Here is a 43,358-nt window from a genome sequence, read left to right as displayed (position 1 = left end):
ATTGTCGTAAAGTCTATCTTGTCTGACCAATATATAAATGGTAAAATAGTACTATAAATTAACCAGTGTGATCTCAAGAAACGGAAGCACGTATAAAGACGAAAGGCTTCCGTTTTTTATATGCCAGGATCAAACACAGACCTAAGTGAACGCCTAGTCAAACTAGAGGTGTTCAATGAAAAAGTAGCAGAACCATCATTAGCTCAAATATTAGCCAAACTAGACGGGTTAGTAAGTGAGTCTGTATATATAGAGCGAAATAAATATGTAGATGGAAAAATAAATGATATTGAAAAGAATATCAAAGCAATCCAAGACCATAACGACACACTAGATGGCAATATCTTCATAAAAGCCATCGTTACTGGCGAAAAGAAATTCGTAGGCGTAATCATCAAATACACAGGTTTAACCGTACTCATAGGTGCAGTAGGGCTCTTTTTGCTTACTCAATTTACCCATTTTATTCAAGATAGAACACCCGTTGAAGTAATAGAAAAAGTAAAGGAGGTAACAAAATGATAGAAAAAGCACTAGCTTGGTTCTACGCACGAAAAGGACGAGTTTCTTATTCAATGGAAAATCGTAATGGTCCAGATTCATACGACTGCTCAAGCTCTGTATACCACGCTCTAAAAGAAGCAGGTCTTTTACCTGCAAGTTACTGGATTGGCAATACAGACACTCTATTCGACGCTCTAGAAAAGAATGGTTGGGTACGACTGCCTGAGGACGCAAACGGCGAGGCAGATACACAACGAGGAGATATTTTTATTTGGGGTATTCGAGGTAACTCTGGAGGCGCATTAGGACATACAGGAATGTTTGTGGACGCAGATAACGTAATTAACTGTCGCTATCAGGCAGGTATTGTAATAGATAATCACGACTGGCTCTGGAGTGCGTCTGGTTGTCCACCGTACGCATTTTACAGGTATGTAGGCAAACCAAAAGAAACAAAGCGTGTAGCACTTCCTGAAGTCTACTATGCAGATGAAGTAGCAACTGTATTCGACTTACGACAAATTAGATGTAACCGATTGATTGATGAGTTCGACTGGGGAGATAACGGTATACCTGTTTCTGTAGCAGTGAGAACAGATAAAGACGGCTATCTACTGGACGGAGAGATAAATACAGGAGATTACTTCCGAATTGTCGGCGGTACAGAGGTATTAGACGAAACCACCGAAAACAACAAACGCTACCTACAGTTGAAAATGGCAGACGATGGTATTTGGGTATTAGCAGAACGAGTGCGCGAATTAGCGAATGGAGACGCAGGTACACCACGACCGCAACCACGTCCTCAGCCACAACCAGCCCCAAAGACACCAGAAATACAGCAGGTACCTCAGCCTAAAGAAAAGCCGCAGGAGCAGCCGCTAGCACCACAACCAACCAACGAAGACGTTATGAGGTCTATCGGCAAATTAAGCCAAGATATCGCTAAGAATAAAAGTCTATTAGAGAAGATTATCGATTTTTTGATGAGCATTTTTAAGTTCAATAAATAAGGAGGAAATATGAAAACTACCAAATATAATGCACTAGAAGAATTGCACAATGAACTGAATCGCGGCACACCAGGCGATGAAGTTTCTCTTAATATCGGTGGCAAAGAGGTACTGAGAGTCAAGTTTCAAACTGGCGGCACAGCTACCACAGAGCGCAACGGTGTATTTATTGAGGACTTGCTTATTGTAGCTTACTCAAAACTAGCAGACTACAACCGAGGATTGCCTTGTCGTGAAAACAGTTTAGCTCTTACGAAAATTGAGGAAGCTATTATGTGGCTGGCTAATCGTAAGGTTGAGCGTGAATCTCGCGGCGTGTACGGTACTGAGGAAAAATAGAAGGAGGAGATATGAAATCACTAGAAGCTCTAAAGAACATTAATTATAAAGACGTAGCTATTCGAGCTGGATGGACGTTCTTACAGACGTTTATCGCGACATTTCTACTTGCGGGCGTAAACTTAGTAAACTTGTTATTCGCAGCAAGCTGGCACGAACTGTATGCTCTAACAATAGCTACCACTCTGTCTGCAATCGCGGCTGGATTGTCTGCAGCTAAGACTATCATCTTAGACTTAGTACGTCAGATGAAAGAAGCTGTTGAGTAATTCGGAAATCCCGAACAACTGAACAGTTCGGAAATCCCGAACAGTTGACTGAACGTAAAATATTTGCTAGGATAGAAGTATCAATTTCAGATTGCCGGCCTCTATCGATTGAAAAAAGGTTTTCTTTCGATTGGGGCCGCTTTATTTTGCCCTGAAATACTAAAAAATAGGATTTTTCTGTCAAGCCCTTAGCACTACGGACTTGTGGAAAACTCCTCGGAAACGTAAAACGCCAGAGCTAGTAATGGTGCTAGTTAGCTGTTGGCTCAAAATTTGGAGGGTTAACAGAGGTGAAAACCACTAATATTAATTCTAATGCTAATGCAAAAAAGTTTCATAGAAACTATAATTCTAATTCTAATACTAATATTAGTCGTGATAAGTATGCTAAATCCAAGCAAATAGAGAATATGGCGACTAGATTGTGCCAGATGTTTGGGAATGAACAATACTTCGCATTTTACTGTAAAGTATTCTGGAAATTACCAGAAGCTACAGTTTGGCAATTAGCGGAAACCGCACTAGAAGCAAAACAAACTCCAGGACGATTATTTACGTATTTATGCAAAAAGGCAGGCGTATGAGTTTTGACACTAAGGAAGCTAGACGTAAACTTATTGAACGGATTAATAAGGCTAAAGCAGATCGAGAACAACTTAGACTATTACGTAAGAATAAAAATGGCTGTGATCATGAATGGAAGACGTATAAGCAGATTATCAAGATTGATCATTTTGCTACTGTCATGAAGGGTCAAATACGTCAATATAGCGGTCCAACAGCGCCATATTTCATAGTTAAAGGCTGCCATAAATGTCATGAGAAGCATTACATTGACTTAAAAAATCTGTAAAATAGAACAATTGGGGCGTAAAGGTTACAAATTAAACCTAAGTCACTCTAAGGAGAGAAGAATGACCGCACCAATTCTATCAATCACAACATCAAGAGCTACTGTAATAAGTGAATTACAGAAGATAGACGAAGTACTAGACGTAGAATATCAGACAGAGAACATCAGAGAGCTAGCGTTTCAGTTTATCCATTATTCAGCAATAGTCGAAGATATGTCACCAGCTACAGTAGCTACTAGAGTAGTACGTCTTAAACAATTTGTTAATTTCTGTGATGAATTACACAAGACTAATATAACCGAGCTGTCGCTTAGATGGCTCGACTTTTATTTTTATGAATACAGAAAAACTCACGCAGCTTCAACTACAAACTCAACAAAACGAGTAATAAAAGCATTCTTCAAATGGTGTAATGAACACATGAATCTAAACTGTATTAATTCTGAGCTTATTAAGTCACGTAAGAACGCTAAACCACGACCAAGATATATACAACATCATGTTATACAACTAGTACTTAACAGGACGTCAAATAACGCGAAAGAGCGACACATAAACATGCTAATAGATTTTGCATACGACACTGGATTACGTATTTCAGAGATTGCCAATGTTAGCTATAGAGATATAGACGGATTGAACTTATACGTAAAGGGTAAAGGTTCTAAAGATCGTACAGTATTCCTAACTAAACGATTAAAAGACAAGATAGATGAATTCGCGACAGACTACAACCGATTATCTGGTCCTCTATTCAATACAAACGATAAAACAGCTAGAGTGTGGATCCAAAAAGCATTTAAGAAATATGCAGATATTCATATAACACCTCATCAATTAAGACATAGTTTTGCAGTGCGTCTACTAATAGCTGGTTGCGATCTTATGACAATACAAAAATTACTTGGCCATCGCGACCTATCTACGGTCCAGATATACCTACAAATTAAAGATGATCTGGCAGAGAGTCAGTTCTATAAAGCAATGGATCACGCTCAAGGCTATTGACATATTTAGTCATTTTTGCTATACTGGTGACAGTTGAGAAAGGCATATACTTTCCAAGCAACTTTACACCAATAATTTCAAAGGCTCTCTACCAAACATTGAAAATGGCAGAGAATTTGATTGCTACTACATATAATTGTTGTGGTGGACAGTCGTAGTTATGGGGAGGCGCACCTCACCAAGTTCCTACGATTGAAATAAGTCTGATGAGCGTTCTGATAAATATCAGAGCGTTTTTAATAGAAAAAAGTAGGTAAATTATGAATGAATTTATTTTAGTAGCAATAAAATTATTGATCGGATTTTTTGCGCTGACGATAATAATTAACATTACGGGAAAAGGTAATCTGGCACCATCTTCCGCTAGCGATCAAGTTCAGAATTACGTACTTGGTGGTATTATTGGCGGCGTTATTTACAATAATGATATTAAGATTTTGGACTATGTTGGGATTTTGTGTATATGGTGTGTACTGGTGTTGACGCTGAAGTGGATAAAGAAGCATAGCGTTAAGGCTAAACAGCTGATTGACGGTAAGGCTTTGATAATTATAGATAATGGAAAGATAAATATCGAAAACTGCGAGAAGGTCGGCTTAAGTGCTCATGACGTTTCTTTCAAGCTTCGAACCCATAATGTTTACTCGACGAAAGATGTGAAAAGAGCTGTTGTTGAACAGGATGGCGAGCTCATTGTTTCGCACAAAGGCGAGGAAAATCCGAAATTCCCGTTAATAACGGACGGTCAATTGCAAGCTGATATCTTGGATGTAATCGGAAAAGACGAAAAGTGGCTGCTTGGTCAGCTTAAAAAACGAGGCTTAGAATCTTACGGAGATGTATTTTTGGGCGAGTATGTCGACGGTGATTTGATTCTGACTGCTTATAATTAAAGATGAATTAACTGGGTGAGACGAAAAATGTCATTGTTTGATAGTGTTGTGAAGTTAACTCTACCACTACATCTGGTGGTGTCGTATAATGGTTTATAGACAAAGTAAAAAGAGGAAGAATGTAGAAAATGCTGTATGATGGTCATATTAATTGTGGGGCAGATATTTTGAGTGAAGATACTTCTGATAAACGGGATAAATATAAAGATTATGAGGAAATTGCAAATGATGAAGATTTGCAAAGAAGCGTCGGTAGCGAGGAGTTAGAAAACTGTACGACAGAATCTAGCCAAAACAGTGATGATTACTATCTAGACCTGAAAGCTCTCACCGAGGCTGCTAATGACAAGAAAATTAACGAGAATATGGCTAGGTTGGCGACTGAATGCGCGGGTCTCTATCCCATAGAGGAGTGCGATACTGAAGATGGAACCTTATTCTAGTTGAGTGTTTTTATTACTGGACAATAAGTAAAACTCCGCAATACCCTGGAATTGTCATTTGGAGATTTTCTGCGGCAATTAAATCGACAGAGTGAGTTGAGGTAATAATCTTGGCGTTTTCTGGAATGGAGAAGCTTTGTTTCTCGTCTGCGAAATTGATGAAAATGTAAGCACGTTGATCAGCCAGCTCTCTTTTTAACCCGAGAATAAATCCGTTGCCAGTGTTTTGCACGATGCTCAAATTGCCATTTTTAAGAATTGGGAAGGTTTGGCGTAATTTTAGCAGCTTTCGGTGCATATTAAGCAGAGAATTGTTTGTGATTTTTTCGCTATCAACGTTAATCTTCGTGTGATTATCATTAATGGGAAGCCAAGGTTTTACGCTTGAAAAGCCCGCAAATTGCGAATCATTCCATTGTATTGGCGTGCGTTCCAAATCTCGGCTATCAACAACAGAATTGGCGGGGCTAAAATTATCTTGAATGTCATCAGCGGTCAATTCTCCATTTATCATGCCAATTTCGTCGCCGTAATAAACTACGCTAATTCCTGGAGTGAGGAGATTTAAGAAGCTGAGGGCGCGGGCGCGTTCTTCGCCCAATCTGGAGGCGACTCGCGGCTGATCGTGATTTCCGATGCAGAAAAATGGCGTGGTTGAGCTTGCTGATTGTAGATAATTCTCAATTTTTTTCTCAATATTTTTAGCGTGCCATTCGTTGTCGCGATATTCCATAAAAAACGCCGAGGCTTTCGGGTGGACTGTCAGGATTTGGCTGTATTGATGATAAATATCATCCAGCTTATCGTCGGGATAAAATTCAAACACCATTTGCTTGTCGTCATATTCATCGCAAACTGACGCCAATTCTCGCAAATATTCCTGAAAATGCGGTCCCATTTTACAGTGGTCGTGAATAAATGCTCCGTAATCGTTTGGATTGCCATAAAAGTCAGGATTTGGAGAATCGTCTTTAAAGTCGGGATCTTTGGAAATTCCCCAAATTGCATCGACGCGCATTCCATCGACGCCCACATTAAACCAAAATCGCACTATACTTTTTATTTCAGCACGCACTGCAGGATTGTCCCAATTCAGATCTGGCTGCGTTTTCAGGAACGAATGCAGGTAAAATTGCCCAGTGTGCTCGTCAAATTCCCACGAACTGCCGCCAGACAAACTTCGCCAATTGTTAGGCTCGCTATCATCTTTTCCGTCGCGCCAAATATAGTAATCTCGCTTGGGGTTGTCGCGTGAAGATCTGGATTCTTGAAACCACGGATGTTGGTCTGAAGTGTGGCAGGGAACGAGGTCGATCATAACTTTAATGTCGAGATCATGGGCTTTTTTAAGGAGTGTCTGGAAATCGTGCATTTTTCCGAAAGTCGGATCAATAGCTCGATAATTTGCGATATCATAACCAAAGTCGGTCAGCGGTGATACGAAGAATGGGGAAATCCAAATCGAATCGATGCCCAGCCATGATAAATAATTCAGCTTCTCGGTAATGCCGTTCAAATCGCCAATTCCATCGCCATTCGTATCCAGAAAACTGCGCGGATAAATTTGATAAAGAGAGGCGACATCTTGCCAAGTTTTCATGATTTAAGTATAAGCGAGATGATAGGGAAAATCAAAACAAATAAATTACATGTGATGATAATGATGAGTCAATGCGTGACCTTTGCCTCGACGTAACAAATATAGATTGACGGGATATGATACGGCAAACGCGGCGAACATACAAATTAGCCGGCTAACCCAATAAATCGGATGAGCTAAGTTCTTATCCATAGCGCCCGGAATGATTAACATGATTATATTGTCTACGACAGTCATTGACAGTATGGATAATGTGTCGGCGGCGAAAACTAACTTTAAGGATTTTATGAGCGATAATTTGGCGCGTACTAATGGTATGATTGATGCGGTGTAGCCGGAGATGAAAGCTAAGACTGACGCTAAAATGACCGTAGCGTGTGGTGCAAATCCAGCGTGTGTGCCGATGGTAACGCCAATCATCTCGCCAATCATACATCCCGCCAGGCAGTGCAAACTTGCCGCTAGCGCCATACGTTTGGTTGAATTTTTTGTATTGCAATGGTTGTGAGATTCGTGATTCATTATTTTGTCCTTATATTATTTAATTCATATAGATTGAGCAATTCTTCTATCGCTTTACTTTGTTGAGCTTCGGCGCCGGACGCCATTTTATCGGCAATGTGTGTGCGGAGATGTCGCTCCAGAATAAGTTTATTAAGCGACGCTAATGACTTTTGTATTGCTAGGTTTTGGGTTAAAACATCCATGCAATACGCGTCGTCGGTAATTTGTTTCTCGAGTCCGCGCATTTGTCCTAATATGATCTTTGTGCGATGCAGGGCTCGTCGTTTGATGTCTGCTGTATCCATAAAATAATCATATACCCCATGGGGGTATTATGTCAAATGTAATTAGCTATCTAAGGATTAACATACGAAAAAACCACCCGTTCGGATGGCTAAATATCAAATTGGTGCGGGTAAGGAGACTCTAACTCCTGGCCTCTTCCATGGCAAGGAAGCGCTCTAACAACTGAGCTATACCCGCATGCGGTTCACGATTTATTGTAACAAAACCGAGAATGAAATGCAATACTTGGTGGCTCCTCCCAGACTTGAACTGGGGACACAAGGCTCTTCAGGCCTCTGCTCTACCAACTGAGCTAAAGAGCCACACGGGTGATTGCTACTGTCAATTATACTACAGATTGCCCGCATTGTGCAAGCGTGATAAAATGAGAGCACGCGGGTGTCGTATAGCGGCTATTATGTGACCTTCCCAAGGTTGAGATGGGAGTTCGACTCTCCCCATCCGCACCAAGAAAGTATTTTAGTACAAAATGTTAAAAACTGTGAGCCGCGCCGCCTAGCACGACAAGCCGTGCTGCGTTTCACTCCAGAAAAACCTTTTTAGACCCCCGCCGATTCCTTATTTTTTAAATGAAAAGGTCGGATTTTTCTGGTCGGATGTGCTTTTTGCTAGATATGGCAAAAATGCGGTGTAAATAGTATAATTATCACATAAACCATGAAGAAATAAAAACTCGTCATGAGTCGCTATTTCTCTATGGTCGGTACTGGAAACGGTATCGGGTAGTTTCGGCTATCGCTCGTGGCGGGCTTTTTTGTATTTCGCCACGATGTAATATAAAAGAGGAGATTACATGGAAACACTAAAATCCATCGGTGGCGTATTGTTAGGCATAGCGTTTTTTGTGGGTAGTATCATCGCCCTAATATTGTTCTTTACAGTAGGCGCAACGGTAGGTGCGACTATATTACCGTTTGTCAGCTGGCTAACAGGTATATTGTTTGCAATCAATGTCATTGCTTTACTGATGGCTATATCGCGTAAAACTCGTGGTGTTGCTCGTGGTGTTGTAGGTATCATCATTTTCCTATCATCGTATGTTTATGGTTTGCAGACTTGGATTATTGGCTTGCTGGTTACGTTGACACTTTGGGGCTGGATAGCTGTGATTATTGGTCTATTCATAGGCGGTATTGGTGTAGTGCCTATCGGAATGGCGGCAGCGATATTTAACGGTCGTTGGAGCATATTCTTCGTACTACTAATTAACGTTATATTGACGTATGGCACGCGTATCATTGGTGGGACTTTAGCTGAGAGTGCAGGAAGAGCTAATGAATAAATGGCAAGAGATACTTTCAATAGAAGCCTAGACTTTAACGCTAAGCTCAAGTATTTTATTGCGTGCTATCTGCTTGTCTGGCTTGTTTTACAAGACGCTATAGGAAAGTTTATTACTATTCTTAATAACAGGGGTGTTGTTAATCTCGGTAAGAATTTTAATCCTAGCAATTTATTTTGGACTGATGAGCCGCTATGGAGCATTGTCAAATTCGCCATTATCTGTGGGCTTGCTTTTATATTCGGTGTCGCATATTCACACATGGCGCGTAAAATCAGGGCAAGCGATAAAGTCACGATAAGCATGGTTAATGCCATTGTTGGTATTTTTGGGTATGTTATCATTTTATTCCTGATTATTGCAATATTTAGGAATGACGCACTACACGAAAGCTTTGTGCGCATGAGAGATGTTATCAGACAAGATAATTTATACATGGCTTTTATTGTTTTCCAGTTTATTGGTGCTGGCGTCCTAACGTTTGTTGGTATTAACACAGGACAAAAATTAGTAGGTAAATTTGAGGAGGACGATAAGGGCAAGTTATTAGGAATAAAATGGTATCACTATATATGGCTGTCGCCAGCCATAAGCATATATGTTCAATCTTTCTTATTCCTCATTTATTTGACTATACCCGCAATAGGAGCATTTTTTGCTAATTTCAACTGGGGCGACCTTTTAGGCGGCAATACAGACAGTACGCATAATAACAGTGTTAGTTCTCTCATTTGGAGCTTTGCCTTTTTGTATTTAATTGCGGTTGTAATTTTCTACTTAATAAAGCTACAGAGAGACGTTCTTGCTGGCAAGACAAAAATGCACACAGTATTTAAGGTGCTAATCAGTATAGCCGTATCGTTAATTATTCCGATTTTACTGATAACGTTTACCGCTATTGGAGATAATAATTAGTGGCTAATTCAGATAATTATTATGAGTTCTTGGGCGTTGAGCCTACTGCTTCGCAAGATGAAATAAAAAAAGCTTACAGAAAGCTTGCTTTCAAGTATCATCCTGATACAGGTTCAGAAAAAGATGATGAACTTTTCAAAAGACTTCAGTTTATCTACTCAATTTTGAACGACCCTATAGAACGGAAATCGTATGACGAGAGCATAGCTTATAGGTCATATAAAAAGCATGAGCGAAGCCATGCGGAGTATGGCAAGCAGAAAGAATATAAAAAAGAGGAGTCACCAGCACCAGAAAATTATGATGTTGCCACTTTTGTTAATGGATTGGAAGTTGTTGATTCGGCTGGCGCGCGCCAGTATATACAACTAGGCGATTATTTGTACTACAAAGTTGTTGTTAATAAAAAAGCATTGTTCTACGAATACAAAGGCTCTGATTATTACCGTACTAAGGTATTGAAGATTTATAGCAAGAAAAGGAACAATTTTAGAAAAGTACCACTCTTTGTGGTTAATTATCAGGGAGTTTGCCATGTACTTTTTGAAGCAGACTTTCAAAAGCATTGGCTTACAGAGGACGGGTTTAGGGCCGTTGAAAACAAGAATATAAGAAATACACTGATTGCTGGATTTACTGTTATAACAATCATTCTTTACTGGTTATTTAATATATAGGGCGTGTCACTTGCAACATGTGGCGGCTCACAGTTTTTAACATTTTGTACTAAAATAGGTTCTAGCGGAGTTGTAAAATTCCACCAGGAATTATAAAGCACTCCGTAAAATTACAGAGTGCTTATTTTATTGATAAATGTTCTATTTCTTACCGCCACGAATTGCGTCGATGAGTTCGATAGGGAACAGCATCATCGTCTTTTGACTTGGCTCTGTAGAGATTCGCTCTAAGGTGTTCAACGTTCGCAGATTGATAGCGCCTTGGGTTTTTGCTAGGATTTCTGCGGCCTGAGCTAATGTTTCGGCTGCGGCTTTTTCGCCGTCAGCGTTGATGATGTTGGCGCGGCGCTCGCGCTCTGCCTCGGCTTGTTTGGCCATGGCGCGCTTCATATCGCCAGGAAGTTCGATATTCTGAATCTTAACGTTCTCGACATCGATACCCCATTTGTCGGTTTCGGCGTCAACAATTTCCTTGATTTGCTGGGAAATCTCTTCACGCTTGGCAAGCAAATCGTCCATATCAACATTTCCAGTGACGTCACGCAGTGCCGCTTGGGCAAATTGGCTAGTCGCGTAAATATAGTTCGTGGTTTCCAGTACGGCTTTTGGCGCGTTGATGACTCGGAAATAAACCACTGCATCAACGCCGACAGTGACGTTGTCTTTGGTGATGACTTCTTGTTTTGGAACGTCAATTGGAGTTGAACGAATATCGACCAACATCATTGTCTGCAATCCTGGAATGACGACTCTTAATCCTGGTTCGCGAACGCCAGTAAATTTACCGAGCGTTAAAACTACGCCGCGCTGATATTGATTGACAATTTTAATGCCACCAAGCACATAAAGCCCGATAGATACTAAGATGATTACTACAAATGCTTCCATTTTTCCTCCTATTTATATAGATCTATTGTAGCATTTTGTGTGAGGAAAGTGTAACGGCGGAGACTTTTTGGCTTTATGGATTTCGCGATATAATGGAAGTATGAGTGATAGCAGGCAGCCACTGGCTGAACAGATGAGACCGCAGACGCTGGACGAGGTGATAGGGCAGAGTCATTTGCTTGGTGAGGGCGAGTTATTGAGGCGAATCGTTAAGAATGGCGAGCCGGTCAGTTTGATATTGTGGGGTCCGCCGGGGACTGGAAAGACGACGTTGGCGCGGATTATTGCGCGCGAGGTGAAGGCGGAATTTATTGAATTATCGGCAGTTACAAGCGGAAAAAAGGACGTTGAACAAGTAATTGAGCACGCCCGCCAAAACTGGAATCTGGAACTTAGGACAATTCTATTTGTTGACGAAATCCACCGATTTAATAAAGCTCAACAAGACGCGTTTTTGCCGCATGTTGAGAGTGGGCTAATTACGTTAATCGGTGCGACGACCGAGAATCCGAGCTTTGAAGTTATCACGCCGCTACTGTCGCGTTCGCGGGTTTTGGTTCTTCAGCGATTGACAAAAGACGAAATCATATCCGTATTAAAAAGGGCATTGAAAGTTCTGAAAAAGTCCAAGCAAGTTTCGCCCAAAGCCCTGGACTATTTGGCGGAATTATCGGATGGCGATGCAAGGGTGGCGTTGGGCAATTTGGAATTGGCGCTGAGTTTTAATGAAAAAGTAACGCCGGAAGTGGTTAAGGCGGCGGCTCAGAAACGACTTCCGGGTTATGATAAAAAAGGCGATTCGCATTACGACGTGATTTCCGCTTTTATCAAGTCGCTAAGAGGCAGTGACGCGACGGCTGCGACGTATTATTTGGCGCGAATGATTGACGCGGGTGAGGATCCGAAGTTTATTGCTCGGCGAATGGTGGTTTTTGCGTCGGAAGATATTGGGCTGGCGGGCAATGGTGTATTGAGCTTGGCAATTGCAACATTTGAGGCTGTCGAGCGTGTCGGCCTTCCGGAGGCGAAGTATAATTTATTCCATTGCGCTATTGCGTTGGCTCGTAGTCAGAAGTCGCGTGAAATTACCGATTTAATGCACGGCGCTTTTGAATTGGCGCGCAAATATCCGAATTCTCCCGTGCCGTTACATCTCAGGAACGCTCCGACCAAATTGATGAAAGATTTGGGCTATAATAAAGGTTACAAATGGCGAGCTGGCTTTAAGCACGACAAAGGATTTTTACCAGAGGAAATTAAGGATGTGGTATAATTGACATGTCAATATTCTTAAAAGGAGAAGTTAATATGCCAAAACAAGAACCTCAGCAGCCGCAATATGCACCACAGCCTGATCCAAACGCACAATACGGTCCCGCGCCACAACCGCAGAACACGCCGTATGAGCAGCAACCAGTCAGCCAGCAATATTTTGCACAACCTCAAGCAGCGCCAGTGCAATATGTCGTGATGGCGGAATCCCTGAAGGGTGTTAAGGGTTGGTTAATGTTCTTTGTTGTTTGTTTCGTTATCGGTAGCCTTGTCAATACAGCAGTGTTTTTCCAGGCGATAATGAATCTTAGCCAGCCAGAGAACGTCATTTCTTTGATATTTTCACCTATACTAGTAATCTTAGCTATTTGTGCAGTTGTGTTCATAACGATGCAGAAGAGTCTTGGTAAGTGGCTAGCTGTTGCTACGATCGCCACAGCTGGATTGGGCAATGTTGCAAATGCGGTAGTTATATATGCATCTGGAAGATCGGGAGTAGAGGTTTCGGCATTTATCACCGGAATCGTTACAATGCTAATAGTAGAAGGATTGGTAATCTTGTACTTCTTTGCTTCTCGCCGGGTCAAAGAGACTCTTGTCAATTAGTTGATGCTCGTATGAAAAATAACCGCTCCATTACGGGGCGGTTTTTTATGGTTTACGCGATTATTGTTTCGCGGCGCGCTTTCGCTCGTTTGCGTCCAGATATCGCTTGCGAAGTCGTAATGACTTTGGCGTAACCTCCAAAAGCTCGTCATCTTCAATAAAATCGATACATTGCTCCAAGCTAAACTGCGTAAATGGCGTCAATTGCACAGTTCCATCCGACGATTTGGAGCGCATGTTGGTCAAATGTTTGGCTTTACAAACGTTGATTTCGATGTCTTCTTGGCGATTGTAAATCCCGACAATCATCCCGGCGTAAACTTCCGTTCCCGGTCCAACCAGTAATTCACCGCGCGCCTCCGCTGCTTGCAAAGCGTAAGGTGTTGTTGTGCCAGCTTCAAATGCAATCAAAACTCCATTGCGGGTTTTTGGCAGTTTTCCGCCAAGCGGTTGATATCCGTGAGGCAGGGAATTCATAATCACCGTACCTCTTGTGGCGGTCAATAAAATATTGCGCAGACCAATCAGCGCCCTCGTCGGCAAAATGTAAGTCAAACGAGCAGCGCCAGCGGTGGTCGTTTCCTGGGATTTCATTTCAGCATGTCGCGCGCCAAGCTCTTGGCTAATCGCACCGATGAATTCGCTTCCAACCTCAATTTGCAATTCTTCAATCGGTTCTTTTTCGACGCCGTCCTCGGTAATTGTAACAACTTGCGGTCGTCCAACTTCAAACTCAAAGCCCTCGCGTCGCATGGTTTCAATCAAAACACTCAAGTGCAATTCGCCGCGTCCAGAAATCGTAAAGCCAATTCCGTTTTCCTCAACGCGTAGCGCCACGTTGGTTTCAAGCTCTCGCTTCAATCGGTCGCCAATTTGCCTGGATGTCGTAAACTCGCCCTCGCGACCTTTCATTGGACTGGTGTTTGGGCCGAGGTACATACTCAAAGTTGGAGCCTCGATGTCAATTGTCGGTAGCGCTTCGGGCTGTTCTTTGTCGGCAATCGTATCGCCAATATGCGCGTCAGCCACGCCAACCAGCGCCACAATGTCGCCAGCAAAAGCTTCGTCAAGTTCTTCGCGATTCAAGCCGCGATAGCCAAAAACTTTCTCAATTCGTGCTGAGCCCGCGACTTCGCCATTTTTCATCAAACTGACTTGCAAGCCACGCTTAACAGATCCGCGAGCAATTCGCCCAATCGCGTATTTTCCTTGGAATGTGTCATATTGTAGGCTGGTAACAAGCAATTGAAACGCGCCATCTTCCGTCACGTCTGGCGCTGGAATGTCGTTAATAATCGCGTCAAAAATTGGCGTCAAATCTGCGTCTTCGTCGGTGTTTGCAGGAATTTCTTTCCATGATTTTCCGTCACGTCCGATTGCGTAATAAATTGGATATTGCAATTGAGAATCATCGGTTGCTAGCTCCAAAAACAGATCGCTCAACTCATCTTCAACTTCGGCAATTCGTCTGGCCGGCTTGTCAATCTTATTGATAATCACGACAGGCTTCAGTCCCAGCTCAAGCGCCTTCGCTAATACGAATTTAGTCTGAGGCATCGGACCTTCCTGCGCGTCCACGATCAGCAAAACGCCGTCAGCCATATTCAAGGTTCGCTCAACTTCGCCAGAGAAATCGGCGTGCCCTGGCGTGTCGATGATGTTTATCTTATAGTCGCCGTAAAAAATCGACGTTTGTTTGGCGGTAATGGTGATACCGCGCTCGTGTTCTTGATCGCCGGAATCCATGATCAATTCTTGGCTCATCTCGGCTTGGTTGTCGCGGAATGTTCGCGACTGCTTTAATAGTCCATCAACCATGGTCGTTTTGCCGTGGTCGACGTGGGCAATAATGGCAATATTTCGAATCTTGCTAGCGTTCTTCATAAAAATATGGTCTGATATTAACACAGACCTTCCTTTAAGGTAATTATATCACGAAATAATAGAGGTGAAAAGTTTTTAGAAGATGGCGCTAGGAAGTGTATTTAATTATAGTTTGTGTTATTTTTTCGGTTGATATTAAATAAATAAAAAGTCAATCTGGCGATGGCTGTGTTGATTTTTTTATGTCCATATGATATAAACAATGAATAGCTTCATTAATGAACTTATCGATATAAGAGATGACTATTAAGGAGAGGATAATTTATGTCTGGCGAGCTACAGCATTTTGATACTGAAAGATATGTTGAAGAACTGAGTCGTATAATTGGGGAGCTTGGAGGCATCGCAACTAGAGTGTCAGGGTTAGGTACCGAAGTGAAAAAGCTTACATCGAAGGCTGAAGGTATTCTTGGAATATTGTGGTGCGCTACTTGTCCTGACCGCGAAGAAGCGTTATCTGATGAGGATGCAGCGAGCGAACAGGCAATGCAGGACCGTGCTGAGGACTGTGCTGAGGAAATAGAATTTTTGCCAGAAAATAGAGGATATTAGTTCGTTTGTCAATTTATAGCACAAGTTTCATGCTTGTTCCAATTATTAAAAATCACCCTGAGCATGGGTGATTTTTTTATGGTGAAAAATTGTCAAAAATGGTGGGAAATACAGGGCTCGAACCTGTGACCTCACGAATGTGAATCGTGCGCTCTAGCCAACTGAGCTAATTTCCCGTAATTACATCTGTCGTTTTACCTAACGAATTCGTGATGTGAGCTAATTATAGTTCAGGTTTTAAGTTCTGACAAGTTACGCCGAGTATATCCTATTGACTTTTTTACGCAAGTGTGGTATAAATGAAGGTAGCTTTCGTTGATGAGTTGAGTAAATCCTTGTCCGAAAGTGAACTTTGACAGGCAATCGAATACAAGATGAGTTTTTATTTCTTTTTTAAGAATCATTGAGAGGAATGAAATCTCATCTTGTGTTGTTAAAGAACGACACGCTGCAATCCTGCGGATGAGAAAAACATCAGGAAGGTGAAGGGTATGTACCCCAAAAACTACATGCACGAGATTACAGAGAGTGCTAAGACAGTCAGGGTAGTCTGGGAGGTTCTTAGAGACCTCATCGATGGCAAATTCTATTCTGAAGATCCCGACAAGAGGCGCCGTTTCGAAACTGCGATCGAGTCCGTAGAGACTGGCACAAGTCGCCTTGTGCGCATCCTCGAGGAGCGCAACGAAGGGGAAGCTGGCGAAAAGAGGCTTATGCAAGAAGTCTCTATCGAGGCTGGCTCAATAGCATTGGAATTCAATGTTATTAAGAAGGTCTTAAGGGGCGCCCCCCCGGAAAGCAGCAAGGAAGAGGCACAGCTAAGGACCAAGTCCCAGACTATTATCAACGACTGTCTTTTCTACATCTCGGTAGTCTCTATCGTGCAGTCTCAGTAGTCTCTCTACATGGCAGGTGATTGTTCTTTTACGATTGCCTGTCATGTAGACTCTGAACTTATGACATTAAAAATCACCCAACTCCAGGGTGATTTTCTTTATGGTGAAAAATTTCAGTTCTTGGTGCGGATGAAAGGACTTGAACCTTCACGCCGTGAGGCACATGCTCCTAAGGCATGCGTGTCTACCAATTCCACCACATCCGCATAACCTGATTATATCAAAACAAATTCTACTTATCAACTGTCCGCGCTTATGCTAAAATTGAAGTAACATACTAAGGAGGATTGATGAATAAAGTTGCGAAATATTTGAATGAACATCTTAGTGGCGAAGTCGCGTCGCAGGATTTTGCATTGAGTCAAGTTGAAGTTGATAATGGACTTTTGGCGCGCCGACCAGAAATGATTGTTCGTGCGGCTAACATGAACGACATCAGGAAAGTGATGCGATTTTGTTCTCAATTGGCAGAGAAAGGTCATGTTTTACCTGTATTTGTTCGTGGTTGTGGCAATGATGAAACTGGCGCAGCGACGAATAAAGGCATTGCAATTGACGAAAAAACGTATATGAATCGTGTGGTTGGTATTGATCCTCGCCAGCAACTGATTCATGCTCAGGCGGGAATTTCTCTTTCGGCAATCAACGCGACTTTGTCTACTCATAAAGGCTTGGGTCTGCCGCGAACTTCATATGTGGCGGAAGAAGGCACGATTGGTGGCGCAATTAACACGGCTCCGTCCGGAATATTATCTGGCGCGCATGGCCGCTTTGCTGATGCCGTTCAACAGCTTGAAATTGTTCTAAGTAATGGCGACGTGATTCAGACTGGTCGCATATCTCGACGCGAATTAAGTAAGAAAAAAGGATTATCGACGTTTGAGGGCGAGATTTATCGAGAGATTGACAATTTAATCTCAGATAACGCCGAGCTGATTTCGCAAATGGATCCAGCTTTGCCAGATACAGTTGGCTATAGCGGGATTTCTCGAGTTAAGCAAAAAGACGGGTCGTTTGATTTGACGCCGCTGTTTATTGGTAGTCAGGGAAGTCTGGGTGTGATTTGCGAAGTTATTATGAAGGCGCAATTTATTCATCCTGAATATTCAGTTGTTGCCGCATCATATAAAAAGTTGTCAGACGCACAATCAGCCGTGGAATTAGCGATGAAAAATAAGGCGTCAGCGGTGGAAATAATCGACGGGCGATTCTTCCGCCAGGCTGCGGTCGTCGGTAAAGTGGCTGAGTGGGCGCCGAAAGAATGCTTTAAGGGTGCGGTGGTCTTGGCTATCTTTGACGACTTTTCTGACAGAGCGCGCAATAAAGCCGCGAAGAAATTGACTAGAAAATTAGAATCATCAGAAGCGATTGACATAAAAACTCTACATTTGGAAGAGCAGGATTTGTTCAGCTTGCATTCTGTTTTGGCTTTGGCGGAAACCCCAAGCGAGCCGCATATGATTACGCCGCGTGTTTTCTCTGGAATTTTAATGGCGCCAGAAAAGATTGATAGTTTCCTTAGCGAGTTGAAGTCGCTGGAATCTAAGTACGGCGTAGATTTGCCATTTTTTGTTGACTTTTCAAGCGATTATATTTCTCTACATCCGACGTTTGACAATAAAAAGGTGAGTGAACGCCAGAAGATTCTTCAATTGTTGGCGGAAATTTCTCAGATTGTTGATAAGTATGAAGGTTCTTTTGCGGGCTTTGGCGGTGACGGAAGATTGAAGGCTAACTTTATCTATAAAAATCTGCCAGATGATGAAAAACAATTATACGCAAAGGTGAAAAAAATCTTTGATCCGGCTGGAATTTTTAATCCAGGAATTAAAGCGGAGGCTCAGCCGAAGGAGTTGGCAGCGGAATTAAACGCGTGGTGTAAGCTTCGTAATCAAGCTTGATACTGAGTGAGAATTGGGCTATAATTGACGCGTAGCCCATGCGGATGTGGCGGAATTGGTAGACGCGCTAGCTTCAGGTGCTAGTGTACGCAAGTACGTGAAGGTTCAAGTCCTTTCATCCGCACCAAGAACTGAATTTTTTCACCATAAGAAAATCACCCGTAGTTAGGGTGATTTTTTATGTCATAAGTTCAGAGTCTACATGACAGGCAATCGTAAAAGAACAATCACCTGCCATATAGAGACGTTGGACCTTTAATCTACAAGGGACTCTGTAAGGTCTCTTCCATGTAATCTACAAGGGACCGCCTCGTCTCTTCCATGCTGGTGCGGTAGTCGTTGATAGATCGTACGACTACCGTAACTGCCTCTTTCTGATCTTTACCGATAGGAAGAGTAGAGACGACGCAACTCAAGTCTGCAAAAGTGTTGAGGTACTTTAGTCCCAGCTCTTTCTCTAGCTCAGCGAGTGCTGCGCTAGAGGGCTGCTTGTCCTTAGGGAGACGGTTCATAAGGGATTCAACCCTCTTGAACCAATTCTTGCCATCATTCAACGCTCGAGTTATGCGAGCCTTGCAGGTCCTTGAGGTGTGGTCTAGCATGTAGACCTTTTCGAGCTGCGTCTTGATCGTTTCCCAAGCGGTCCACGCCTCGTTGTAATCCGTCTTCAGCTGCTCGGTGTAGTAGTCGTACATTAGTACGATCCTTTCATCTTCTCATCTGCGGAATTGCGGTTGTTCTCTTAACAACACAAGATGAGATCTTATTTCTCTTGGCATTCAAAAAAGAAATAAAAACTCATCTTGTATTCGATTGCCTGTCAAAGTTCACTTTCGGATAAGGATTTACTCAACTTATCAACGAAAGATAACTTTATTTATATCACACTTGTGTAAAAAAGTCAATAGAAGGCTTCCAACTTTTGTCATTTGCTCAGGGACTTTGATAAAATAACAGAGATGGAAGATAAGAGAAACGTAATTGATAAATTTAAGGGTCGGAGCGAATCGGAGATTATAAGCGAGCTGGATTCTGAAGATCACGGTTTGGTGATTGCGCTGGAAAATACCGAGCGAGATTTTAATATGGGGACAATTGTCAGGAGCGCTAATGCGTTTGGCGTGCGGCAGATTTATGTGATTGGGCGCAGGCAATGGAATAAGCGCGGCGCCATGATGACGGATAAATATCTGCATATTACGTATTTGACGACGACGGAAGAGTTTGTTGAGAAAATGCGTAATGAAGGCAGGGAAATTATTGCTATTGATAATATCCCAGGAAGTGTTAATATGTCGCAGACGAGGTTACCGAAGCGTGCGGTTTTGGTATTTGGGCAAGAAGGGCCGGGGATTTCTGCAGAGCTGGCTGGCGCTGCGGATCAGATTGTGGCGATTGAGCAATTCGGCTCGACTCGCTCCATAAACGTTGGCGCGGCGGCTACCGTGGCGATGTATTGTTGGCTGCAGCAGAATGTGCTACAATGGTATCGTGATTTTACCTAAATTCCATCATTCACACGTGTTGCCGAGGTAGGACTCTGATTTTTGATTGTATGCGCCGAGTTCTGCCTCGGCGTTTTTGATTGCTATAAATAAGAAATAATGACATAATGGAGCTAACATGAGCAGTTTATCTACACAAAGTTACAAAGGTTCGCGAGACTATTTTCCAGAGGAAAAGCGTCTGCAGAATTATATTTTTAATGTTTGGCACAAGACGGTTGAGAGTTTTGGCTATGAAGAATACGGCGCGCCGCTGCTGGAGCCGCTAGATATTTATTTGGCGAAGTCGGGTCAGGAATTGGCGGGCGAGCAAACATACGCCTTTGAAGATCGTGGCGGTCGAATGGTGGCAATTCGTCCTGAGATGACGCCGTCGATTTCTCGAATGGTGGCGGCTAAGCGTCAGGAATTGGCGATGCCTGCGCGGCTGTATTCAATTGCTAATTTTATGCGCTATGAACGACCGCAACGTGGGCGTGAGCGTGAGTTTTGGCAATTGAACGCGGATCTGTTTGGCGTGGACGGTGCGGCGGCGGACGCGGAGATTATTGAGCTGAGCCACGCTAGCGTGATGAATTTTGGCGCCAAGCAAGAAATGTTTACGGTCAGGGTTAATAATCGCCAATTGATAAATCGTCTGATGAGTCAATTTTTGAAGCTTGATATTGTTGGTTCGACGATGATGATGAAGTTGCTTGATAGGAAAAATAAGATTCCTGCCGAAGAATTTAAGCGTCAGGCGATTGAGATTTTTGGTAGTCAAGCGTCGGAAGGTCTGCCGAAGCTGGCAAAAATGATCAGTATGAAGTCTGTTGATGATTTGCCGAGCGAATTGATGGAAGATGAAAGTGTCAAACAACTTCGTGAAGTGATGAAATTACTTAGCCAAAAAGGCATTACGAATGCGGTGTTTGATGTCACTTTGATGCGCGGACTGGACTATTACACGGGCATGGTTTTTGAGCTTTTTGACAATTCACCAGAGAATAACCGAGCGTTGTTTGGCGGCGGACGATATGACGGATTGGTCGGACTATTTGGTGTTGAACCGATTGCTACGGTCGGCGTTGGCATGGGCGCGACAACGATGGAACAATTTTTGGAAGTGCACGGCTTGTTGCCTAAATTGGCGTCTAAAACAGATGTGTATATAATTCCGGTGTCAAAAGAATCTATGGCTGGCGCGGACGATTTGGCGCGAAAATTGCGCAGCGAAGGTGTGCGAGCGGAGTTGGATATCACTGGTAGAAAAATTGACAAGCAGATAAAAGCGGCGCTAAAAAAGCAAATTCCGTTTGCGGTGTTCGTGGGTGAGGATGAAATTGCTAGCGGCGCATACACGGTTCGAAACTTGGTGGAATCTGACGAGCAGAAAGTTGGCGCTGAACGAATTGTGACAATTGCCAAAGATCGCCGATATGATGGCGATGAAGACGCTCTGTTTGAGGTATAGTCTGATATCTGTTATAATTAGTCTTTATGAAGACTACTGTAAAAAAACTATCAGATACTAAAGTTCAATTGACGATTTCTTTGGGTGCTAGCGAATTAGCTGACGCAGAGCAGGTTTCCTTGACAAAGTTGGCGCGCGACATCAAAGTTCCAGGTTTCCGCAAAGGAAAAGTTCCCGCAAGTATAGCCGCTAAGCATGTTGATCCGAATGCGCTTCAGGAGCAGATTTTAGAGAATGCTTTGTCAAAGGCAGTAGCTGAGGCGTTTTTACAGGAAAAATTGCAAGCCCTAGATCGACCTAGCGTCGAAGTTAAGAAGTTTGTTCCTGGTTCTGAGTTGGAATTTACGGCTGAAGTTGAAATTATTCCGCCAGTAAAATTGGGCGATTATAAAAAATTGTCAGCAAAAAAAGAAGTAGCCAAGGTCGAGGATAAAGATGTCGACGAGGTTATTGAGCGAATCCGTAAAAACTATTCTGAAAAATCAGAGGTCAAGCGTGCCGCTAAGCTCGGCGACGAGGCTGTGATTGACTTTACGGGAAAGAAAGATGGCGTGGCGTTTGACGGCGGTTCGGCTAAGGAATATGGCTTGAAGCTTGGCGAAGGTCAATTCATTCCGGGATTTGAAGAAGGCGTGATTGGTCATAAGGCTGGCGAAGAGTTCGATTTGAAATTGAAGTTCCCAGAGGATTATCACGTTGAGAATTTGGCAGGTCAGGACGTTGTATTTACCGTGAAACTTCACAAGGTTAACGAATTGAAATTGCCAGAACTAAACGATGAATTTGCTGCAAAATGTGGTCCGTTTACAGAGATGAAAGAAGTAAAAGCGGACATCAAGCGTGAACTCACCGCGCAAAAAGAGCGTGAAGCTGATGAGAAATTTAAGGACGCGCTGGTTGGTGAGTTGACGGAAAAAAGTAAAGCTGCGCTGCCAGAACTTTTGGTTGAGGACCAATTGCGATTAATCGAGCGTGATTTGACTCAGAATTTGATGTACAGCGGGCTAAGTCTGGAGAGCTATTTGAAGACTCAGGGCTTCAAGGATAAAGAAGAGTGGACGAAGAAAGAAGCTCGTCCAGCCGCCGAAAAGCGCGTTAAGGCTGGCTTGGTATTGGCGGAATTGTCGAAGGAATTGAAGATTGACGCTTCTCGTGACGAGATCCAGAAACAAATTGACTTCTTCAAGCAGCAATACGGCAAAGATAAGAAAATATTAGAGCAATTTGACAATCCAAACGTTCACCGCGATATTGCCAACCGAATGATTACAGATAAAACCGTTGCTAAATTGGTTGAATTAAACACGAAAAAATAGGGTAAATATGCCAAAATCATATCTCATTCCAACTGTCGTTGAAAAGTCGGCTGACGGCGAGCGTGCTTTCGATATCTATTCGAGATTGTTGAATGAGAGGATTATTTTCCTTGGTGAAGACGTTAACGAGCATACCGCGAACAGCGTAGTGGCGCAATTGTTGCATTTGGCATATGTTGATCCGCAAGCTGATATATCGCTATATATCAATAGTCCAGGCGGCAGCGTTTATGACGGTATGGCAATTTATGACACGATGAATTTTATTAAGCCGGATGTGGCGACGTATGGAATTGGTTTGCAGGCAAGCATGGGGGCGTTTTTGCTCAGCTCTGGCGCTAAGGGCAAGAGGTTTTGCTTGCCGCATGCCAAGGTTATGATTCATCAGCCGTCTTCTGGAACGCACGGAAAAGTGACCGACATGGAAATTGACATGAAGGAGACTTTGGAAGTTAAGGAGATGCTAGCGAAGATTATGGCGAAAAACACCGGTCAGAAGTTGGCTAAGGTTAAGTCTGATATGGAGCGTGATTATTGGATGGCGCCAGATGAAGCTGTAAAGTACGGACTGATTGATAAAGTCTTGACTAAATTGTCGTAAAAATTTGCGTGTTTGTTGTTAAAACTACTAGTGATTCTGCTTGTGGTTTTTGAGAGATATTGTCATAATTTGAGTTAGGCAAGGAGGGCTTATGAGGCAATATTTAGACGCATTGAAATATGTTCGTGATAACGGTGCGCGGAAGGGTGATCGTACAGGAACGGGAACGACGGAAGTTTTTGGCATTCAGACGCGATATAATTTGGCGGACGGATTTCCGGCTATGACCACTAAGAAGTTATATTTCAGAAGCGTTGCTCATGAGCTTTTGTGGTTTCTTAAGGGTACGGGCAATATTGAATATTTGGCACAAAACGGCGTTCATATTTGGGATGAGTGGCCATATAAAAATTACCTAGAAAAAACTGGTCGGAAAATACCGGAAATTAACGGCGATGAATGGCGCGCTGGAATGAAGGAGTTTATTGATAAGATTGCGAATGATCACGCGTTTGCTGAAGAATGGGGAAATTTGGGACCTGTTTACGGTGTTCAATGGCGAAAATGGCCGGACGGGAAGGGTGGAACTATTGACCAGATTCAGAATGCCATTGATATGATAAAGACAAGTCCAGAGTCGCGTCGGAATATCGTGAGTGCGTGGAATGTGGCGGAAATTGGTGATATTGTCCAAGCTGGCGGGCTGCCTCCGTGTCATACGATGTTTCAATTTAACGTAAGACCTGGTAAGAACGGCGAGAAGGACAAGCTGGATTTGGCGCTGACTCAGAGATCGGCAGATATGTTCCTTGGGGTGCCGTTTAATATTGCCAGCTATGCGTTGCTTCTATCTATTGTCGCTCAAGTTACCGACAAGCAACCCGGCGAGTTTATCCATACCTTAAATAGCGCACATATTTACAATAATCACCGCGCGCAAGTTGACGAGCAATTATCGCGCCGTCCGCTGCCGCTACCGAAACTGTGGCTCAATCCAGACATCAAGAATATTGACGATTTCACGATTGACGATATCCGTCTGGAGGATTATGAGTGTCATCCGGCAATAAAAGCGCCGATTGCTGTGTAGTGTGATTTTTGCGGTCAGTGATTTGCGCCCGTCGGTTGAGGTGATCGATGTCTATTCCTCATCAGATTCTTTAGCTGTAAGAATCATATAATTGTCGTTTTCAATACCAGACTGTCGTAGGCCAGTAATCTCTTGATCGGGTAGAATAACGCTAAACTCTCGAGCGGCGGTATCATATAGTATGGTTGCATACTTTCCCACTGTTCTAGTTGCTGTTCTACCTTTTTCATCTTCTTCTGTCCATTTTTCTACAACAGGAGCTTTATCTTTGAATATCGCGCCTTCTGCGGTAGGCTTACCAGATAATATTATCGTTCTACCCTCTGGCAGGTCCGCAATCGTAGTGCCTTTTATACGTTCAATGGCTGTAGCTCTTATCATAGATCGTTCATTCATACTCTACACTATACCACAAATACCAAATACTGTCAACTTAAGAAGGCTATTTTCTTTTATACGTCACAAAATCAAAATCGTAATTATTTTCAGCGTCTGCTGGGTGATGTGTGCGACTTGTTTCCTCCCATGCGTCCATATTTATCTCTGGGAAAAAAGTGTCAGCATCGGGGAATTCGGCGTCAATTTCCGTGGCGTAAATAGTGTCAATTTCTGGAATATCTAGCGCGTCTTTATAAACTCGTGAGCCACCAATAATAAAAGTCGGATATCGCGATAAAGTCAGGGCGCTTCGTAAATTCATAGCCGTAAGAACTTTTTTAACGCCAGTCGGCTTGGATGAAATGACAATATTTTCTCTGTCTGGAAGTGGTCGCGAACCGATTGACTCAAACGTTTTTCTACCCATAATGACATTGTTGTTTCTCGTCAAACGCTTAAAATTCACCAAATCGGCCGGTAAACTTCGCCCCCACGGCATATCGCCATTTTGTCCGATGGCGCGGTTTTTATCGTAAGCTACAATAATGGCTTTTTCCATAACTTCAGTTTAACATGCTGTAAAATTTACCGAAAGCTTGATAGGAATACATAAACTTGCCATAATAAGATTTGGTAGAAAAATCACGCAATGGGAGGTGTTTAGTGAGCGTGTACTCAAATAAAGATATATTAGCGGCGATTGAAGACGGGACAATTGTCTGTACGCCGTTCAACCCAAAAAACGTATCGGAAGCCAGCTTAGATTTTACGCTAGGCTTTAATTTTTATAAACAGGAATATGATGATATTTCGCGAGTTTATAATCCGTTTGACGAGTCTGACGTCAATCGATACTTCAAGGGGCCGCTTAAAGCTATGCCGCATGCCGAGTGGTGCGAGCGACATGGTTTTCGGGAATTTAAGAATATTCCGCCAGATCATCCGATTATTGTCTTGAAACCGGGTGAACGAATTTTGGCACACACGCATGAATTTGTTGGGATTCGAACGCATGGTGGCGCGGCTGAGGTGAAAAGTCGTAGCTCTTGGGGGCGAAACGGCGTGGCGGTGTGTTTTGATGCTGGCTGGGTTGATCCGGGATATATCAATCGGATTACGCTTGAGATTTATAACTTAAATAAGCATGAAAGTGTGGTTTTGCCTGTTGGCGAACGTATTGGGCAATTGATTTTTCATCACACTGGTCAAGTTGACGGCGGATATGCTAGCGGACGCGGTGGAATGAGCGGTAAATATCAGCACACTGACGATTTGGATGAATTGATAAAGACTTGGCGTCCAGAAATGATGTTGCCGCGGGCGTTTAAGGATCGTCGACATAAACCGATGGAAATCGCGGGACTTGGCGAGGGGATTTTGTGATGGTGGCAGGTTCAATGTTTCGATCGCGAACGAAAGAAAAAGAATATATCAATCACAGGAGAAAGCATAAGTCTGACGGCTGCGATTTTTGTCAATTGGTAAAGCATCACACAGATCAGGTAGTTGATGAAACTGCGCATTGCCTGATTATTAAGAATAGATTTGGCTATAATTTTTGGGATGGCTGCGGCGTGGATGATCATTTGATGATTATACCGAAACGGCACGTGGATTCATTGGCGAATTTGAGCGATGAGGAAAAAATTGACTATATGAATCAGATTGCGAAGTTTGAGAATAACGGCTATTCGATTTACGCTCGGGCGCAAGGAAGTAAATCTAGGTCAATGGCGCACCAACATACGCATTTTATAAAAGTTGACGGCAAGGTGAAAAAGATGATGATTTATCTGAATAGGCCACACACTGTGATTATGAGGTAGTGATGAGTAGTGCGGGAAAATATATAGTTATCGAGGGTAATGACGGAACGGGCAAGTCTACACAGGTCGCGAAATTGGCGGAATATTTTCGGTCAATCGGGCGAACGGTTTGCGTGATTGAAGAGCCGGGAAGTGACGATCCGGAAAAATCAACTCCGATAGCAAATGAACTTCGAAAAGTTATTAAAAATGGCGATTTGGCGCGCTCTGCGGCGGTGAATGTGGCACTATTTTCTGCAGCTCGGCGTGAATTGTGGCGGGAAAAAATTCAGCCTGCGTTGGAACGTGGGGAGATTGTTTTGAGCGCGAGAAATTATATCTCAACGCTGGTTTATCAGGGGCGAGGCGAGGGCTTTGATGAATCAGAGATTTTGAGATTGACGGAACTGTTTACTGATGAAAAATATTTGCAGCCAAATGTTATGGTTATTTTAAGTTTGAGCCGAGAGAAGCGGGAATCGCGAATTTCTATGCGCGGCGAGCTGAAAAATCCTGACACTTTTGAGTCGCGCGGGCAAGATTTTCAGAAAAAAGTCGACGATGGATATCTGGAGATTGCCGAGGCGTACGGAATTCCGGTAATTTCTGCTGACGGGACGATTGACGAAGTTCATGATATGTTGATTGATAATATCGAAAAACACTAGTAAAACCCTTGATTTTATTGACGTTTTTCGTCATAATGAGTAGTTATAGAAGTAGTGTATTCATGGCGGGTAAAAATTGCGAGTAGGCAAATCGTGATTTTGGGCTATGAATTAGAGATCTTCACAGCCGTCTATTAACCACTAATTAAAGCGAGGAGTGTTTACGCCTGTGGCAAAAAAACCAACCACAAGCAGCGAGCGCGTCTATTTCACCTCTGGTGATAATGCCCTGCCGCTGCCAAACTTGATCGCTCACCAAAAAGATTCTTGGCGCTGGTTCGTCGAAGAAGGCTTGAGTGAGATATTTTCAGAAGTTAACCCAATTGACGACTATACCGGTCAGAAGTTGTCATTAAAGTTCGGCAAATACTATTTTGGCGAGCCAAAAAACACTGACCAATTTGCCAAAGAAAACAACTTGACATTTGAAGCTCCGCTACACGCAACAGTTGAATTGACAAACAAGACAACTGGTGTAGTTGAAGAGCAGGAAATTTACCTCGGTGAATATCCATGGATGACTGATCGCGGTACGTTCGTTATTAACGGTACGGAGCGTGTGGTTGTTAGCCAGTTGATTCGTTCTGCTGGTGTTTTCTTCACTGCTGAAACAGTAGCGGGACGTAATTACTACGGCGCAAAAATCATTCCAGGACGTGGAGCTTGGATGGAATTTGAGACGACTTCTAACGGTACGATTTACGTAAAGATCGACCGTCGTCGTAAGATACCGGCAACAACTTTGTTGCGCGCTTTGGGCTATCCAAAGACTAGCGAAATTAAGGAATTGTTCGCTGATATTGATACTGGCGACGTAAAATACATTGACGAAACTTTGGACAAGGACACTTCTCGTGGTGCGAATGAGGCGTTGATTGAGGTTTATCGTCGATTGCGTCCAGGCGACTTGGCAACGGTCGATAACGCTCGTCAGATGATTGAGCGAATGTTCTTTGACTTCAAGCGGTTCGATTATTCGCGGGTTGGTCGTTATAAATTGAACCAACGCTTGGGTCTGGATGTTGCAAATACAGCAGAAAATCGTACATTGCAGATGAGCGATTTGGTGGCGATTTTGCGTGAAGTTATTCGCTTGAACAATACGCAAGAGCCAGCTGATGACATTGACGCATTGAGTAACCGTCGAGTTCGCTTGGTTGGTGAATTGATTGCTCGACAGTTCCGTGTTGGTATGCTCCGAATGCAGCGCAATGCGATGGATCGTATGAGCGTGGCTGATTTGGAAAGCGTTAGCCCAAGCCAATTGATTAATGCTCGTCCAATTGTTGCGGCTGTTCGTGAATTCTTTACTTCAAGCCAGCTGTCGCAGCTGCTTGACGAGGTTAACCCATTGTCAGAATTGAGCCACAAGCGACGCTTGAGCTCGACTGGTCCTGGCGGTTTGACTCGTGAGCGCGCTGGATTTGAGGTCCGCGACGCCCACCCAACTCACTATGGTCGTATTTGTTCAGTGGAAACGCCAGAAGGTGCGAATATCGGTCTGGTGTTGAACTTGGCGGCTTACGCGCGTGTTAATGAATATGGTTTTATTGAAACTCCATATCTTCGCGTGAAAGACGGTAAGGTTACAGATGAACTTGTTTACTTGGATGCTTCACAGGAAATTGGCGAGGTTATCGCTGACGCTGGTGAAGCTCTTAATGAAGACGGAACTTTCCGAGATGAGCGCGTTAATGCTCGAAGTAACATGCAGCCATCACAGGTTGATGCTAGTCAAGTCACATTCATGGATGCAGCTCACCGCCAGATTCTAGGTTCGACTGCGGCGCTTGTTCCGTTTATTGAAAAGACGCGCGTTGACCGTGCTTTGACTGGTTCAAACATGCAACGTCAGGCGGTTCCTCTATTGTGTCCAGAATCTGCAACTGTTGGTACTGGAATTGAGAAGGCTGTGGCTGAGAATAGTGGTCACTTGATTCAAGCTAGCGCCGACGGCGAAGTCGTTCGCGCTGATGCCGACGAAGTTCACGTTAAATATGCTGATGGTGTAAAGATTTACACATTGAAACATTTCGTGAAGAACAATGACGATCGTTGTTACAACCAAAAAGTCCGCGTTGAGCGTGGCGACAAGGTGAAGAAGGGTGACATTCTGATTGAAGGTGCCTCAATTGCTGGCGGTGAAATTGCCCTAGGTAAAAACCTTCTGGTTGCCTTCATGCCATGGGGTGGTTACAACATGGAAGACGCGATTATTATGAGCCGTCGTTTGGTTGAAGATGATCGATTGACAAGCATTAACATTAAGGATTACACCGTTGAGGTTCGTGAGACGAAGCTTGGTCCAGAGATTGTGACGCGTGATATTCCAAACGTTTCCGAGGAAAGTTTGCGTCATTTGGACGAGAACGGAATTGTTCAAATCGGTTCCGAGGTTAAGGCTGGCGATGTTTTGGTTGGTAAGATTACACCAAAGGGCGAGCAGGAATTGAGCTCTGAGGAGCGCTTGCTTCGTGCAATCTTCGGTGAAAAAGCTAAGGACGTCCGCGATACGTCACAGCGAATGAACAACGCGGGCGGCGGTAAAGTTGTTGGCGTTAAGATCTTTAGTCGTGAAAATGGCCACGAGTTGAAGGCTGGCGTTTTGATGCAAATTCAGATCTTTGTTGCGCAATTGCGAAAGATTGGCGTTGGTGATAAGATGGCTGGACGCTTCGGTAACAAGGGTGTTGTAGCGAAAGTTCTTCCTGTTGAAGATATGCCATTCCTAGAGGATGGTACGCCAGTTGACGTAGTTTTGAACCCACTTGGTGTGCCAAGCCGCATGAACCTTGGTCAGATTTTTGAAACTCACCTTGGTATGGCGGCGCGAGCATTAGGTTACCGCGTAGCAACTCCGTCATTTAACGGTGTTCCGAGTGAGAAGATTTCCGATGAGCTAGAAAAAGCTGGTTTGGCGCGTGACGGTAAGAGTCAATTGTTTGACGGCCGCACCGGTGAACCATTTGAGGAGCGAACAACAGTTGGTGTGATGCACATGATTAAGTTGCACCACATGGTTTCTGACAAGATTCACGCCCGCTCAACTGGTCCATACACGATGGTTACTCAGCAGCCGCTTGGTGGTAAAGCACAAAACGGTGGTCAGCGCTTCGGTGAAATGGAGGTTTGGGCGCTGGAAGCTTATGGCGCCGCCGCAACCTTGCAGGAAATGTTGACAATTAAGTCCGACGACGTTTACGGTCGTGCAAAGGCTTACGAGTCAATCATCAAGGATGAGCCGATTGTTGGTCCAAAACTTCCAGAATCCTTCAACGTGTTGGTTAAGGAGCTTCAAGGTTTGGGTCTTCGAGTTGACTTGGTTGACGACGAAGCAACAGTTGATGCTGAACACGTTATCGCTTCAAGTGGTCCGGAAGACAAAACCGTTGCCGCTGACAATGAGGAAGAAGAAAAATACTTGGACGAATCAGATGGCATCGGTGAAATTGACGATGGTATGAGCGTGCAAGATATTGATGAAGTAGAAGAAATAAAGGAGGACGCGTAAGATGGCAAATTCTGCATTTAACGCAACGGGCATCAGCGATTTTGACGCGGTTCGTTTGGCAGTAGCTAGCCCAGAAGACATTCTGAAATGGAGCTACGGCGAAGTTTTGAAGCCAGAAACAATTAACTATCGCACACAAAAGCCAGAACGCGACGGATTGTTCTGTGAGCGAATCTTTGGTCCAGTTAAGGACATCAATCCACACGACTCAAAGCTTAAGGGTGTACGTTCACGCGAAGCTGCTGTCGATAAGAATGGCGAATTGGTTACTAAATCAATCGTTCGTCGTGAGCGAATGGGACACATTCAATTGGCAGTGCCTGTAGCGCACATTTGGTTTATGCGCGGCACTCCAAGCGCAATGAGCCAGCTGCTTGGCATGACGGTTCGCAATATTGAGAAAATCGTTTACTTTGCGACTTACGTTATCTTAAATGTTGACGAAGCAACTCGCGATCAATATTTGGCAGATTTGGAAGCGGAAACTGATTTAGCTCGTAAGGCTATCAAAATCCGTTACGAAAAAATGGCTGAAGAAGATGGCGCTGATGTTAAGCAATTGGCGAAAGAGCAGAGCCGTGAAGTCGAGGAATTGGAAGAAGCTTACGTTGGTAAGAAATCTCAATTGGAAAGCTTGAATTTCGGCGCTTTGATCTCAGAGAGCGAATATCGCAACTTGCCAGAAGAATATGACGAATTGATCGAAGTTGGCATGGGTGCCAGTGCGGTCAAAGAACTCTTGGACAAGATTGAGTTGCCAAAGCTCATTGCCGAATTGACTGAAGAAGCTGAGACTGCGAAAGGTCAAAGACAGAAGAAATTGCTAAAGCGCTTGAAGATGTTGGAGAGTATGGAATCTGCTGGCATTAAACCGTCAAGTCTATGTCTGACTGTTTTGCCAGTTATTCCTCCAGATCTTCGTCCAATGGTGGCGTTGTCTGGTGGTCGATTTGCGACATCTGACTTGAACGATTTGTATCGCCGAATTATCAACCGAAACAATCGCTTGAAGAAGTTGATTGAGCTTAACGCGCCAGAAGTTATTCAGCGCAATGAAAAGCGCATGCTTCAGGAAGCTGTTGACGCTTTAATTGACAATTCAGCATCACGCGGTCGTGCGGTTAGCTCGACTGGTGGTCGCCGCAGCTTGAAGAGCTTGAGTGATATGCTAAAAGGTAAGCAAGGTCGCTTCCGTCAGAACCTTCTTGGTAAGCGTGTTGACTATTCTGGTCGCTCGGTTATCGTGGTTGGTCCAAAATTGAAGATTAACCAATGTGGTTTGCCAAAGCAAATGGCGCTGGAATTGTTTAAGCCATTTGTGATTAGCTGGTTGATTAAGAATGAATTTGCACACAATATTCGCTCGGCTTCACGCCTAATTGAAGCTGGTGAAGCGGTAGTTTGGGACGCGCTGGATTCAGCAATTGAAGGCAAATACGTGTTGCTTAACCGCGCACCAAGTTTGCACCGTTTGTCAATTCAAGCCTTCCAGCCAGTTTTGGTTGAAGGAAAAGCTATTCAGTTGCATCCGCTAGTTTGTGCCGGATTTAACGCCGACTTCGACGGTGACCAGATGGCTGTTCACTTGCCGCTATCAAAAGAGGCTCAGGCTGAAGCTCGTGAATTGATGAGTGCGACTGCCAACTTGTTGAAGCCTGCCGATGGCGCGCCAGTGCTGCACATTTCGCAGGACATCGTGCTTGGTAACTATTACTTGACTTACGACAAACCACAAGCTCAGACTGATAAGGTTAAAACTTACAGCTCTGTTTACGAAGCAGAAATGGCTTACGACAATGGCGTAATTCACTTGCAAACCCCAATTCGTATCTTTGCGAAAGGTGAAATGCGTGAAACAACTTTGGGTCGCGTCTTCTTCAATGAGATTCTGCCTGAAGATTTCCCATATGATAACAATGTCCAGACTAAAAAGCAGCTTAAGAAGGTGTTGGCGCAAATCTTTAACAAGTATGGCGCCGAAGAAACCGCCAAGATTGCAGATCGCATGAAGGGTCAAGCTTTCCGCTTTGCTACGGTTGCGGCTGTATCAACTGGCATGACCGACTACGTTCATTTCGAGGAAATCCCTCAGTTTGTGGCTGAAGGTGACGCTAAGGCGGCTTTGATTTCTGAGCAATTCGACCAAGGTTTGATTACTGAGGAAGAGCGATACAACTTGACGGTTAGCGCATGGCGAAACGTCGACAATAAGATTACGGCATTCCTGAAAGACCAATTGGCACACATGGACACCAGTATTTCTATGATGGTCAACTCTGGTGCTCGTGGTGATATTTCCAACGTGAAGTTGGCGAGCGCGATGATTGGTGTTCAGATGGACGCAACCAACCATGAGATTGAGCTTCCAATCCGCAGCTCTTACACCGGCGGTTTGTCTAGCCTTGAAGCCTTTATCGCAACTCGTGGTGCACGTAAGGGTCTTATTGACACAGCTCTTAAGACTGCCGACTCGGGTTACTTGACTCGTCGTTTGGTAGATGTTGCACAAGATGTCTTTACTGTTGAAGATACTGATGGTGACGATGAAGGTTACGCAATTTACCGATCAGAAACTGAAGAGACGATGATTGACTTCTCAAACCGTTTGGCTGGTCGTTATGCCGCTGAAACAATTCCAGGTCACGTCAATAAGAACGAATTGATCACGCGTGAAATCGCAGATTCAATTGACGACGACGAAAGTATTGAAAGCGTTAAGATTCAGTCCGTATTGTCAACGAACAATCTTAACGGCATTCCACAACGAAGTTACGGTATTGATATGTCGACTGGTAAATTGGTTGGCAATCATCAGCCAGTCGGTGTTATCGCCGCTCAGTCGGTCGGTGAGCCAGGTACTCAGTTGACGCTTCGTACCTTCCACAACTCTGGTGTTGCTGGTGGTGACATTACCCAAGGTTTGCCTCGTGTTGAAGAGTTGTTTGAAGCGCGCACACCAAAGGGTCAAGCATTCATTACGGAAGTTGCTGGTTTGGTTGACGTTTGGGAAGATGGCAAGAAGTACATCGTTCAAATTACGCCAGAATCTGGCAAGGTTGAGCGATTGCCATTGGAGGGCCGAACCGTTGTAGTTAAGGCTGGATCAAGCGTTAAGGCTGGCGATGTCTTGGCAACTGGCGAGAGCGACACTCGACCTTTGATCGCGCCATTTGACGGTGTGATTGAGTCGGCTGAGGATACTTTGGTGATCGCGGCAGAGGCTGCTTCACCAACTCGCTACGAAATTCCAGGCAATATGCAGTTGGTCGTTAAGGCAAATGATGTTGTCGAAGCTGGTGATCGATTGACAACTGGATCGTTGAACTTGCACGATTTGATGCGACTTAAGGGTGTTGAGGCAACTCAGCGCTACATCATCAACGAAGTTCTGCGAATCTACGCCGCTCAGGGTCAGGACGTGGCTGACAAGCACTTGGAGATTATTGTTCGCCAAATGTTTAGTCGCGTGCAAATCGAAGATGCTGGTGATAGCGAATTTGTGACTGGTGACATCGTTTCTAAGGCTGCTGTGGTCAATGCGAATAAGCAATTGGCTGCTGAAGGCAAGAACTTGATTAGCTACACGCAATTGCTACTCGGTATCACGAAGGTGTCAATCTGGAGCGACTCATGGCTATCAGCTGCATCCTTCCAGGACACTACTCGCGTGTTGATCAACGCCGCCGTATCTGGTCGAGCTGACCACTTGCACGGTTTGAAGGAAAACGTCATCATCGGTCGCAAGATTCCAGTAGGAACTGGCGCTGTCGAAGAGACGGAGGTGGCTGAAGATACGGCTACAGAATTGGCGGAAGAATTCTCGGAGATCTAGTCACATTTAGTTCCGTCAACCATACACTATTCTCCCCCTCCTGCAACAGGGGGAGAATTGTATATTAGAGTGATTCATTTTTTATATCTATCGGCGGCTTAGGAGCTATCGTAGGCTTTTGTAGTTTAGATATGATAATACGTATGACGAATATACGCCGCTCATAAATGCCGTAAGCAACGTAATAAACAATTAAAGGAGGTTTTATGCCAGTATATAACAAACTTGTCCGCGATAAAATTTTGGAAATCATTAAGACCAATGGGCAAAAGCCAACTCACAAAATACTTACAGCAGACGAATACGCCGTGGAGCTTACAAAAAAGCTAGTCGAAGAAGTTGAGGAATATAAAAAAGATAAAAATACTGATGAGCTTGCCGATATCATGGAAGTAGTCTATGCTCTCGCAAGCCTGCATAGTTGTACCGCGGAAGAATTGGAAAAAATTCGCGCAGAAAAAGCAGAAAAACGCGGCGGCTTTGAAAAGAAAATATTCCTAGTGGAGGTTATGGATTAGGGCAAGTATGCGCGACAAGTTATGTCTAATCTGTGCAAGTAATTCATCTCTGACAATGAGCACTCTGTTTTTTGTATAAATAAGTGGCGATTTTACTTTTACGAAATCTGTGCTAGAATAGACACAGAGTTTCCTCTTTTCGGAGTGCGCGGTGGTTTGAATGTGTACAGACTGCAATCTCGGCGGAAAAGGTATAGACACGGAGAGGAGTTGCTGAATCCAAACCGTAAGGCAAATTGCCATAATTAGTAAATCAACCAAGGAGAAATTGGATGCCAACAATCAACCAATTGGTGCGCAAACCGCGCCAAACGGCTAAGAAAAAGTCCAAGTCGCCAGCACTAGGTCGTATTCATAACGCCCTAAAAACACGTTATTACGACCAGAATGCACCTCTTAAGCGTGGTGTTTGTGTGCGTGTGACGACTAAGACGCCAAAGAAACCAAACTCAGCTTTGCGTAAAGTTGCTCGTGTTAAATTGAACAACGGCTATGAAGTTTGGGCGTACATCGGTGGTGAAGGTCACAACTTGCAGGAGCACGCTGTGGTCTTGATCCGCGGTGGTCGTGTGCCTGACCTTCCAGGTGTGCGTTATCACATCGTACGTGGTGCACTTGACCTTCAAGGTGTCAACAACCGTAAGAAGGGTCGCTCTAAGTACGGTACAAAGAAAGGGGATAAATAATCATGCCTCGTAAAGTTACCAAGAAGTTGCAGCGTGAACTTAAGCCTGATCGCCGATACCAAAGTGTACTAGTTCAGCGTTTGATCAACAAGTCAATGTTAGACGGTAAAAAGTTGGCAGCTGAGCGCGCTGTTTACACAGCCTTAGAAACTGCTGCTAAGAAATTGGATTCTGAAGATCCATTGGCAGTGTTTGAAAAAGCATTGAAGAACGTTAGCCCAAGCTTTGAGGTTAAATCTCGCCGCGTTGGTGGTGCTAACTACCAGATTCCATTCCCAGTTCAGGGACATCGTCAATTGCACTATGCGTTTAGTTGGCTAGTTCAAGCGGCCCGTGCTCGCAACGGAATGCCATATTCACAGCGTTTGGCATTGGAAATTGTTGACGCTTACAATGAAGCTGGTGCTGCCTTCAAGAAGAAGGAAGACACGCATAAGATGGCTGAAGCTAACCGCGCCTTTGCGCACTTTGCTCGCGGCTAATTATTGCCTGAAAGCAAAATCAGAAAATCGCTCTAAACGGGGCGATTTTTTTGGTATAATAGAAAAAATTAGGAGGGAAGATGGCGAGTTTTTCGTTTGATATTGTGTCAGAAATTGACAAGGCTGAGATGAATAATGTTTTCATGCAGGCCGAAAAAGAGATTCAAGGGCGTTATGATTTTAAGGGGACGAGCGCGGCAATTGATTGGCTGGATGATAAGAAAGGTTTGAAGATTACGGGCGACAGCGATTGGCAAGTTGACGCCGTTCTAGATATTGTTCGTAAAAAATTGGCGGGGCGCGGTCAATCAAGCAAAGTTTTGGATTTATCAAAAGAGAAAGTTGTTTCGAATTTGAAGACGACCTGGGAGATTCCGTTCAAGCAAGGTCTTGATCAGCCGACGGCGAAGCAAATTGCCGCTGATATTCGCGCTAATGCGCCGAAAGCTAAGCCGCAAATCCAGGGCGACCTCGTTCGTGTTACTTCTGCATCGAAGGATGAGCTGCAAAAGGTTATTAGTTTATTGCGGGAAAGTGATTATGACACGCCTTTGCAATTTGTAAATTATCGTTAGGATTGGAGCAGTATGAATCAGAAGTCAATGAAGAAATTAAAAATTGCAGCCATCGTTCTGGGTGTAGTTTTCTTAGTCTCTGTTATAGTTGGGCTAATTGTCGTTAATAATAACCGCTCTTCCGGAGTTAGTAAAATCGCAAAAAAGAAGATCCAGAAGATTTTTGCCGAAGAAGATGCTAAGAGTTTGCAAAAAGTCGTTTCCAAATACGGCTATTCGATTCGGTATGACAAGAGCATTTTTACTGGCGAAGGTCACGTCTTAAATAAAGACTCTAATGAAAAGCAGTATAGTGCCACTACGTATACCGATGATGAATTGAAAGAAAGCCGCGCTTATGCGATTTTGCGATTACATTTCCGAAAAGGTTCAGAAAAGCCGAAGGAGGAAGAAGAGAAGTTTTCGTTTAGGAAGATTATGCCAGACTTCTCAATCGTAACTTCGCGCAAAAAAGCTTATTTTGATCGATCAACGATGCCTGAAGAATATAAAGACACGAAGAAATATTCAGATTTGGACTTAATGCTTCAGGGTGATATCAACAAGCAGAAAAAGGATAATCCTAACTTAAAATATCACACTAGCGACGCAACGATTTCTGGACGGAAGTTTAAGAAAATGGTCGTCGATTACGGAAGCACTATTGACGGCAAGTGGCAGAAAACTGGTGAAAAAATAACTTATTTGACAATTCAGAACGGCAGACCTTACTGGATGACGATTTTTGCATTGAGCAAGAATTCGTACACGCAGCCGTATATTGACCAGCTGGAGGCGCTGGTTCCTAAGGTTACTTTCCAGAATCCAGACAGTAGCTACTTGGTTAGGGCTGATGGCAATAGTGAGACGCAAGTGGCTTCCGCTACGATAGCTAAGACCGAAACTAAGGCGGAAAATTTCTCAGAAGATAAAGACACTACAAATACTTTGGATGAACTAGACGAAGATTCTGTTATTAAAGTGGTGGCAAGGAATCAAATTGCTACGGTCCGCGTGGGAACATATCGTTGTGCTGATATGATTTATACGGCGCAGAATGGTGCGAGTATGCAGCTGAATGGCTTGTGCACGGGTGGAATTGGTAGTGGATCGATTGTTTCTGACGATGGCTACATTGCTACAAATGGGCATGTGACTGAGGTCTCGAACCAAAGCATGATCATGGGCATTAATACTCAAGAGAACATGAACAAATATATACAGTTTGTGGTAGATGCGGGCTACGTGACTCGAGAGACGCTTCGGGATTTGGCAAATAAGGCTAATGGCGGCGACCAGAGTGCGCAAGCGGCAATTCTCGGTCTTATCAATCAGGTTCCTGCCGATAATATACGCTCGCAAAACGATCGATACGATTACGTTATCCAGACCTCAAGCGAACCTATTGCGCGCGAAGATGACGGTTCGGGCAATCTTAAGTGGAAAAAGACGAAGACTAACATTCCAGCTAAGAAAATTGACGCGGAAGTTGATTTGAAGGGCCGCGGGATGGATCTGAATAGCGATAAAAGTGATGTGGCGATTCTGAAGGTTGAAGGGCGATTTCCAGCGGTAGAGCTAGGTGATAGCTCTAAGATTTCTAGAGGCGATCGGGTGACGGCGATTGGTTATCCAGCGATTGTCGACGATGGCGTAAATACAAAGAAGAGCAAGACCGTCCCAACTGTTACTCAAGGTGATGTTTCTGGTTCGGGCAGTGACGCGGGTGGCCATAAGCTGTTTTCAATGAGTGCGCAAATTGCGGCGGGTAACAGTGGTGGTCCGGCATTCGATGAGAATGGCAAGCAGATTGGATTGAATACTTACGGCGGCTCGTCCTGCGCGAACAGGAGAGAACATAACAATTCTTGCTTTGGAGAGGGAATATTCCGTGATATCGCCGATCTGAAGACTATGGCGAAGAAAAATAATGTTGTGTTATCGGCAAACGGCGAATTGACTAAGCTCTGGAAAGATGGCTTGGAGAGTTTTTCTCAAGGTAAATATTCTCAGGCAAAAGCTAAATTTGAACAATTGGATAAAAAATACCCCGACAATTATTTAGTAGCAAAGATGATCGAAGTTTCATCCAATACTCCGGATGATTCTACGGAAAGCGAGGCGTCTAGCGCAGAAGCCAGTGCGAGCGAATCAGAAAATAACACTACAGTTATAATCGTGGTTGTGGTGATTCTTTCAACGGGGGCATTATTCTTAACAGTGTCAATTATCGCAATCGCCGTTTCTGTCAGTAATCGACGTAAGATGAATGCCTATCCATATCCTGTCGCTGGACAATTCCCGCAGCAGTCTCAGTATCCGCAGCAACCTTATCAGCAGCCAATTCCGCCGCAACAACAATATCCGCAACAAAATTACTATCAACAGCAACCTGGTCAATATCCACCAACGTACGCGCAGCCGCCTATGCAACAGCCTCCGGCTAACTATCCGCCTGCGGCGCCAGCTCAGAACGACAACGAGTCTAAAAATCCTCCGGCTCAGAGCTAGTCAAAAACATAGATAACTGATATAATAAAACGCAAGAGTAGTTTTTTGGTGCCAAAAAATTGACCAAAAATCTCGGCAAATTAACGTAATATAAAGGAAAATTTATGGCAGAGACGCATGTTCCGCTAAAGAATTTTAGAAATATTGGTATTATTGCCCATATTGACGCCGGTAAAACGACGACAACTGAGGGTATTTTGTACCGCACTGGCTTGACACATAAGATCGGTGTGGTTCGTGGTGAAGGTGACGGTGCTACCACCGACTGGATGGCACAGGAGAAAGAGCGTGGTATTACTATTACGTCAGCTGCTGTGACTTGTTTCTGGAAAGATCACAAGATTAACATTATCGACACCCCAGGGCACATTGACTTTACCGCTGAGGTTGAGCGTAGTTTGCGCGTGCTTGACGGTGCAGTTACGGTCTTTGACGGTAAGATGGGTGTTGAAGCTCAGTCTGAAACTGTTTGGCGTCAGGCCAATAAGTATGGCGTGCCACGTATTTGTTTCGTTAACAAGATCAACCAGACCGGTGGTGACTTCTACAAATCTCTAGAGTCAATTCACAACCGCTTGAGTAAGCAGGCTTTCCCGGTTCACTTGCCAATTGGTTTTGAAAAGACCATCCACGGTGTTGTCGACTTGATTGACATGAAGGCTTACACCTACGACGACTACACAGATCACGAGCTTAAAGTTGGTGAAATTCCAGCTGATATGCTTGAAAAAGCTAAGAACGCACGTTCTCTGTTGGTCGAAAACGCTGTTGAGGCTGATGACGAACTTACTATGAAGTTCTTGGAGCAGGGCGAAGAAGCTATTACCGTTGACGAGCTAAAAATGGCTCTACGTAAGCGCGTTTTGGCTGGTGACTTTTACCTAGTTACTGGTGGTGACGGTCGCGGTGTGATCGTTGAGAAGTTGCTTGACTTGATGGTTGACTTCTTGCCAAGCCCGCTAGACGTTGATGAAATTTGGGGTAAGAATCCAAAGACTGGTGATGAAGTTAGTCGCAAGCCATCAGATAAGGAGCCTTTGTCTGCTTTGGCGTTTAAGATTGCTGCCGACCCATTTGTTGGTAAATTGATCTTCGTTCGTGTCTATTCTGGCGTTTTGAACTCAGGAAGCTACGTGCTTAACACGACGACTGGCGAGAAAGAGCGAATCGGACGAATTGTTCGTATGTTTGCTGACAAGCGTGAAGAAATTAGCAAGGTTGAAGCTGGCGACATCGCCGCTGTGGTTGGTCTGAAGTCCACTGCAACTGGTAACACGTTGTCTGACGTAGCTCATCCAATTGCTCTTGAGTCAATTGAATTCCCAGAGCCACCAGTATCGATTGCGGTTGAGCCAAAATCAAAGGCTGACCAGGAAAAAATGGCGTTGGCATTGCAGCGCTTGGCTGAAGAAGACCCAACTTTCCGAATTCACACAGACGAAGAAACAGGTCAGACAATTATGTCAGGAATGGGTGAGTTACACCTAGACATTCTTATCGATCGTATGAAGCGCGAATTTAAGGTTGAAGCCAACATCGGTGAACCTCAGGTTGCCTTCCGCGAAAGCATCAAGGGTCGCTCTGAAGTTCAAGGTAAGCACGCTAAGCAGTCTGGTGGTCGCGGTCAATATGGTGACGTTTGGGTTCGCTTTGAGCCGAATGAGACTGGTAAGGGCTTTGAATTCGTTGATGAAATTAAGGGTGGTGTGGTTCCTCAGGAATATCGCCCAGCCGTAATGAAGGGTATTCGCGAAACATTGGAAGGCGGTGTTATTGCTGGCTATCCAGTTGTTGACGTTAAGGCTACACTTTACGATGGTTCATACCACGATGTCGACTCCTCAGAATTGGCGTTCTCATTGGCAGGTTCGATAGCTGCTCGTGAAGGTATTAAGCAAGCTAACCCAATCTTGCTCGAGCCAGTTATGAAGGTTGAAGTTACTACACCAGAAGACTTCATGGGTGACATCATCGGTGACCTTAACTCACGTCGCGGACGTATCGACGCTATGGAAGACTTGATGGGTGGCGCTAAGTTGATTAAGGCATTTGTGCCATTAGCAAATATGTTCGGCTACACATCGGACATTCGCTCAATGTCTCAAGGTCGCGCTGCTTCAACGATGGAATTGGCTCAATACGAGGAAGTTCCACCAAACGTTGCACAAGAGATTATCGAAAAGCGAAATAAATAATCTCTACCTCATAAAAAATCCCCGGAGCGAATCCGGGGATTTTTGTTTGGCTAAATTTCGGGTTTATAAGTTTGGGATTGTTAGGTTTCGTTTGGCAAGTTCTTCTTTGATTCGTTTGGTCAATTTGCGCGCTTTTGTCGCCTGAACACTATCTGTGCCATATCTATTTTCAATATCTTCCAATCGTTGGTTTGTGGTTATCGGCTTGCCGTCTGGGCTAGTTGTCATGTCTGCCAAGTTTAAGATAAGCAATTCATCCGTCCAATCGTCTACGTCAGGATCTCCGTGATCAAACACAGCCTCAGCCCAATTGAAGCCAGATAGTTCTAATATCCTGCCGCCTTCATGTTCGTGATCCGTCTGATTTTCAACAAAAGCGTAGGCAAAGTCATGTGTTAATCCCATCACAAATAAGCTGCGCGCCACGTCTTCTTTCATATTGAAGACCTCGCGAGCCAGATTGTAAGATTTGTATGCCACTCCGCGCATATGGAATAATCGCGAGTCTGACAGTCCAATGAATTTTGGGTTATTTTTCATGATGCTTGCGTGTTGCGACGGAATAAATTGATGAATTGTCGGCGAATTGGGCGACCGACGATGTTGCCGAATGATGCGCCAATTGCTACCGCTACGCCGATGAGGATTGCTCGCGCTAAGATGGCCAGGGCTGGCAGAAAGTTTGCGCTGTTTGGTGGATATAGGACGACGCCCATTAATCCGTTGTAAAGTGATAATCCAGGAACCAACGGTACGATTCCCGCCGCAATAATCGCCAGGGAAGGGAATTTCCATAATCTGGAAGTCATAACTGCGACCAGCCCAATTACCGCCGCCGCGATGCCGCTTGCTGTTACGATATCAAAGCCAAAACTCATGGCTAATCGTGAAATCCACCAGCCGAAAATTGCGATCAATCCAGAAATGATCATCCCTAAAAATCGAGAATGATTCCTCAGAACGAACGCCGCTGCGATAATTCCAGCCCCCAAATACTGAGTGTGCTTGTCTGCTAATGTCAATCGATCTGGTGTTGCTGGGAATGTTACGCCAAATTTTGTCGCAATGTATAATCCGACCATCACGCCAGCAATTACGCCGCCCGTCGCCATTACGACTTTTAATAATCTGGCGTTGGCGGTCATGTAATATTCGTCGATTGCGTCCTGGAATGCACCGACAAACATTAGTCCCGCGACTAATAAAACGATGCCGCTGATAACCAACAATGTTGCATTGACGCTTAGCCCCATATAATTGCTACACCAAGCTGCGCCCGCCGCCACCAATGTTACGAAAATCGCCACGAGGGCTTGCGAATAAAACAACGGCGCGCCAATACGCCCCAGCCACCTCAGTAATCCAGTTGCCAGGAATCCGAGCAGAAACGCGATTGATGCCATGAGTAAACTGCCGCCGTATAGAATGACGGAACCCGCGCTCACTAATCCGCCCGCCGCGTAAACGACTAGTCGGGAATGTTCGGTGGGTTTTTTGAGTATTTGTTGCAATCGTTCTTCGGCTTCTTCCAGAGAAAGTTGCTTGCGACGAATGTCGAGGGCTAATAATTGCAATGCTTGAATCAATTGATAATTAGGGTCGTCAGGAACGATAACTCGCGCCATTGTCAAAGGCTCATGGCTAACTCCGCGGTCTTGAGAAATTGTCACCAAAGTGTAGCTCACGTCCACGTGAACGGGTCTGCGG

43 protein-coding genes and 6 tRNA genes (1 of these 49 running past the window's edge) are annotated in these 43,358 nt (G+C 44.1%); 35 read left to right on the top strand and 14 right to left on the bottom strand.

From position 1 onward, the window contains the following. Positions 1-120: 120 nt before the first annotated feature. The 9 genes from LRM47_RS03220 (at position 121) to LRM47_RS03180 (ending at position 5,323) form a co-directional block, all read left to right on the top strand. Positions 121-522, top strand: a complete 402-nt coding sequence (locus LRM47_RS03220; RefSeq protein ID WP_243822762.1) for a hypothetical protein — start codon at positions 121-123, stop codon at positions 520-522. Beyond that, positions 519-1,517, top strand: a complete 999-nt coding sequence (locus LRM47_RS03215) for a peptidoglycan amidohydrolase family protein (protein WP_243822761.1) — start codon at positions 519-521, stop codon at positions 1,515-1,517. The genes LRM47_RS03220 and LRM47_RS03215 overlap by 4 nt, the downstream gene beginning before the upstream one ends. A gap of 9 nt (positions 1,518-1,526) precedes the next feature. Continuing rightward, the gene (locus tag LRM47_RS03210) at positions 1,527-1,856 is read left to right on the top strand and encodes an Acb2/Tad1 domain-containing protein (RefSeq protein WP_243822760.1); all 330 of its coding nucleotides are present in this window, start codon (positions 1,527-1,529) and stop codon (positions 1,854-1,856) included. An 11-nt stretch (positions 1,857-1,867) separates the two neighbouring features. Next, positions 1,868-2,125: a hypothetical protein gene (locus LRM47_RS03205; protein ID WP_243822759.1), complete on the top strand. Its 258-nt coding sequence runs from the start codon at positions 1,868-1,870 to the stop codon at positions 2,123-2,125. A gap of 290 nt (positions 2,126-2,415) precedes the next feature. Further along, positions 2,416-2,709: a hypothetical protein gene (locus tag LRM47_RS03200; protein WP_243822758.1), complete on the top strand. Its 294-nt coding sequence runs from the start codon at positions 2,416-2,418 to the stop codon at positions 2,707-2,709. Beyond that, positions 2,706-2,978 (top strand): hypothetical protein, encoded by a 273-nt coding sequence (locus tag LRM47_RS03195; RefSeq protein ID WP_243822757.1) that lies wholly within the window; start codon positions 2,706-2,708, stop codon positions 2,976-2,978. The genes LRM47_RS03200 and LRM47_RS03195 overlap by 4 nt, the downstream gene beginning before the upstream one ends. A gap of 61 nt (positions 2,979-3,039) precedes the next feature. Then, entirely contained in the window at positions 3,040-3,987 is a 948-nt protein-coding gene (locus LRM47_RS04165) for a tyrosine-type recombinase/integrase (RefSeq protein ID WP_320412897.1), read from the top strand. A 260-nt stretch (positions 3,988-4,247) separates the two neighbouring features. After that, positions 4,248-4,880, top strand: coding sequence for a DUF421 domain-containing protein (locus LRM47_RS03185; protein WP_243822756.1), 633 nt, complete (start codon positions 4,248-4,250; stop codon positions 4,878-4,880). A 128-nt stretch (positions 4,881-5,008) separates the two neighbouring features. Continuing rightward, a complete protein-coding gene (locus LRM47_RS03180) occupies positions 5,009-5,323 on the top strand; it encodes a hypothetical protein (RefSeq protein WP_243822755.1) in 315 nt (104 codons plus the stop codon). Between the two features lie 13 nt (positions 5,324-5,336). On the opposite strand, the gene LRM47_RS03175 is transcribed toward LRM47_RS03180, so the two are convergent. The 5 genes from LRM47_RS03175 to LRM47_RS03155 all read right to left on the bottom strand — a co-directional run bounded on the left by LRM47_RS03175 (position 5,337) and on the right by LRM47_RS03155 (position 8,035). Then, the gene (locus LRM47_RS03175) at positions 5,337-6,923 is read right to left on the bottom strand and encodes an alpha-amylase family glycosyl hydrolase (protein ID WP_243822754.1); all 1,587 of its coding nucleotides are present in this window, start codon (positions 6,921-6,923) and stop codon (positions 5,337-5,339) included. Between the two features lie 45 nt (positions 6,924-6,968). Next, positions 6,969-7,445, bottom strand: coding sequence for a DUF4396 domain-containing protein (locus tag LRM47_RS03170; RefSeq protein ID WP_243816379.1), 477 nt, complete (start codon positions 7,443-7,445; stop codon positions 6,969-6,971). Continuing rightward, positions 7,445-7,732 carry a metal-sensitive transcriptional regulator gene (locus LRM47_RS03165; protein WP_243816380.1) on the bottom strand — a complete coding sequence of 96 codons (288 nt, stop codon included), beginning with the start codon at positions 7,730-7,732 and terminating at the stop codon, positions 7,445-7,447. The genes LRM47_RS03170 and LRM47_RS03165 overlap by 1 nt, the downstream gene beginning before the upstream one ends. A 102-nt stretch (positions 7,733-7,834) precedes the next feature. Beyond that, positions 7,835-7,910: transfer RNA gene (locus LRM47_RS03160), tRNA-Gly, on the bottom strand. 49 nt (positions 7,911-7,959) lie between these two features. Then, a tRNA-Phe gene (locus LRM47_RS03155) sits at positions 7,960-8,035 on the bottom strand. A 72-nt stretch (positions 8,036-8,107) separates the two neighbouring features. Here LRM47_RS03155 and LRM47_RS03150 point away from each other — a divergent pair. From LRM47_RS03150 to LRM47_RS03135, 4 genes are all read left to right on the top strand, one after another. Then, positions 8,108-8,182, top strand: a tRNA-Gly gene (locus tag LRM47_RS03150). A gap of 344 nt (positions 8,183-8,526) precedes the next feature. Next, a complete protein-coding gene (locus LRM47_RS03145; protein ID WP_243816381.1) occupies positions 8,527-9,015 on the top strand; it encodes a hypothetical protein in 489 nt (162 codons plus the stop codon). Next, on the top strand, positions 9,016-9,930 hold the full coding sequence (locus LRM47_RS03140) for a hypothetical protein (RefSeq protein WP_243816382.1): 915 nt from the start codon (positions 9,016-9,018) through the stop codon (positions 9,928-9,930). It begins immediately after the preceding gene. Then, positions 9,930-10,607: a J domain-containing protein gene (locus LRM47_RS03135; protein ID WP_243816383.1), complete on the top strand. Its 678-nt coding sequence runs from the start codon at positions 9,930-9,932 to the stop codon at positions 10,605-10,607. Before LRM47_RS03140 ends, LRM47_RS03135 begins: the two co-directional genes overlap by 1 nt. Before the next feature lie 141 nt (positions 10,608-10,748). Here LRM47_RS03135 and LRM47_RS03130 read toward each other — a convergent pair whose 3' ends face one another. Then, positions 10,749-11,495 carry a slipin family protein gene (locus LRM47_RS03130; RefSeq protein ID WP_243822753.1) on the bottom strand — a complete coding sequence of 249 codons (747 nt, stop codon included), beginning with the start codon at positions 11,493-11,495 and terminating at the stop codon, positions 10,749-10,751. Between the two features lie 100 nt (positions 11,496-11,595). On the opposite strand from LRM47_RS03130, the gene LRM47_RS03125 reads away from it, so the two are divergent. Beyond that, positions 11,596-12,768, top strand: a complete 1,173-nt coding sequence (locus LRM47_RS03125) for a replication-associated recombination protein A (protein ID WP_243822752.1) — start codon at positions 11,596-11,598, stop codon at positions 12,766-12,768. A gap of 35 nt (positions 12,769-12,803) precedes the next feature. Further along, a complete protein-coding gene (locus tag LRM47_RS03120; RefSeq protein WP_243822751.1) occupies positions 12,804-13,373 on the top strand; it encodes a hypothetical protein in 570 nt (189 codons plus the stop codon). Positions 13,374-13,433: 60 nt separating this feature from the next. Here the strand turns inward: LRM47_RS03120 and typA are convergent, their stop codons facing one another. Then, positions 13,434-15,257, bottom strand: coding sequence for a translational GTPase TypA (typA, locus tag LRM47_RS03115; protein WP_248286724.1), 1,824 nt, complete (start codon positions 15,255-15,257; stop codon positions 13,434-13,436). Positions 15,258-15,521: 264 nt separating this feature from the next. On the opposite strand from typA, the gene LRM47_RS03110 reads away from it, so the two are divergent. Further along, positions 15,522-15,809 (top strand): hypothetical protein, encoded by a 288-nt coding sequence (locus LRM47_RS03110; protein WP_243822749.1) that lies wholly within the window; start codon positions 15,522-15,524, stop codon positions 15,807-15,809. Positions 15,810-15,908: 99 nt separating this feature from the next. On the opposite strand, the gene LRM47_RS03105 is transcribed toward LRM47_RS03110, so the two are convergent. Beyond that, positions 15,909-15,985: transfer RNA gene (locus tag LRM47_RS03105), tRNA-Val, on the bottom strand. 315 nt (positions 15,986-16,300) lie between these two features. On the opposite strand from LRM47_RS03105, the gene LRM47_RS03100 reads away from it, so the two are divergent. Next, positions 16,301-16,705: a hypothetical protein gene (locus LRM47_RS03100; RefSeq protein WP_243822748.1), complete on the top strand. Its 405-nt coding sequence runs from the start codon at positions 16,301-16,303 to the stop codon at positions 16,703-16,705. A gap of 121 nt (positions 16,706-16,826) precedes the next feature. Here the strand turns inward: LRM47_RS03100 and LRM47_RS03095 are convergent. Beyond that, positions 16,827-16,911: transfer RNA gene (locus LRM47_RS03095), tRNA-Leu, on the bottom strand. An 84-nt stretch (positions 16,912-16,995) separates the two neighbouring features. Between LRM47_RS03095 and LRM47_RS03090 the strand changes: the two genes are divergently transcribed. Further along, entirely contained in the window at positions 16,996-18,606 is a 1,611-nt protein-coding gene (locus tag LRM47_RS03090; protein WP_243822747.1) for an FAD-binding oxidoreductase, read from the top strand. 40 nt (positions 18,607-18,646) lie between these two features. Further along, positions 18,647-18,733: transfer RNA gene (locus LRM47_RS03085), tRNA-Leu, on the top strand. Between the two features lie 133 nt (positions 18,734-18,866). Here LRM47_RS03085 and LRM47_RS03080 read toward each other — a convergent pair. Beyond that, positions 18,867-19,301, bottom strand: a complete 435-nt coding sequence (locus tag LRM47_RS03080; RefSeq protein WP_243822746.1) for a hypothetical protein — start codon at positions 19,299-19,301, stop codon at positions 18,867-18,869. Between the two features lie 264 nt (positions 19,302-19,565). Here LRM47_RS03080 and LRM47_RS03075 point away from each other — a divergent pair, with 264 nt between their 5' ends. From LRM47_RS03075 to LRM47_RS03055, 5 genes are all read left to right on the top strand, one after another. Next, positions 19,566-20,111 carry a TrmH family RNA methyltransferase gene (locus LRM47_RS03075; RefSeq protein WP_243822745.1) on the top strand — a complete coding sequence of 182 codons (546 nt, stop codon included), beginning with the start codon at positions 19,566-19,568 and terminating at the stop codon, positions 20,109-20,111. Between the two features lie 118 nt (positions 20,112-20,229). After that, positions 20,230-21,564 (top strand): histidine--tRNA ligase, encoded by a 1,335-nt coding sequence (gene hisS / locus LRM47_RS03070; protein WP_243822744.1) that lies wholly within the window; start codon positions 20,230-20,232, stop codon positions 21,562-21,564. Between the two features lie 26 nt (positions 21,565-21,590). Beyond that, positions 21,591-22,880, top strand: a complete 1,290-nt coding sequence (gene tig, locus LRM47_RS03065) for a trigger factor (protein ID WP_243822743.1) — start codon at positions 21,591-21,593, stop codon at positions 22,878-22,880. A gap of 7 nt (positions 22,881-22,887) precedes the next feature. Further along, entirely contained in the window at positions 22,888-23,481 is a 594-nt protein-coding gene (locus LRM47_RS03060) for an ATP-dependent Clp protease proteolytic subunit (protein WP_146555212.1), read from the top strand. A 91-nt stretch (positions 23,482-23,572) separates the two neighbouring features. Then, entirely contained in the window at positions 23,573-24,511 is a 939-nt protein-coding gene (locus tag LRM47_RS03055; RefSeq protein ID WP_243822742.1) for a thymidylate synthase, read from the top strand. A 51-nt stretch (positions 24,512-24,562) separates the two neighbouring features. Here the strand turns inward: LRM47_RS03055 and LRM47_RS03050 are convergent, their stop codons facing one another. Both LRM47_RS03050 and LRM47_RS03045 read right to left on the bottom strand, forming a co-directional pair. Beyond that, on the bottom strand, positions 24,563-24,907 hold the full coding sequence (locus LRM47_RS03050) for a hypothetical protein (RefSeq protein ID WP_243822741.1): 345 nt from the start codon (positions 24,905-24,907) through the stop codon (positions 24,563-24,565). A 46-nt stretch (positions 24,908-24,953) separates the two neighbouring features. Beyond that, a complete protein-coding gene (locus tag LRM47_RS03045; protein WP_243822740.1) occupies positions 24,954-25,448 on the bottom strand; it encodes a dihydrofolate reductase in 495 nt (164 codons plus the stop codon). A gap of 104 nt (positions 25,449-25,552) precedes the next feature. On the opposite strand from LRM47_RS03045, the gene LRM47_RS03040 reads away from it, so the two are divergent. The 11 genes from LRM47_RS03040 to fusA all read left to right on the top strand — a co-directional run bounded on the left by LRM47_RS03040 (position 25,553) and on the right by fusA (position 41,651). Then, positions 25,553-26,272, top strand: coding sequence for a dCTP deaminase (locus LRM47_RS03040; RefSeq protein ID WP_243822739.1), 720 nt, complete (start codon positions 25,553-25,555; stop codon positions 26,270-26,272). Next, entirely contained in the window at positions 26,269-26,715 is a 447-nt protein-coding gene (locus tag LRM47_RS03035; protein WP_488192376.1) for an HIT family protein, read from the top strand. Before LRM47_RS03040 ends, LRM47_RS03035 begins: the two co-directional genes overlap by 4 nt. 2 nt (positions 26,716-26,717) lie before the next feature. Beyond that, the gene (tmk, locus tag LRM47_RS03030) at positions 26,718-27,362 is read left to right on the top strand and encodes a dTMP kinase (RefSeq protein ID WP_243822738.1); all 645 of its coding nucleotides are present in this window, start codon (positions 26,718-26,720) and stop codon (positions 27,360-27,362) included. A 169-nt stretch (positions 27,363-27,531) separates the two neighbouring features. Next, positions 27,532-30,873 carry a DNA-directed RNA polymerase subunit beta gene (rpoB, locus tag LRM47_RS03025; protein WP_243822737.1) on the top strand — a complete coding sequence of 1,114 codons (3,342 nt, stop codon included), beginning with the start codon at positions 27,532-27,534 and terminating at the stop codon, positions 30,871-30,873. A gap of 1 nt (position 30,874) precedes the next feature. Next, positions 30,875-34,705: a DNA-directed RNA polymerase subunit beta' gene (gene rpoC / locus LRM47_RS03020; RefSeq protein WP_243822736.1), complete on the top strand. Its 3,831-nt coding sequence runs from the start codon at positions 30,875-30,877 to the stop codon at positions 34,703-34,705. 206 nt (positions 34,706-34,911) lie between these two features. Beyond that, complete coding sequence (locus LRM47_RS03015) at positions 34,912-35,223, top strand: nucleoside triphosphate pyrophosphohydrolase (RefSeq protein ID WP_243803666.1); 312 nt, start codon at positions 34,912-34,914, stop codon at positions 35,221-35,223. 272 nt (positions 35,224-35,495) lie between these two features. After that, positions 35,496-35,909: a 30S ribosomal protein S12 gene (gene rpsL / locus LRM47_RS03010; protein WP_129631024.1), complete on the top strand. Its 414-nt coding sequence runs from the start codon at positions 35,496-35,498 to the stop codon at positions 35,907-35,909. A gap of 2 nt (positions 35,910-35,911) precedes the next feature. Beyond that, positions 35,912-36,391 (top strand): 30S ribosomal protein S7, encoded by a 480-nt coding sequence (gene rpsG / locus LRM47_RS03005; protein ID WP_243822735.1) that lies wholly within the window; start codon positions 35,912-35,914, stop codon positions 36,389-36,391. A gap of 80 nt (positions 36,392-36,471) precedes the next feature. After that, entirely contained in the window at positions 36,472-36,966 is a 495-nt protein-coding gene (locus LRM47_RS03000; RefSeq protein ID WP_129744082.1) for a YajQ family cyclic di-GMP-binding protein, read from the top strand. A 12-nt stretch (positions 36,967-36,978) separates the two neighbouring features. After that, a complete protein-coding gene (locus LRM47_RS02995) occupies positions 36,979-39,456 on the top strand; it encodes a S1 family peptidase (protein ID WP_243822734.1) in 2,478 nt (825 codons plus the stop codon). Positions 39,457-39,560: 104 nt separating this feature from the next. Continuing rightward, positions 39,561-41,651, top strand: a complete 2,091-nt coding sequence (gene fusA / locus LRM47_RS02990) for an elongation factor G (protein ID WP_129631013.1) — start codon at positions 39,561-39,563, stop codon at positions 41,649-41,651. 63 nt (positions 41,652-41,714) lie between these two features. Here fusA and LRM47_RS02985 read toward each other — a convergent pair whose 3' ends face one another. Together LRM47_RS02985 and LRM47_RS02980 are read right to left on the bottom strand one after the other, a co-directional pair. After that, a complete protein-coding gene (locus tag LRM47_RS02985; RefSeq protein WP_243822733.1) occupies positions 41,715-42,191 on the bottom strand; it encodes a hypothetical protein in 477 nt (158 codons plus the stop codon). Continuing rightward, positions 42,188-43,358 carry the 3' portion of a threonine/serine exporter family protein gene (locus LRM47_RS02980; protein WP_243822732.1) on the bottom strand. 221 nt of this gene lie beyond the right edge of the window, so only the last 1,171 of its 1,392 coding nucleotides appear in the window; its start codon lies beyond the right edge, outside the window — the gene reads right to left on this strand; its stop codon occupies positions 42,188-42,190. The genes LRM47_RS02985 and LRM47_RS02980 overlap by 4 nt, the downstream gene beginning before the upstream one ends.

Source organism: Candidatus Nanosynbacter sp. TM7-076 (assembly GCF_022828325.1).
Classification (GTDB): domain Bacteria; phylum Patescibacteriota; class Saccharimonadia; order Saccharimonadales; family Saccharimonadaceae; genus Nanosynbacter.
Note: the sequence above shows the minus strand (reverse complement) of the source record. Positions and strands in the feature narration are given on the sequence as shown.

Excerpts from the sequence above, each read along its gene's own strand:
- LRM47_RS03220 (WP_243822762.1), top strand. The coding sequence starts at position 121 with ATGCCAGGATCAAACACAGACCTAAGTGAACGCCTAGTCAAACTAGAG.
- LRM47_RS03215 (WP_243822761.1), top strand. The coding sequence starts at position 519 with ATGATAGAAAAAGCACTAGCTTGGTTCTACGCACGAAAAGGACGAGTT.
- LRM47_RS03210 (WP_243822760.1), top strand. The coding sequence starts at position 1,527 with ATGAAAACTACCAAATATAATGCACTAGAAGAATTGCACAATGAACTG.
- LRM47_RS03205 (WP_243822759.1), top strand. The coding sequence starts at position 1,868 with ATGAAATCACTAGAAGCTCTAAAGAACATTAATTATAAAGACGTAGCT.
- LRM47_RS03195 (WP_243822757.1), top strand. The coding sequence starts at position 2,706 with ATGAGTTTTGACACTAAGGAAGCTAGACGTAAACTTATTGAACGGATT.
- LRM47_RS04165 (WP_320412897.1), top strand. The coding sequence starts at position 3,040 with ATGACCGCACCAATTCTATCAATCACAACATCAAGAGCTACTGTAATA.
- LRM47_RS03185 (WP_243822756.1), top strand. The coding sequence starts at position 4,248 with ATGAATGAATTTATTTTAGTAGCAATAAAATTATTGATCGGATTTTTT.
- LRM47_RS03180 (WP_243822755.1), top strand. The coding sequence starts at position 5,009 with ATGCTGTATGATGGTCATATTAATTGTGGGGCAGATATTTTGAGTGAA.
- LRM47_RS03175 (WP_243822754.1), bottom strand. The coding sequence starts at position 6,923 with ATGAAAACTTGGCAAGATGTCGCCTCTCTTTATCAAATTTATCCGCGC.
- LRM47_RS03170 (WP_243816379.1), bottom strand. The coding sequence starts at position 7,445 with ATGAATCACGAATCTCACAACCATTGCAATACAAAAAATTCAACCAAA.
- LRM47_RS03165 (WP_243816380.1), bottom strand. The coding sequence starts at position 7,732 with ATGGATACAGCAGACATCAAACGACGAGCCCTGCATCGCACAAAGATC.
- LRM47_RS03145 (WP_243816381.1), top strand. The coding sequence starts at position 8,527 with ATGGAAACACTAAAATCCATCGGTGGCGTATTGTTAGGCATAGCGTTT.
- LRM47_RS03140 (WP_243816382.1), top strand. The coding sequence starts at position 9,016 with ATGGCAAGAGATACTTTCAATAGAAGCCTAGACTTTAACGCTAAGCTC.
- LRM47_RS03130 (WP_243822753.1), bottom strand. The coding sequence starts at position 11,495 with ATGGAAGCATTTGTAGTAATCATCTTAGTATCTATCGGGCTTTATGTG.
- LRM47_RS03125 (WP_243822752.1), top strand. The coding sequence starts at position 11,596 with ATGAGTGATAGCAGGCAGCCACTGGCTGAACAGATGAGACCGCAGACG.
- LRM47_RS03120 (WP_243822751.1), top strand. The coding sequence starts at position 12,804 with ATGCCAAAACAAGAACCTCAGCAGCCGCAATATGCACCACAGCCTGAT.
- typA (WP_248286724.1), bottom strand. The coding sequence starts at position 15,257 with ATGAAGAACGCTAGCAAGATTCGAAATATTGCCATTATTGCCCACGTC.
- LRM47_RS03110 (WP_243822749.1), top strand. The coding sequence starts at position 15,522 with ATGTCTGGCGAGCTACAGCATTTTGATACTGAAAGATATGTTGAAGAA.
- LRM47_RS03100 (WP_243822748.1), top strand. The coding sequence starts at position 16,301 with ATGTACCCCAAAAACTACATGCACGAGATTACAGAGAGTGCTAAGACA.
- LRM47_RS03090 (WP_243822747.1), top strand. The coding sequence starts at position 16,996 with ATGAATAAAGTTGCGAAATATTTGAATGAACATCTTAGTGGCGAAGTC.
- LRM47_RS03080 (WP_243822746.1), bottom strand. The coding sequence starts at position 19,301 with ATGTACGACTACTACACCGAGCAGCTGAAGACGGATTACAACGAGGCG.
- LRM47_RS03075 (WP_243822745.1), top strand. The coding sequence starts at position 19,566 with ATGGAAGATAAGAGAAACGTAATTGATAAATTTAAGGGTCGGAGCGAA.
- hisS (WP_243822744.1), top strand. The coding sequence starts at position 20,230 with ATGAGCAGTTTATCTACACAAAGTTACAAAGGTTCGCGAGACTATTTT.
- tig (WP_243822743.1), top strand. The coding sequence starts at position 21,591 with ATGAAGACTACTGTAAAAAAACTATCAGATACTAAAGTTCAATTGACG.
- LRM47_RS03060 (WP_146555212.1), top strand. The coding sequence starts at position 22,888 with ATGCCAAAATCATATCTCATTCCAACTGTCGTTGAAAAGTCGGCTGAC.
- LRM47_RS03055 (WP_243822742.1), top strand. The coding sequence starts at position 23,573 with ATGAGGCAATATTTAGACGCATTGAAATATGTTCGTGATAACGGTGCG.
- LRM47_RS03050 (WP_243822741.1), bottom strand. The coding sequence starts at position 24,907 with ATGAATGAACGATCTATGATAAGAGCTACAGCCATTGAACGTATAAAA.
- LRM47_RS03045 (WP_243822740.1), bottom strand. The coding sequence starts at position 25,448 with ATGGAAAAAGCCATTATTGTAGCTTACGATAAAAACCGCGCCATCGGA.
- tmk (WP_243822738.1), top strand. The coding sequence starts at position 26,718 with ATGAGTAGTGCGGGAAAATATATAGTTATCGAGGGTAATGACGGAACG.
- rpoC (WP_243822736.1), top strand. The coding sequence starts at position 30,875 with ATGGCAAATTCTGCATTTAACGCAACGGGCATCAGCGATTTTGACGCG.
- LRM47_RS03015 (WP_243803666.1), top strand. The coding sequence starts at position 34,912 with ATGCCAGTATATAACAAACTTGTCCGCGATAAAATTTTGGAAATCATT.
- rpsL (WP_129631024.1), top strand. The coding sequence starts at position 35,496 with ATGCCAACAATCAACCAATTGGTGCGCAAACCGCGCCAAACGGCTAAG.
- rpsG (WP_243822735.1), top strand. The coding sequence starts at position 35,912 with ATGCCTCGTAAAGTTACCAAGAAGTTGCAGCGTGAACTTAAGCCTGAT.
- LRM47_RS03000 (WP_129744082.1), top strand. The coding sequence starts at position 36,472 with ATGGCGAGTTTTTCGTTTGATATTGTGTCAGAAATTGACAAGGCTGAG.
- LRM47_RS02995 (WP_243822734.1), top strand. The coding sequence starts at position 36,979 with ATGAATCAGAAGTCAATGAAGAAATTAAAAATTGCAGCCATCGTTCTG.
- fusA (WP_129631013.1), top strand. The coding sequence starts at position 39,561 with ATGGCAGAGACGCATGTTCCGCTAAAGAATTTTAGAAATATTGGTATT.
- LRM47_RS02985 (WP_243822733.1), bottom strand. The coding sequence starts at position 42,191 with ATGAAAAATAACCCAAAATTCATTGGACTGTCAGACTCGCGATTATTC.